The 42,123-nt window shown below is 63.5% G+C and carries 49 protein-coding genes; 30 read left to right on the top strand and 19 right to left on the bottom strand.

The window, feature by feature from the left end:
- From G3W89_RS32670 to G3W89_RS32695, 6 genes are all read left to right on the top strand, one after another.
- Nucleotides 1–795 (top strand): ParA family protein (locus tag G3W89_RS32670; RefSeq protein WP_070697983.1); only part of this gene is annotated, 795 nt, incomplete at its 5' end.
- Complete coding sequence (locus tag G3W89_RS32675; RefSeq protein WP_159597431.1) at nucleotides 795–1,937, top strand: ParB/RepB/Spo0J family partition protein; 1,143 nt, start codon at nucleotides 795–797, stop codon at nucleotides 1,935–1,937. The genes G3W89_RS32670 and G3W89_RS32675, both read left to right, overlap by 1 nt.
- Entirely contained in the window at nucleotides 1,934–2,476 is a 543-nt protein-coding gene (locus tag G3W89_RS32680; protein ID WP_159609098.1) for a DUF192 domain-containing protein, read from the top strand. Before G3W89_RS32675 ends, G3W89_RS32680 begins: the two co-directional genes overlap by 4 nt.
- Before the next feature lie 235 nt (nucleotides 2,477–2,711).
- Nucleotides 2,712–3,311, top strand: a complete 600-nt coding sequence (locus tag G3W89_RS32685; protein WP_070697986.1) for a plasmid mobilization protein — start codon at nucleotides 2,712–2,714, stop codon at nucleotides 3,309–3,311.
- A complete protein-coding gene (locus tag G3W89_RS32690; protein ID WP_159597432.1) occupies nucleotides 3,298–4,383 on the top strand; it encodes a relaxase/mobilization nuclease domain-containing protein in 1,086 nt (361 codons plus the stop codon). The genes G3W89_RS32685 and G3W89_RS32690 overlap by 14 nt, the downstream gene beginning before the upstream one ends.
- 214 nt (nucleotides 4,384–4,597) lie before the next feature.
- Nucleotides 4,598–7,513: a Tn3-like element IS1071 family transposase gene (locus G3W89_RS32695; RefSeq protein WP_003158660.1), complete on the top strand. Its 2,916-nt coding sequence runs from the start codon at nucleotides 4,598–4,600 to the stop codon at nucleotides 7,511–7,513.
- A gap of 116 nt (nucleotides 7,514–7,629) precedes the next feature.
- Here the strand turns inward: G3W89_RS32695 and G3W89_RS32700 are convergent, their stop codons facing one another.
- The 19 genes from G3W89_RS32700 to G3W89_RS32790 all read right to left on the bottom strand — a co-directional run bounded on the left by G3W89_RS32700 (nucleotide 7,630) and on the right by G3W89_RS32790 (nucleotide 27,486).
- On the bottom strand, nucleotides 7,630–7,866 hold the full coding sequence (locus G3W89_RS32700) for a TrbM/KikA/MpfK family conjugal transfer protein (protein WP_159597444.1): 237 nt from the start codon (nucleotides 7,864–7,866) through the stop codon (nucleotides 7,630–7,632).
- Nucleotides 7,867–7,879: 13 nt separating this feature from the next.
- Nucleotides 7,880–8,431, bottom strand: coding sequence for an OmpA family protein (locus G3W89_RS32705; protein ID WP_159597445.1), 552 nt, complete (start codon nucleotides 8,429–8,431; stop codon nucleotides 7,880–7,882).
- A gap of 500 nt (nucleotides 8,432–8,931) precedes the next feature.
- Nucleotides 8,932–9,156 carry a hypothetical protein gene (locus G3W89_RS32710; protein WP_070697993.1) on the bottom strand — a complete coding sequence of 75 codons (225 nt, stop codon included), beginning with the start codon at nucleotides 9,154–9,156 and terminating at the stop codon, nucleotides 8,932–8,934.
- A gap of 21 nt (nucleotides 9,157–9,177) precedes the next feature.
- On the bottom strand, nucleotides 9,178–10,575 hold the full coding sequence (locus G3W89_RS32715) for an LPD7 domain-containing protein (protein ID WP_159609101.1): 1,398 nt from the start codon (nucleotides 10,573–10,575) through the stop codon (nucleotides 9,178–9,180).
- Nucleotides 10,576–10,586: 11 nt separating this feature from the next.
- The gene (locus G3W89_RS32720) at nucleotides 10,587–11,306 is read right to left on the bottom strand and encodes a KfrB domain-containing protein (protein ID WP_159597447.1); all 720 of its coding nucleotides are present in this window, start codon (nucleotides 11,304–11,306) and stop codon (nucleotides 10,587–10,589) included.
- Between the two features lie 110 nt (nucleotides 11,307–11,416).
- Nucleotides 11,417–14,011 carry a type IV secretory system conjugative DNA transfer family protein gene (locus G3W89_RS32725; RefSeq protein WP_159597448.1) on the bottom strand — a complete coding sequence of 865 codons (2,595 nt, stop codon included), beginning with the start codon at nucleotides 14,009–14,011 and terminating at the stop codon, nucleotides 11,417–11,419.
- Nucleotides 14,012–14,232: 221 nt separating this feature from the next.
- A complete protein-coding gene (gene virB11 / locus G3W89_RS32730; protein ID WP_159597449.1) occupies nucleotides 14,233–15,303 on the bottom strand; it encodes a P-type DNA transfer ATPase VirB11 in 1,071 nt (356 codons plus the stop codon).
- Nucleotides 15,281–16,360, bottom strand: coding sequence for a type IV secretion system protein VirB10 (virB10, locus tag G3W89_RS32735; protein WP_442907309.1), 1,080 nt, complete (start codon nucleotides 16,358–16,360; stop codon nucleotides 15,281–15,283). The genes virB11 and virB10 overlap by 23 nt, the downstream gene beginning before the upstream one ends.
- A gap of 53 nt (nucleotides 16,361–16,413) precedes the next feature.
- A complete protein-coding gene (gene virB9 / locus G3W89_RS32740; protein ID WP_046532891.1) occupies nucleotides 16,414–17,292 on the bottom strand; it encodes a P-type conjugative transfer protein VirB9 in 879 nt (292 codons plus the stop codon).
- Complete coding sequence (locus tag G3W89_RS32745) at nucleotides 17,289–18,020, bottom strand: virB8 family protein (protein ID WP_159597450.1); 732 nt, start codon at nucleotides 18,018–18,020, stop codon at nucleotides 17,289–17,291. Before G3W89_RS32745 ends, virB9 begins: the two co-directional genes overlap by 4 nt.
- A 312-nt stretch (nucleotides 18,021–18,332) precedes the next feature.
- Entirely contained in the window at nucleotides 18,333–19,418 is a 1,086-nt protein-coding gene (locus G3W89_RS32750) for a type IV secretion system protein (RefSeq protein ID WP_159597451.1), read from the bottom strand.
- A gap of 11 nt (nucleotides 19,419–19,429) precedes the next feature.
- On the bottom strand, nucleotides 19,430–19,738 hold the full coding sequence (locus G3W89_RS32755) for an EexN family lipoprotein (RefSeq protein ID WP_070698001.1): 309 nt from the start codon (nucleotides 19,736–19,738) through the stop codon (nucleotides 19,430–19,432).
- 113 nt (nucleotides 19,739–19,851) lie between these two features.
- Nucleotides 19,852–20,571 carry a P-type DNA transfer protein VirB5 gene (gene virB5 / locus G3W89_RS32760; protein WP_159597452.1) on the bottom strand — a complete coding sequence of 240 codons (720 nt, stop codon included), beginning with the start codon at nucleotides 20,569–20,571 and terminating at the stop codon, nucleotides 19,852–19,854.
- A gap of 4 nt (nucleotides 20,572–20,575) precedes the next feature.
- Nucleotides 20,576–23,110 (bottom strand): VirB4 family type IV secretion/conjugal transfer ATPase, encoded by a 2,535-nt coding sequence (locus G3W89_RS32765; RefSeq protein ID WP_159597453.1) that lies wholly within the window; start codon nucleotides 23,108–23,110, stop codon nucleotides 20,576–20,578.
- A gap of 9 nt (nucleotides 23,111–23,119) precedes the next feature.
- Nucleotides 23,120–23,431, bottom strand: a complete 312-nt coding sequence (locus tag G3W89_RS32770; protein WP_070698004.1) for a type IV secretion system protein VirB3 — start codon at nucleotides 23,429–23,431, stop codon at nucleotides 23,120–23,122.
- 27 nt (nucleotides 23,432–23,458) lie between these two features.
- A complete protein-coding gene (locus tag G3W89_RS32775; protein ID WP_070698005.1) occupies nucleotides 23,459–23,764 on the bottom strand; it encodes a TrbC/VirB2 family protein in 306 nt (101 codons plus the stop codon).
- Nucleotides 23,765–23,929: 165 nt separating this feature from the next.
- Nucleotides 23,930–26,287, bottom strand: coding sequence for a type I DNA topoisomerase (topA, locus tag G3W89_RS32780; protein ID WP_159597454.1), 2,358 nt, complete (start codon nucleotides 26,285–26,287; stop codon nucleotides 23,930–23,932).
- A gap of 11 nt (nucleotides 26,288–26,298) precedes the next feature.
- Complete coding sequence (locus tag G3W89_RS32785; protein ID WP_159597455.1) at nucleotides 26,299–27,063, bottom strand: lytic transglycosylase domain-containing protein; 765 nt, start codon at nucleotides 27,061–27,063, stop codon at nucleotides 26,299–26,301.
- Between the two features lie 51 nt (nucleotides 27,064–27,114).
- Nucleotides 27,115–27,486, bottom strand: coding sequence for a hypothetical protein (locus G3W89_RS32790; RefSeq protein ID WP_081340480.1), 372 nt, complete (start codon nucleotides 27,484–27,486; stop codon nucleotides 27,115–27,117).
- A 1,052-nt stretch (nucleotides 27,487–28,538) separates the two neighbouring features.
- Between G3W89_RS32790 and G3W89_RS33145 the strand changes: the two genes are divergently transcribed.
- From G3W89_RS33145 to G3W89_RS32910, 24 genes are all read left to right on the top strand, one after another.
- On the top strand, nucleotides 28,539–28,871 hold the full coding sequence (locus tag G3W89_RS33145; RefSeq protein ID WP_197893625.1) for a hypothetical protein: 333 nt from the start codon (nucleotides 28,539–28,541) through the stop codon (nucleotides 28,869–28,871).
- Nucleotides 28,872–28,899: 28 nt separating this feature from the next.
- The gene (locus G3W89_RS32800; RefSeq protein ID WP_159597456.1) at nucleotides 28,900–29,103 is read left to right on the top strand and encodes a hypothetical protein; all 204 of its coding nucleotides are present in this window, start codon (nucleotides 28,900–28,902) and stop codon (nucleotides 29,101–29,103) included.
- A 23-nt stretch (nucleotides 29,104–29,126) separates the two neighbouring features.
- Nucleotides 29,127–29,534 (top strand): DUF6573 family protein, encoded by a 408-nt coding sequence (locus G3W89_RS32805; protein WP_159597457.1) that lies wholly within the window; start codon nucleotides 29,127–29,129, stop codon nucleotides 29,532–29,534.
- A gap of 57 nt (nucleotides 29,535–29,591) precedes the next feature.
- Nucleotides 29,592–30,119 (top strand): hypothetical protein, encoded by a 528-nt coding sequence (locus G3W89_RS32810; RefSeq protein ID WP_159597458.1) that lies wholly within the window; start codon nucleotides 29,592–29,594, stop codon nucleotides 30,117–30,119.
- 175 nt (nucleotides 30,120–30,294) lie between these two features.
- A complete protein-coding gene (locus G3W89_RS32815; protein ID WP_162577755.1) occupies nucleotides 30,295–30,513 on the top strand; it encodes a hypothetical protein in 219 nt (72 codons plus the stop codon).
- Between the two features lie 212 nt (nucleotides 30,514–30,725).
- The gene (locus tag G3W89_RS32820; RefSeq protein ID WP_232062362.1) at nucleotides 30,726–31,154 is read left to right on the top strand and encodes a theronine dehydrogenase; all 429 of its coding nucleotides are present in this window, start codon (nucleotides 30,726–30,728) and stop codon (nucleotides 31,152–31,154) included.
- Nucleotides 31,151–31,288, top strand: coding sequence for a hypothetical protein (locus G3W89_RS32825; protein WP_158014636.1), 138 nt, complete (start codon nucleotides 31,151–31,153; stop codon nucleotides 31,286–31,288). Before G3W89_RS32820 ends, G3W89_RS32825 begins: the two co-directional genes overlap by 4 nt.
- Before the next feature lie 18 nt (nucleotides 31,289–31,306).
- Nucleotides 31,307–31,573 carry a hypothetical protein gene (locus G3W89_RS32830; RefSeq protein ID WP_070697965.1) on the top strand — a complete coding sequence of 89 codons (267 nt, stop codon included), beginning with the start codon at nucleotides 31,307–31,309 and terminating at the stop codon, nucleotides 31,571–31,573.
- Nucleotides 31,574–31,598: 25 nt separating this feature from the next.
- Nucleotides 31,599–31,859, top strand: coding sequence for a hypothetical protein (locus tag G3W89_RS32835; RefSeq protein WP_070697966.1), 261 nt, complete (start codon nucleotides 31,599–31,601; stop codon nucleotides 31,857–31,859).
- Between the two features lie 17 nt (nucleotides 31,860–31,876).
- Nucleotides 31,877–32,092 carry a hypothetical protein gene (locus G3W89_RS32840; protein ID WP_046532838.1) on the top strand — a complete coding sequence of 72 codons (216 nt, stop codon included), beginning with the start codon at nucleotides 31,877–31,879 and terminating at the stop codon, nucleotides 32,090–32,092.
- Nucleotides 32,093–32,156: 64 nt separating this feature from the next.
- Nucleotides 32,157–32,495: a hypothetical protein gene (locus G3W89_RS32845; protein ID WP_159597459.1), complete on the top strand. Its 339-nt coding sequence runs from the start codon at nucleotides 32,157–32,159 to the stop codon at nucleotides 32,493–32,495.
- On the top strand, nucleotides 32,492–33,703 hold the full coding sequence (locus tag G3W89_RS32850) for a replication protein RepA (protein ID WP_159597424.1): 1,212 nt from the start codon (nucleotides 32,492–32,494) through the stop codon (nucleotides 33,701–33,703). The genes G3W89_RS32845 and G3W89_RS32850 overlap by 4 nt, the downstream gene beginning before the upstream one ends.
- A complete protein-coding gene (locus G3W89_RS32855) occupies nucleotides 33,700–34,179 on the top strand; it encodes a thermonuclease family protein (RefSeq protein WP_159597425.1) in 480 nt (159 codons plus the stop codon). The genes G3W89_RS32850 and G3W89_RS32855 overlap by 4 nt, the downstream gene beginning before the upstream one ends.
- A gap of 9 nt (nucleotides 34,180–34,188) precedes the next feature.
- The gene (locus G3W89_RS32860; RefSeq protein WP_046534443.1) at nucleotides 34,189–34,404 is read left to right on the top strand and encodes a hypothetical protein; all 216 of its coding nucleotides are present in this window, start codon (nucleotides 34,189–34,191) and stop codon (nucleotides 34,402–34,404) included.
- Between the two features lie 294 nt (nucleotides 34,405–34,698).
- The gene (radC, locus tag G3W89_RS32865; RefSeq protein WP_159597426.1) at nucleotides 34,699–35,220 is read left to right on the top strand and encodes a RadC family protein; all 522 of its coding nucleotides are present in this window, start codon (nucleotides 34,699–34,701) and stop codon (nucleotides 35,218–35,220) included.
- A gap of 1,005 nt (nucleotides 35,221–36,225) precedes the next feature.
- On the top strand, nucleotides 36,226–36,543 hold the full coding sequence (kleA, locus tag G3W89_RS32870) for a stable inheritance protein KleA (protein WP_232062358.1): 318 nt from the start codon (nucleotides 36,226–36,228) through the stop codon (nucleotides 36,541–36,543).
- A 60-nt stretch (nucleotides 36,544–36,603) separates the two neighbouring features.
- Entirely contained in the window at nucleotides 36,604–37,410 is an 807-nt protein-coding gene (locus G3W89_RS32875; protein WP_159597427.1) for a DUF3560 domain-containing protein, read from the top strand.
- 86 nt (nucleotides 37,411–37,496) lie between these two features.
- Nucleotides 37,497–37,679, top strand: coding sequence for a hypothetical protein (locus tag G3W89_RS32880; RefSeq protein ID WP_159597428.1), 183 nt, complete (start codon nucleotides 37,497–37,499; stop codon nucleotides 37,677–37,679).
- A 3-nt stretch (nucleotides 37,680–37,682) separates the two neighbouring features.
- The gene (locus G3W89_RS32885) at nucleotides 37,683–38,078 is read left to right on the top strand and encodes a hypothetical protein (protein ID WP_070697979.1); all 396 of its coding nucleotides are present in this window, start codon (nucleotides 37,683–37,685) and stop codon (nucleotides 38,076–38,078) included.
- A gap of 24 nt (nucleotides 38,079–38,102) precedes the next feature.
- The gene (locus G3W89_RS32890) at nucleotides 38,103–38,396 is read left to right on the top strand and encodes a hypothetical protein (protein WP_159597429.1); all 294 of its coding nucleotides are present in this window, start codon (nucleotides 38,103–38,105) and stop codon (nucleotides 38,394–38,396) included.
- Between the two features lie 100 nt (nucleotides 38,397–38,496).
- Complete coding sequence (locus G3W89_RS32895; RefSeq protein WP_225011477.1) at nucleotides 38,497–39,468, top strand: DNA-binding protein; 972 nt, start codon at nucleotides 38,497–38,499, stop codon at nucleotides 39,466–39,468.
- Nucleotides 39,469–39,650: 182 nt separating this feature from the next.
- Complete coding sequence (locus G3W89_RS32900; RefSeq protein WP_159597430.1) at nucleotides 39,651–40,637, top strand: RepB family DNA primase; 987 nt, start codon at nucleotides 39,651–39,653, stop codon at nucleotides 40,635–40,637.
- A 733-nt stretch (nucleotides 40,638–41,370) separates the two neighbouring features.
- Nucleotides 41,371–41,727: a single-stranded DNA-binding protein gene (locus tag G3W89_RS32905; RefSeq protein WP_070697982.1), complete on the top strand. Its 357-nt coding sequence runs from the start codon at nucleotides 41,371–41,373 to the stop codon at nucleotides 41,725–41,727.
- Nucleotides 41,728–42,117, top strand: a complete 390-nt coding sequence (locus G3W89_RS32910) for a hypothetical protein (protein ID WP_081340476.1) — start codon at nucleotides 41,728–41,730, stop codon at nucleotides 42,115–42,117.
- Nucleotides 42,118–42,123 lie beyond the last annotated feature (6 nt).

Genomic DNA, 42,123 nt, shown 5'->3' on the forward strand with positions numbered 1-42,123 from the left:
ATGAAAACGCTAGTTCTTGCGAACCAGAAAGGCGGAGTCGGCAAGTCGGCCGTCGCCGTCCAGTTCGCCTACTACCTCGCCGACGTGCTGAAAAAGCGCGTCCTCGTGATCGACTTCGACCACCAACGCAACACGTCGAAAGCCATCCGCACGGGCGGCCTCGCCACCGTGTCCGCCATCACCAGCAGCCGCCTTCTGACCTCGAAGACCGACGCCGCGAGCATCGAGCACGCTGATTTTGTCTTGGTGCCCGGCGATGCCGAGCTTATCAAGATGGAGAAGCAGGCCGCCGAGCACAACAAGTTCGCCACGAACCTTTACACGTTCCTGGCCGACATTGCCGACCGCTTCGATGTGTGCGTCATCGACACCAACCCGAACCCGGACATTCGCCAACTGGCGAGCCTCGTCGTCGGCGACTTCGTGCTGTCTCCGCTCCAGCTCAACCAGGAAGCCATCGACGGCATCGGCGACTTGCTGAATCACGACAACATCGGGATTCGCAAGATCAAGGCGACCATCAACAAGAAGCTGGAGCTGATCGGCATCCTTCCCAACATCGTGGAGCCGACCCCCTTCCAGCGCGAGAACCTGCGCGACCTGTCGGCCGCCTTCGCCAAGCTGCTGATTCCCCTCGGTGCCGGCTTTGCCGCCATCAAGAAGACGACCGCCATTCCAGAAGCGCAAGCCGCTGGCCTGCCCGTCTGGAAGCTCGGCAAGAGCAGCGCCCGCGAAGCCTGGGCGCACATCCGCCCCGTGTTCTCCAAGATCGCCACGCAAATGGGAGTTGAGTAATGGCCCTTGACCTGTCCGCACTGGAAGAAAAGCCCGTCCCGGCCGGCCCCGCTGCCGCGCAGCCGGACGGCAAGGCGATGCGCGTCAAGCTGACCGACATCGAACCCGATCCGAACCAGCCGCGCACCGAGAAGAAGCCGGAGGAAATCGAGGAAATCGGCCAGAACATCAAGGAACGGGGCGTGAAGCTGCCCATTTCCGTGAAGCCGCACCCGACGAAGCCCGGCAAGTGGATCATCAACGACGGCGAGCTGCGCTATCTCGGCTCGGAGTGGGCCAAGGTCGAAGACATCCCCGTGGTTGTCGATGAAGACTTTGACGACTTCGACCAAGTGAACGCGAACGAAAAACGCTTCGCGCTGCGCCCGATGGAACTCGCCAAGTTCATCAAGCGCAAGCTGGACGAAGGCGTGAAGAAGGGAGAAGTCGCCCGCCGCCTGGGCAAGCCGGCGAACGCCATCACCGAGCTGCTTGCACTGGTCGAAGCGCCCGCCTGCATCGAGGCCGTCTATACGTCCGGCCGCTGCACGTCGCCGAAGACTCTCTACGAGCTGCGCGCACTCGCCGAGAAGTTCCCCGAGCAGGTGCAGGAGTGGTGCGACACGGCCGAGGACATCACGCGCCGGAGCGTGGCCGACCTGGGCGACGTGCTGAAAGGCAAGAAGAAGCCAGTCGCTCCCCTGCCCTCGCCTGCCGACGCTGGCGGCACCGACACGGGCGGCGGCGCTGGAGCTGGCACCGAAGGCGGCGACGGCGACCCGGAAAAATTTCGTCATGACGAAATTTCGGGCGGCAATCAGGGCGGCACCGACAAGCAAGGCACAGAGCCGAAGGCCAAGCCGAAGGCGACCCCCGGCACCGATGGCGGCACCGATGGCGACGACACGGGCGCGGGCGGCACTGAACCCGGCGACCTGGGCGAGTTGACCAGTTGGCCGCGTGGCAAGGCCGTATCCGACCCGGACGCCATGAAAAAGCCGCTGTTGCTGGTCGAGTACGAAGGGCGCGCGGCGGCTGTCCTGCTGAATCGTAGGCCGACCACGCCCGGCCTGATCCGCATCCGCTACGAAGATGGCGGCGGCGATGATGAAGTCGATGCCGGCCGCTGCAAGATCAACCTCTTGACGGAGAGCGACAAATGAACCGGCACAGCGGCGCAGCCGCCTTTCCCCACCCCGCCCGCAAGGGCGGAAGGGGGCGGCGTGCTACATCGTGGCCCGGCCGTGCCTGGGCTGTCCTGGCCGCGCTGATCGTCTGCGGGCTGGCCGTGGCGTTTGCTGTCGGCAGACAGCAAGCCCACGCAGCGCAGCCGGGGGAAGCCTGCGACCTTCACTTTTCCAACGGCACGACCCTGGCGGGCGTGCCCGTTGCGAAAACAGTCGAGCAGCAGGCGAGGGGACTTGCCAAGCGTGACGACGTAGGCCGAGGCATGTTGTTCACCTGGGCGAAGGCGGAACCGCGCGTGTTCTGGATGCGAGATACCCGCGTTCCTTTGTCCATCGGGTTCTTTGACGACACGGGGCTTTTGTTTGCCATCGAGGACATGCAGCCGGAAACCGACGACTACCATTTCTCGATCAAGCCAGCATCCGACGCGCTGGAACTTGCACGAGGGCAGTTCCAGGCGCACGGATTGAAAGAGGGTGTCCGACTGACCGGGCGAACTTGTTCACCGCTGTAGGCCACGTTTCGATGCCAAGCAAAAGCCGCCGTAAGGCGGCTTTTTCGTTCCCATCACGAAATTCTTCCGTGAGTGTCGGGTGCAAGACCGCGTTTCCCGACAAAAGAGGGCCAAAACTTCGTCATGACGAAAAGAGTGTGGGGGGGTGTGGGCTAATGCAGGATAGGCTAACGCCGGTAGTGTGTGCTACACTACGTTTGCACATTGACCCCCCCACCCCGATTAGGAGGCACCTATGCCGCGCAAGGCCGAGATTGGGGCGACACGAGATAGCTACGTATATCGTCTTCGCGTACCCGCTCCGTTGAAGGCGCAATGGGACGAGCATTGCGCCAAGCAAGACAAGAATCCGTCCGTGGTGATGCGGGCGCTGATGCGCTACATCATCCAGGACGACATGCCTCCCGACGTTCGCCGCTGGATTGCAGAGCAAACCGAGGGCGAGCCGGACGACGGGCCGAAAGAACGCCTTGAAGTCCGTTTCACTCCGACCGAGTTCCAGGGCATCACGGCCCGTTCCGAGGCCGAGGGCTGTTCGCCGCAGCGTTGGGTTATCAACTGCGTGCGCGCGAGCCTCACGCACGAACCGCAGTTCACGATGGAGACGACGAAAGCCCTATGGGAGTCGTCCTACCAGCTTCGGGCTATCGGTCGGAATCTGAACCAGATCGCCAAGCGGTTGAACGAAGGCAAGCCGGCGAACATCAAGACCGAGCAGATAGAGAAGCTGGCGACGTACATCTACCGGCATACCGATAAGGTGGCGGCCGTACAGGACGCCAGCCTTAGCCGTTGGGGCATCCAGGTGAAAGGGGCCGGCGATGGCGAAGCGTGAGATTGACGGCGTTATCAAGGATTGGGGCGAACGCGCGGATTACGGCCGCGTCCAGGGCCGCAAGGGTAAGAACATCGCGGGCGGGCGCTATGCCAAGGCCGCGCCGACCAAGAGGCCGGCCGGGCGTGAAAAGCTGGCAGCGACCGTGCGCAAGGCTCCCGAAGTCATGGTGAAGATTTCGGGCGGCGGTAAGGACATGCGCAGCATCAAGGCGCACATGGACTACATATCGCGGAACGGGGCCGTCGAGCTGGAGGACGAGCAGGGCAGGGTTCACCAGGGCAAGGAAGACGTGCGAGCTGTCCGCGACGACTGGCGCGGCGGTGGCATCCCCTACGAGGATGGCAAGAAGCGCGAGGCGTTCAACATCGTGCTGTCCATGCCGCCCGGCACCGACCGGGCTTCGGTGAAGAATGCAGCCCGCGCCTTCGCGTCCGAGCTGTTCGGCAATCACCAGTACGTTTTTGCCGCACACGACGACGAGAAGCACCCGCACGTTCACCTAGCCGTCAAGGCTGTTGACCTGGACGGCGTGAGGCTCAACCCGCGCAAGGCCGACTTGCAGCACTGGCGCGAGACGTTCGCCGAGAAGTTGCGGGAGCAGGGCATCGAGGCCAACGCAACGCCCAGGAAGGTGCGGGGCGTGGTGCAGAAGGCCGAGAAGCAGGCCGTCCGCCACATCGACCGAGAACACGCCAAAGGCAGGCGCAAGGCACCGGCCCGCGTGTCCGCCTCGCAGCGTGAGGCGGCCGAGCTGGAGGCAAGGGCAGGGCGCAAGCACGTCAACCCGGCGCACGACAACATCATCGCGCAGCGCAAGAGCGTGCAGCACGATTTCGGCACGGTGGCGCGGGCGCTGGCAACCGGCGACCAGGACGACAAGCGCCTAGCGGTCGAGGTTGTCCAGTTCGTCAAGCAGATGCCGCCGATCAAGACGCGGCACGCCGAGCAGGTCGAGGCGTTGCAGCGGGCCACGGTGCAGCAGGGCGGGCAGGGCGTCGAGCAGACGCAGCAGCCAGGGAAGCCAAGCCCGGAGCAGGGCAGGGCAGAGGACAAGGGGCGCGGGCGTTGATGGTGACAGGCAGATCCACCAGGTTGGTGGATTCTGTCACCAACGGCCTTGACACGATTTCGCTTATAAGGGGTCTCCTCGTTTTCAGTGCAATAAGTGACGGTACGCAAAGCTAGCACTGGCGCGGGGGTGGTCTGGGTAGACCGTTGATTTCATTGACTTTCCTGTTCGCTTTGTAAACGGGTATGGTGGCCTCCCACTTTTGAGGTTCACGATGCAGGGTTGGCACACAACGTTTTTGGGGATGCGTGGGCTCCCCCGCGATATCAGCGACTTCGAGATGAAGGCATTTTTCACCTTCGATGGTGCCGAGCGCGACGCAATCAATGCACGCCGAGGTGATTCCCACAAGCTTGGTCTGGCGCTCCATATTGGTTTCCTGCGCATGAGTGGGCGTTTGCTCGGTGCCTTTCGGGTAATTCCAGTAGCCTTGTGGCGCCACCTTGGCAACGAGCTTGGCATTGCAGCACCAGAAGTCGCCTCGCTGAGAGCCATGTATGAACGCGGGCGCACGCTATTCGATCACCAACAAGTAGCCTGCACGGTCCTTGGATTCCAGTGGATGAGCGAGCACCAGCGCCGCTCACTGGTACGTGAACTGCGCGACGAAGTGGCGCGCTGCGCCGACCGCGATCAGCTACTCGTGCGGGCGCGTCAATGGCTGTACAAGAACAAGCTGGTGATCGTGCACGAGCGGGCAATTCGGACACTGATTGCGGCGGCACTTGCCCAGCTTGAAGTTGAAACAGGCACCGCCATCGCCGCCAGCGTTGATCCAGCAACACTTGATCGCTGGCGAGCCTCAGTTTCAGAGCTGCGCCCAGATGGACAAACCCAGCAGAGTTGGCTATGGGCTGCACCGGCGAAACACTCAACCCGCCAAATCAGCGAGGTACTGGAGCGCATCGACCTGCTTTACACGCTGGACGTTCATAAGCACCTGGCAGACATCCCCGATCTCATCTTGCGCCGCTACGCGCGCCGACTTGTCTCCAGGCCGCCCTCAGCCGGAGCCAAGATCAAAGAGCCAGCGCGCACCGTGGAGGTCGCATGCTTTCTTCGGTATTGCCTGTTCACCACCACAGACCAGTTGATCCTTATGGTGCAGCGCCGGATCGCCGATCTGTGGCGTCAGGCTGCCGCCGATGTCCCCGCTACCGTCAATTGGGCCGCAATGTACAAAACGCTGCTCGGCGAACTTGTTGCCTTGAGCGCGCAAGGTGCGGTGCCAGATGCTGAGTTGCGTGCCCGTCTTGAAGCCTTGATCACCGAAACCCAGAAACGCAAACCACCGAGCAGGGCCTCCCTGGTCCGCGAGGGATTGATTGATGGAATTCGCCCCGTGCGGTCGTTGCTCGTCGCCATTGCAAAGCTGCCCTGGCAGGCCACCGGCGAGCATCCTGCCATCGAGTACCTTGCCAAGCTGCAAGCTTTATATCTCAAAGGATCCAGAAAGCTGCCAGTTGAAGTGGTGGCACCAAGTCTGGGAATGATCTGGCAGGTTTCGATCTCCAGCCCAGACCGGGAACGGGCGTTTCAGGCGTTGGAGGTGGCCACCCTGTTTGCCCTGCGCCGCGCGGTGCGCAATGGCTCGGTCTGGATTGAGCACAGCCTGAGCTTTCGGGGTCGTGCGCGCTTGTTCTTCACGGACGAGCGTTGGCAGGCAGAGTCCAAGAAACACTATGCCCGTCTATCGTTACCCAGCAAGGCTGCCACTTTCTTGAAGCCTTTGCTGGCCAGAGTAACTGCCGGTGTCGATGCGGTGGCCGCTGCAGCCCGCAGTGGCGTACTGCGCGTGGATGATGAACTCCATTTGTCGCCATTGCCCGCAGAGGACGAAGACCCAGAAGTGACCAAGCTGCGCGCGGCTTTGGATCACCGCATCGGTGAGGTTCAATTGCCGGAAGTGATTCTGGCCGTTGACGCCCAGGTGCGCTTTAGCTGGATCATGCTCGGACGTGAGCCGCGCTCTACCGACGAGCTGCTGATGGTCTATGCCGGCATCATGGCCCACGGCACCAGTCTGACTGCGGTCGAATGCGCGCGCATGATTCCGCAATTGTCTGCCACCAGCATTCGCCAGGCCATGCGCTGGGCGCGGGACGAACGGCGTCTGAGCCAGGCCTGCCAGGCTGTGCTGGAATTCATGCAGCGACACCCGATTGCCGCCACCTGGGGGCGGTCCGATTTGGCATCTTCTGACATGATGACCATGGAGACCACCAAACGGGTGTGGCAAGCCCGGCTTGATCCTCGGCGCAACACACCTTCCATTGGAATCTACTCCCATGTAAAAGACCGGTGGGGCATCTTCCATGCGCAGCCCTTTGTGCTCAATGAGCGCCAGGCGGGCGTGGCCATTGAAGGTGTCATCCGCCAAGAAAAGCTGGAGACCAGCCAGCTTGCTGTGGATACCCATGGCTACACCGACTTTGCCATGTCACATGCCCGTTTGCTTGGTTTTGATCTTTGCCCGCGGTTGAAGGAACTCAAACAGCGCCACCTCTTTGTGCCACGCGGCACCAAAGTGCCCGCAGAAATCGCTGCGGTGTGCGAAGCCAATGTCGACGTCGCTTTGATCGAAAAGCATTGGGATAGTCTGGTGCACCTGGCAGCCTCGGTCATGAGCGGACATGCCAGTGCGGTGGCAGCTCTTGCGCGGTTCGGTTCTGCCGCCCAGGGCGATCCAATCTATGAGGCTGGCGTGCAATTGGGGCGGTTGCTGCGTACGGCGTTTTTGGCTGACTACTTTGTCAAGGACGCTTTCAGGAACGAGTTGCGCCGGGTGCTCAATCGGGGCGAGGCTGTTAACGCCCTCAAGCGCGCCATTTATACCGGCCGGATCAGCCCGGCGCAGGCCAAACGTGTCGATGAAATGCAGGCTGTGGCCGATGCGTTGAGCCTGATGGCCAACATCGTGATGGCGTGGAATACCTCACAGATGCAGGCGGTCCTGGATCGCTGGTCGAACCGCCGCCAGGTCATTCCACCGGAACTGATCGGGAAGATTGCGCCCACCAGGCTGGAGAGCATCAACTTGCGGGGTGTGTTTCGCTTCCCGGTTGACCGCTATGCTGACCAAATCCTGCCTTCGCGGCCAAATGCATCGATAACTGGCACCAATGGATGAAACCGACCACGGTTTGACGCCACGAATCGCAGATTTGAAAGTGAACAGGAAAGTCAATGAAATCAACGATCTACCAACACCACCTCCGCGCCAGTGCTAGCTTTTCGTACCGTCACTTATTGCACTGAAAACGAGGAGACCCCTTTCAGCGTGTCCGACAGCTTCTTGTGACTGATCGAGAAGTACCGCTTCAACGACGGAGCGCACTCGCTCGGCCGCGTGCCCGAAGACAAGCACAAGACGGCTTCGCACGCGAGGCGCACGTCGCCAGTGAAAAGGCCATCGTCGGCCTGGGCCGCCGTGGCGCTGAACATGCCCGCGAGCGCGAGCGGCAAAAGGGCGAGCTTCTTCATAGTCGATTCCTCCTTACTGGTTGAAAACCTCGATTTCCACGCGGCGGTTCTGCGCGCGGCCAACGGCCGTGCCGCCTTCCGCTACATGGTCGCCACCCGACAGGTAGTTGACCGATACCTTCGTCGCGGGAACTCCACGGGCCACCAAGTAGTTCATGGCGGCTTGTGCGCGCTTGAGCGCGATACGCTCATCGCCAGCACTCGGGCGCTCGGCATCCGTGCGGCCCCTGACCTCGATCCGGCGAGCATTCGCCAGGAGCGGCAGAAGCTCGGCTTCCTGGGCCGCCGTGGGCTGGAAGTGTGCCGAGTTGAAAGGGAAGTGAACCGTGACCGTGTGCGAAACCGGCGCGGGCGGCGGTGCTGGATGCACGACGGCCGGCACTGCGGCCGGCCGGCGTTCCAGTTCTCGCACTCGTTGCTTCGTTTCGGCCAGATCGGCCCGGAGGGACAGCACGGAGGCGGTTTCCGCGTCATTCACCGCCGTGCGGTTCGTGCCGTCCACGGTCGGCGGTTTAGGTGGCGTCGAGCACGCGGCAAGCATGGCGGCACAACTGATGATGACCAATCTACGCATTTTGAACCCCTTAGTTGGTGACTTTTGCGAACCAAAATTATACATCTTGGTAGCGTTTGAGGATAGGCGCGGCGCTGAAATTGTCTTGCCCGACATGCGTCGAGCTGTCCAGGTCGGCCGACGTGCCGGCATTGGTGACAAACAGATCCACCAGGTTGGATGCGTTTGTCACCACACACGGGAGCTGCGCAGCGTGCCGATGGTGACGGCCGCCGCGCCTGGCTGGGCTGGCCGTGTCACCACGTCCGGGCGATTGGTGACGGATCTCGCCGGCGCCGGCGGCGGAACTGTCACCAACGAAAGAGGCGGGCAAAAAAATGGTGACATCGAGCGCGCATCGAGGCGGCCGCGGCGTCACCATCAATAGACTGGCGCTATCATAATCCGCCGGTCATTTTACATAATCTATATTATATGTAGTAGGCTAAAGCCTTGTCGCGCAAGGCTTTTTGCCGTTTCCAAGACAGTTTCAGCGTGTCGTGAGGCTGCATTCAGGCACTGCGCGAGTACGCGCCGGCCGGCATCGACTGATCCAGTCGTGCGGCCAGTGTGGCGACCACCGACGCCCGCGTGTTGTCGCTGGCCGGCAGTGCATCGCCAGCCAGCGCCGCGACCGCCTCGGGCGAGGCGGTGCGGATGTAGTGCAGCACCAGGGCCGGCGCGTTGTCCAGCAGAGCCTTTTCGAGCTGGTCGGCCTGTTCGTTCCAGAAGTCCATAGTCGTGTCTCCAAGAGTGAATTAACGGGTGCGCTCGGCGTTGCGCTCGACCTGCGGCCGGCTGCGCTCGGGCTGCTGCTGCGTGGTCGGAGCGGCTTTGTCGTACACCGGCACCGAGGGCACCTTGCCGGCCTTCTCGCGCTGTTCCAGCCGCTCGTTGATGGCCTTCATGATCGCGTCCCGCTGCTTCGGGTCTTTGACCTTCTCGGCCAGCACTTCGGCGGCGACGGCGGCCACCACCTTGGCCTTGTCCGACCGCTCAGGCGCTTTTTCAGGCTGCGGCGCGGCCTGGGTCTTGCCGGTGTCCTGCTGCGTGCCCTGGCGGCCTTTCTGCGCGTCCTGGCGCGTCTGCGTGGCCTCATGCTCGACTACGTTCTTCGAGCGCAGATCGCGGCGGGCTTCCAGCTCCTTCAAGTCCTTCTCCTGCGGCTTGAACCCGCGAACCTCTATGCCGCGAAGGTTCGCTTCCATCCAGACCTCGCGCTGGAAGTCAGGATGACCGGAAACGCGAATGGTCTTCCAGCCCTTCGCCTCGGCCATCGTCGCCATCGCGTGCGCGACACGCTCATCGTTCGACGCGGACACCATGCGCGGGCCTTTGTCCTTGAAGGCCACGCGCTGCGGCTGATCCTTGAAATGGAACTTCGCGCCGGAGACGCGGAACTGCTGGTGAACCTGCTGCATGAGTTCCACTTGCCGGTTCTTCTCGCGCTCGGTCGATACCTGTTCGGGGTAGGCGGTATCCGCACCCGTGCGCTCGGCGATGCGATTCGCGTCGTCTTGTTCCTGGGCTTTCTCCGACAGGTTTTCAACCTTGATGCGCTTGCCCTCGGCCTGCTGCCCGAGCTGGTTTTGCTCGGCCGCAAGACGCTGCTGACGCTCGGCCTCTCGCATGCGCGCCACGCGGGCCAGTGCCTCGTCCACGTCGATTTCTTCGAGCTTTTCCGGCTCGTGCGACACGACGTTTTTCTCGGTCGGATCGTCCGGTTGCATGCGGTCAAACTCGGCCTGCTTGCGATCCTCCTTTTCGGCTATGCGACGGGCGTTTTCCTCGGGAGAAAGGCCGTACTCATTCGCCAACGCCGCGCCTTTCAGCGTGCCCTTCTCGGCCTCAGCTTCACGAATTGCCTTCGCATTTTTTTCGCCGACTGCGTTCTCCAGGTCGATGTCATCAAGACCCTTGAGCTTCGCCACGGTCTTGTTGTCCATCGTGAACGACACGTTGTAGGCGGGCTGGCCGTCCTTCTCGCCGCGTTCGTACTTCACCGCCGTGGCCGGCTTGCCGTCAATCTCGATGATGCCGACAGCAGGGCTGCGCATCGAGGCGTTCAGCTCGGTTGTCACTTGCTTGAGTCCGTCGATTTGCTCCTTCAAGTTCGCATCGACTTCGGGCGCGTTGCCCTTGTTGATTTCAGCCATGTTCGCGCCCCTTAACGTTCGATGCCCTTGTCAGCCTGCTTCGCAGGCTGCGCCTTGGTCGGTGCCGGCTTCGCGGCCTGCTGCGCCGCTTGCTCGCGCGGCTCGAAAGCCTGCTTCGTCACGGCTTCCATGTGCTTCAAGAACGCGGCCCGCTGGTTCGCGTTCTTGATGTTGCCGGCCGCGTATTCCTGCGCCTGGGCAAGCAACGCTTCGGGCTTCATCGTCTCCTTCGCTTCCTTGGCCTTCGGCGCTTGGTCGCGCTGCTGGCCCTGCGCCTGATCGGCCGTCGCTTCCTTCGGCTTGAACGGGTACGCCTTCGCCTTGTCGCCCGTGTAGTGAATCTGGACGTTGAAGCCGTTGAGCTGCTTCTTCGCGTCCAGCATCGCCAGCGTGGAGCCTTGCAGCTCCACCTTGTCCTTCGGATGCACTACCGCGTAGCTGCGATCCTTGCCCACGGCCTGCACGATGAACTTGTCGTTGTTCAGGACAACGGGGCCGTAGTAGCTGCCGTTCTCCTTCGCAGCGGCAATACCGGCGCGAACTTCCTTGCCGGCGTCGTCTTTCAGCCGGTTGCCGTCAGCGTCTTTCGGGGAAAGTTTGTTGATCGCGTAGTCCCGAACTTCCTTCGGAACTTCCTCGATCTTCATCAGGTAGTCGCCCACCTGGGGGCGCTGCTTCGCGGGTTGCTTGGCCGGTGCGTTGTCGCCGGCAGGGATGGTGCGGTCATTCATGGTGAAGGCTCCTATGGAGTTCAAAAAATGCGACTTGCGGTGAAGTCGCCCTTGGGCTGCGCCCGTTTTGGTAGTTGCCGACGTTCATCGACACATACCAAATTCATGCCTTAACCAGCATTCTTCGTTGAAGGCAGGGGCTTGTCAAGCACGCCTAAATCCAGTAAAGGCGCGCGAGACTCGGTTTCCGGTGCCGGCTCATCGTCCAGCATCGGCGGTTCTTCCATCGCATCGAGGGCGGCCAGCATGTCCGCCTCGTCCGGCATCCCGTCGTCGCCGGGCATGGCCGCGTCCATCATTGCGGCCAGCTCGTCGTCGCTCGGCAGATCGTCCAGGCCGTCCGGCAAGACAGTTTCATCGTCCGCCGTGTCGTCGGCTTCGGCCACCGTCGCCGGCAGCGCCTGGGGCGCTTCCTGGGCGTCCTGGGCGGCATTCGCGTCGTCGTCGGTGTCCACGTCCACCGCGATGGCGTTCTGCGCTGTATCCGCGTCCAGGGCCGTGTCCAGCACGTTGTCCAGCTCGGCCGCGTCGTCTGCCTCGGCCTGGGCGGCTGCATCGACGCCGGCATCCGGTTCGGCATCGAGCGCGGCCAGCTCGTCGTCGCTCGGCCGCTCGCCGATGCCGTCGTCGCCGATTTCCTCGTCGTCGTACTCGTTCACGGCGTCCAGGGCGTCGAAGAATCCGTTCACGAAGTCTTCGACCTGTTCGGGCGCGATGCCTTCGCTACCGCTCGCCACCTTGAGCGCCGAAGTGTCCAGGGCCAGCTTGCGGAGGTCGATGCCCTTCTCGACATCGGCCGTCGTCAGCTCGCGGATACGCGACTGAACGACAGCTTCGTGCAAGTCCAGATCGAGCGACGGCACAGGCGAAGCCAGCTCGCCGGAACCCCACACATCTTCAAGCTGCTTCTTCGACGGCAGCTTGCGGCCGAGCTTCGCCAGCGTAGGCGACACCGACTTGAGCCGATCCATGAAAGCGTGATCGGCGTAGTAGGCGATCTTCTCGCAGCGAATCGGCTTCGTGTTTTCCAGACTGATGATTTGCTCGCGCTGGCTCATTTCCTTGAGTTCCTGCGGCAGCATCAAAGCCCGGCGCTGGCCGGCACCCTCGCCGATGGACTCGGAAAGGCTGGTGCCGCCCCGGCCGTTGCTCTTGTTCTTCGAGTGAACCGTCATGTAGCCCAGGGCTTCCGAATACTCGTTCGCGTCCCGTTGCTCCCGTGGCGTGTAGAAAATCTGGCACGCATGGTTCGTCACGAAGGTGCGCGCGTTCTCGCGGCCGTAGCCCTTCGGCGGCTCGGCTTCGAGCTGGCCCGGCGACTGGATAATCGTCAGCAGGCGCAGGCCATAGCCGGCCATGTAGCTGTTGGCCTTGTCGATGATGCCGATCCGGCCGGGCGCGGTGAACTCGTCGGCCAGGATCAAGCATTGGTATTTCAGCTCGGGCGTGGCGTGCAGAAGCTGGTTCGTGTTCAGGTTCACCAGTTGGGTGTAGAACAGGTTGATGAGCAGCTTCGCCTCGGCCAGCTTGTTGGCCGGAATGCCAAGGTAGATCGACATGCGCCGCTTGCGCACGTCGCGCAAGTCGAAGTCGTTCGCCGACGTGGCCGCGTCCACGATGGGGCTGGCCCACATCGTCAACGGCACGTTGAACGTCGCCATGATGGACGACAGCGTGTTGTCCGAGGTGGACGTGAAGCGGTTGATCGCATCGACGCATTCACTCGACAGCGGCGGCAAGCCTTCGCCGTCCCACTCGGTCACGGGAACGAGCGTCTTCGCAATCTCGCCCGTTTCCTCGTCCACTTCCTCAACCTCGCGGTAGTTCCGCTGGTTGATGATGCCTTGCAAGTGATCCTTGATCGGCTGGCCCTTGCCCGACGACTGGCGCAGCAGCTCCCCGATGGTTCGCGGCAGCGTGGGCGTCTCGCACAGGTACAGCGTCAGGCCCAGGAACAGGTTTCGCGCCGCATCATCGAAAAACGCATCGCGGCCTTCGCCCGGATAGAGCGAGTAGCCAATCGCCAGGATGTCCGTCACGCGCATGCGCGGATCGTCGCTGATGTACCCCAGGGGGTTGTATCGGTGCGTCTTGCCGTTCAGCGGGTTGCCCTCGGCGTCCTCGGCAATCGAGAACGGGTTGAACAGATAGACCTCTTGCCCCCACTTCCTGCGGAACTTGGACGTGATGAGGAAGTTTTCCAGCTTCACGTCCATTGCCACGACCGACTCGGCCCAATTGAGCAGGTTCGGGATGACGATGCCGACGCCCTTACCCGAGCGAGTCGGCGCGGCCAGCAGCACGAATTGCATGCCGGCGAACATCAGGAAGCGGTTCTTCCACTTCCCGATGATGATGCCGGTCTTGTCGAACAGCCCGGCCTTGGCAATCTCCGGCGTCTTGGCGAAGCGGGCTTCGCCGTGCAGCGTCCGCACGTCGCGCAGCGCCGCAATCGTCAGCACGATGGGCACGCCGTAGCCCACGGCCGCCGCCACGATCATGGACACCGTGAGGCGCTTCGCCACGACCGGATCGTTTTGGTAGAACTGCCAGTACGTCCACCACGTCGAAAAGTCGGTCTTGCCGAACGGGTTCGCCTTGCTGAACAGGAAGAAGACAAACCCCGACAGCCACACGATGCCCACCGTCGCGGCGATGAACACGGCCAACCCGAATAGCCACTTCACCCACTTAGGCATTTCCATATCAATCCCCTTTGGTGACAGGCCGACGACCTGGCCAGCTCGCCGGCGTCACCATCCAGAAAAACAAAATGGTGACGAACAGATCCACCAGGTTGGATGCGTTCGTCACCACCGCAGCGGCTTTGCCGCCTTTCCCCACCCCGGCCAGGGGCCGGAGGGGGCGGCGTGCATGATTGGCGACAGGCGCAGCTCCTCGATCGCGCGGGCCTGTCACCATCGCCCTACGCATCAGCCGGAGCCGGTGCGCGTTTCAGCTTCGGCTCGTACCACAGCTCGGTGATGTGGCGGCCGAAGTCGCCGTACACGTCGTTATGCACATGCACCACGACATCCACCACCATGTAGAGCAGGCGACGGATGACCGCATAGGGAAGCGTCCGGCCCTGGCGGTTCTGGAGCACCATCAAGCCCAGGCGCTCGAACGTCAGTTCGGCGGAACCGGCGTGGCAGCTCGTGATGCTGCCGCCGTGGCCCGAGGCGGCCACGTTGATGAAGTCGAACGTCTCGCCGCTGCGCAGCTCGGCCAGCAGGATGCGAGTCGGCTTCATGCGCAAGCAGCTCTTGAGCAGCGCCGCCGCCGTCACGGGCGCGTTTTCTTCTTCCTTCGCCTCGGACGGGTAGAACAGATGGACGTGGTTCGGATGGTTCGGCAAGAACAGCTCGGGCACGTCTTCAATCGTGATGATGCGTTGATCCTGGGGAATCTCCTGCATCAGCGCCTTCATGAAGGTGGTCTTACCCGAGCCGGTTTCGCCGGCCACCACGATGACCTTTTCGAGCTGGACGGCCCGACGCAGGAAGCCGACGTAATCGTGCTTTTCCTTGAGCTGCAAAAGCTCCAGCTCGTCGGGACTCAGTTCGGCGCTGATCGGCCGAATGTGAGCGAAGAAGTCTTGCTTCGCGTAGTCATCCAGCGTGCGAACCGTGAAGGACGGCTTTCGGATCGTGACCGAAATCGTTCCTTGCTCGCACGCGGGCGGCATCACGATTTGCACGCGCTCGCCTTGCGGCAGGATGGCCGAGAGGATCGGCCGCACGTCCGACACGTCGTTGGATGAGAACTTGGCGACGGCCGTCGCCAGCGAACGCAGATGCTCGTAAGTGAGAGCCGGCGCTTCGTGCCGTTCCCACTTGCAAGCCCTTTCGCACCACACTTCACCCGGCCGGTTCACGCAGACTTCCGTGATGGCCGGATCGCTCATCCAGGTGGCGAGCGGTTGAAGGTGGAAATCGACCGAAGTCGCGCGGTTCAGCGAGGCCGCGAGGTATTCACTGGTTGGTTGCTGCGACATCGTACACGCTCGAAAAGTCCAGATCGCGGGCGATGTAGACACCGACTTGCTCGCCCTGATTCTTGTAGAGGGTTGGCGGAATGTTGATGGTGTTCTTCAACGCTTCCGCCGCCATGTTTTGGGTGGCCTCGCCCGTGCTGCTGAAATTGATTTGGCCGCTGTTGTTGTTCGTGCCCTGGGTGGCATACCGTGCAACGTCATCGACCAGACTCAGCATCAGCGCGCCGCCGAACCGCTGCCAGAAGTGGTTATCAATGTAGCCCGGCAGGCCCGCGCCGCCGAGCGGATCGGTGCCTGGGGAATCCAGGTTGATGACCACGCCGTTCGGCGTCTTGATGCGCGACCACAGCACGAAGATGCGAGCCATGCCCTGACGCATGTTCGATTGGTACTCGCCCGAAATGGTCGAGCCGCGTTCGACCAGCAGCACCTTGCCGTTGTCGCTGTAGATGTTGCGCGTCACGACGCAGGCCGTCATGCCGGGCACCGTGCTATCGAGCTTCGTTTGCAGCGCGCAGTCGATGAAGCTGCCTTTCGCCAGGATGAAGTTGCGATTGCCCAAGTGCCCGGCCTTGCGCGACGGCGTGCGCGTCGAAGACAGCAGGGCCGAGAGGCCGCCACCTTCGGGCGGCGGTGCAGCGCGGCCCGGCTGGCCGCCCGCATCCGCGCCCGTGTCGCCCTTCTGCGCGACAGCCATCAGGCCCGAGCCTGACTTGTCCAGCGAAGGCGCGGGCCGTTGCTGGCCGCTGCCGCCCGCATCGCCCGGCAGAGGCGGTGCGCTCGCCTGCCCTGCCCCACTCGGCGCAGGAACGACCGGCACCGGAGCCGCAGGGGCCGGCGCAGCTCCAGGCAGCTCGGGCGGATCGGTGAAGGTGCGCGCCGGCACGGCGCTGGTGAGTTGCATCGCCTTGGCTTGCTGCGCGTCCGCCTCGCGGTCGGCGCGCTGCTTGTGCTTCCAGTAGGCCGCACCGCCGCCCAGGCCAACGACCAGGAGCAGCACCACGACGATGAGGCCACGCTTCGCAGTCGATGGCCCGTGATCGTTCACGCTCGGCATGCCGCGCTCGCCGTCAAACGTCTCCAGCTCGGCCTGCTGATTGGTTTGGTTGCTCATTCTTCATCCCCTCCAACGATTACGCGCTTCACGCCGGGAACCGTCGTGCCATCAGTGGGCGGCAGGCCGTCCACGTCGTACTTGTCGTTGTAAACGCCAACGACAGCGTTCCCCAGGCGCAAGACCAGCTCGCGGGCCACGCGATGGACGACCAGCACATCCTTGTCCACATGCGTGTTCACGAGGCTTTCCGACTTGTCGGCAGCCACGATGAACACGGCCGGGAAATCCCGGTTGTTCGGGAATTTCAGGTAGGTAAAACGGCCGTCGTCGTAGGCCATCGTCGGCGCGATGCCATCGGAGGCATCGCCGACCTGCATCGAGTAGGCCCAATTGCGCGGCGCGGGCTTCTCATCGAGCTTCGCTTGCGCCTTTGCCTTGTCGGCCGCCCTCGCCCGCGCTGCCGCTTCGTCCTCGGGGTACTTGAACTCGACGCGATAGGCCACGCGCTGGTTCTGCGGTGCCTTGCCGCTGTTGCCACCACCCGGCAGCAGCTTCAAGTCGAAGTCGTACATGCGGCGGTTCGTCGTCACCATCAAGTTGGTGTCCCACTTCCCCGCCTCGGGAGCCATCACGATGGCTTCCTGGCCGCTGCCGGTCTTGATCGACTTCGGCTTGACGTACAGGATGTTGCGCCGGTCGGAGAACTCCCATCCCTGGGTGAAGCCCGACGCGACATCAAGGATTTCTTCGTCGGCAGCGAAGACGATGCGGGCACCGAGGCCCGGCAAGGCGCGGACGATGACGACATCGCCCGCGTTGTAGTTGACGTACTGAATGCGGCCGTCGTAGCGCGACCCCACCGGCACGTCGGCCGCCTGCGCGGCCGTGGCCGCGCCGAGTGCCAGCAGCACGGCGAATGCGATCTTCTTCATTGTGCGACCCCCATTTCAGGATCGACGCGGTAGCTCAGTACCTGGAAGCCGAAGGGGTTCACCAGTCGGGCGCTTTCGCGGATCAGCGACGGATTGCGGTACTCGTAGGCGACTGTTGCCACCCACTTGGTGACAGTGCCCGGCGAGTTGGGATCATCAACGCGCTTCGTCGTCTTGATGAACCGCACGGTGCCGATGCCCTTGCCATTCGGCACGACGCTGACAATCTCGACCGACACGCGCACCGAGTTGCCGTATTTTTTATCGAGGGCGTCTTTACCCTCGAACAGCGCGGCGTATTCCTGGCCCACGCGAGCCGAGGACAGCAGGCCCACGGTGTCGTAGTCCTTCTGGAGCGTGTACCAGTCATAGGTTTCATGCGAGCGGACGTATTGGGCCAGCCAATACTTGTCCATGACCTCATCGAAGCGAACGCCCTTCGTGTCCATCGCCGTCACGATGTCCGGGACGCCCGTCGTGTTGTCCACGCGGATGACGTAGGGCGTGTTTTCCTTGAGCGGCAGCATCAAGGCGATGGCGACTACCAGCAGCACCACGCACACCACGGCGAACGTCGCAATCGTCCAGGCGCGGCGCTCCGACTTCTCGACCAGGAGCACGCGCGATGCTTCCCAATTCAAAGCCGCCTCGTGCAGCTTCTCGCCCTTGCTCTTTTCCGGCTCCGCACTCGGTGCCGGTTCAGTCGCGCGGTTCTTGCGTCCGAACATGATTACTCCCCTTCTCGTTGATTGACTGGAGCCGCTGCGGGCGGCACCTGCTTGTTGATCTGGACTCGCGGCTTGCCTTCGAGCGAAGGCACGACCGGAGGACGCGCGTTCGTGGCGCAGCCCGCGAGGGCGGCGGCGAACAGAAGAACGACAGATACCCGTTTCATGTTGGTGTCCCTAAGTGAAATGAATCGGCACGCCAGAATATACCATATTCACAACCAAAGTGCCCTATTTTGGTTGCGCGAAGACGAAAAAAAGCCGCCCTGTTTCGGTGAAAACAGGGCGGCCGTTGGTGGCCGCCGTGGCCTCTTACTGCTTCACCGTGCCGCCCGAGGCGCGGCCCCAGTTCTTGCCCATGTTCTGCATCACATGCTGGCGATAGGCCGGGTTCCACATCGTGTTGCCGGCCACCAGATGGTTGGCCCGGCGAGCCGTGACCATCATCCCGGACTGCATATCGCGGCGCGTCGTCATCGGGTTCACCATGTTGCCGACGCCCTTCGCACCACGCAGACCACCCGTGACGGGCATCGCCAAATGGCGAATGCCCATCGCTGCCATCGAGACGCCACCGGCAAGGCCGGAGGCTATGCCGCCTGCCTGCAAGATGATCCACACCAGGACGCCCGTCAGCGCGCCGATTTGCAGCGCCGCGAACATCGGGTTCGAGTCGCCGCTACCGGAGAAGTCCGCGCCCGCGATGAAGGCGTCGTATGCCCGCATGGCAAACGTCATGATGATTGCCATGATGACGATGGTCAGGATGTAGTTCATCGCCTGCCCAAACCAGGAATCGAAGAACTTCGCCGTGGCCGGGAACATCAAGGCCAGGATGAACAGCGGCCCCAGGGCGAACACAATCGCCAGCGAGAACTTGGCGACGATGACCACCGCGCCGCCGAGCATCGACACCAGGACGGTGCCGAGCGCCACGACCACGCCGGCAATGGCCCAGCCGAGCACAGCGCCGAAGTTCCAGCCGGCCTCGTCGGCCTTCTGGAAGCACTGCGCGACGATTTCCAGCCCTTTGCCCAGGGACTGGTCGAGCACCTGATAGATGTTCGCGGCGGGCGGCCCGCCCGACGTGTTCATCGCGTCAGCCAAGCCCGTTTCCAGGCCGTTGAGCGCGCCCATCACCCCGTTGGCGTATCCGTCCACCGTGAGCGCAAAGGCCGCGATGATGACGATCTTCACGCACTGCTTGACGAACGTCCAAAACGGCGACTCAATCGCGCCCGTGCTGATGGCGTAGCCGGTCAGCACGATGTAGAGCGTCACGCCAGTGATGGCGATCATTTGCAGCGCGTACATCAAGTTCGTGGCGGCCGGTGTCACGAACGCATTGGTAGCGTTCTGCACTGTCTCGCCGATGAACTGAAAAACCATCGGGTCCATAAGTCACCGTCCTATTTGTTGTTGCCCTCGGTCTTGGCCGGAGCGGCCGAAGACGGAGCGGAAAGAGGCGCTACCTTGATCGCCCCGCCGCGTGCGCTCCAGGTCGAAGACGAATCGGCGCGGCTGGCGTTGACGCAGTTGGGCGTTGCGGCCAGCTCGCCAGGGTTCGACTTGCACTTGGCGAGCTGCGCTTCGCGCTCGGCCTTGTGCTCCTTGAACCACTCGACCGTTTGCACGACCTCCTGCGGCTTGTCTTCCTTGCAGCCGGCCAGGGCCAGGGCCGCGACTGCTGCAAGCATCATCACTACGTTTTTCTTCATCGGTCACTCTCCTATCGTTGGTGACGGGGCCGAGCTGGCCAGGTCGAAAAGTTGTCACCAAAGGATGGTGACGCAAGACGCCGGCGAGATCCTCGCCGGCGTCACCATTGCCATTACGGCGTGCCGAACGTGATCGGCGTTGCCTGAATGCCCTTGCGGGCCGCCCAGGTGCGGGCCTGCAATTCACGCTGCTGCTGCTGCTGAATCTTGTCCTCGGCCTGGGCCACCATCGCGTAAAGCTGGAGCTTCGTTTGCTCGTTCTGGATCATTGCCTGTTCGGCGGCGATCCGGCCTTGCAGCTCGGCGATGGCCTTCGGGTCGGGCGTGTCGTTGATCTTCGCCATGAGGCTGTCAATCTGGTTGAGCCGCGACTTCGCCTTGTCGTAGGCATCCAGGGCGAAAGCCTGATCCTGGGCCGACTTCACGGCCCGCGCCTCGCACAGCTTCTTCTGGTCGCTGACCGTGATGTGCGCGCACGAGTCGAAAATCTTCGACTGCGAGTAGATCGAGGCCGCCCGGCCGCTCAGGCCGGCATAGCCGCCCGTTTTCACCGAGTCATAGACGCCTTGCCAGTCACTCGGCAGGTAATCGCGCAGCGCCGGGTTGTTCAGGATATTGCCCAGGCCGCGAGAGCCAGTCAGGGACTGGTACTGCTGTTTCATCTGGTCGATTTGGCTAACCATTTGGTCATATTGCATCTTCCACTTCGCCATCGTCTCGATTTGTTGCTGGATGCTGTTGGCGATGGAAGCGCCATCCGTTACCGGGATTTGCGCGCTGGCCGCGCCCGCCATCGTGATGGCGAGCGCAGCGACAAGAGCCTTCATCTTCATGATTTCACCTTTCTTGCTGCTTAGAGGACGCCACCCGTGCCTTGCGGCGCTGGTGGAACACGGGAACCCACACTTCCGGGTCATCGCCGACTTCGGCGAGAATTTCATCGAGCAGTTCGACGTTATCGGAGCTGCCCGACAAAATGGCGAGTTCATCGCCGAAGCTAATTACCGTGTTCCCGTCAGCGTCCTTAACGTCGCTCAGATCGAAGCGGCCGATCATCGACTGATGGCCTTGCTTCACCAGGAACATGCGGCTTTCTTCACCCATCGTCTTGATGATTTCAAACTCCGAGGGCGTGCATTTGAAGCCCTCGGTGTATTCGGTGAAGTCCGCCTTCGGGTTAGGCAGGTAGATTTCCGTCGCCACCTGTTGCACCAGGGACGCGGCAATCTTCGACTTCAACATGCTGCTAGGCATTTGCGTAGCGAACACGCCGAGGCCGTTTTGCTTGCGAATGGTCAATTGCTTGTCGCCCGCGAAGTCCGCGAACGCCTCGGCATCGACCCACTTCCAAGCCTCGTCCATGAAATAGACGAAGCGGCGGCCGTCGATGACCGAATCCATGCGATGCAGCAGGTACATGGAAATCGGCGTCCGCACGTCGTTGTTGTCCAGGAAGTGCGTGCCGTCGAAGCCATAGTTCGCGTGCGTGGTGAAGTCGATGAGGTCGGTCGCGTTGTCCAGCACCCACCAGAACGGGCCACGCTTGCCGTGGCCGTCATCGACGCACCACCGCGCGAGGCGCTTCGCCACGCTGTTTTCGCGGTCTTCCTTGTCGGTGCCCTCGGTGATGTTCTGCAACACCACCGACAGCCGGCGAATCTCCTTCGGCATCTTCATGACGGTTCGCACCGCATGACTGATGCGCGCATCGTCCGCCGTGGTGACGCGCTCGCCACCGGCCGACACCAGGACGCGAATCAGCTTCTCCAGGAACAGGATGTTCGTCTCGTTGGCTTCCATCTGGAACGGATTGAAGCCGGTCGGCTGGCCGTTCCTGACGGCCAGATACTTGCCGCCGATGGCGCGAATCAGCAGCTCCGCGCCGCGATCCTTGTCGAAGAACACCGTCGTGAAGCCGACAGGCGAGCGCGGCTTGTATTTCTGCGACTGGCACAGAAGCATGTTCAGCAGCACCGTCTTACCCGCACCGGACTGGCCGATGACGCGGGTATTGCCGAGCACCTTCTTGTCGAAGGCGTCTTCGTCGCCCTTCGAGTAGTGGAAGTTGAAATACAGCGGCTGGCCCGAAGGCGTCTTGAACAGCGTCACGGCCTGCCCCCACGGGTTGCCGTCGCGCTTGCCCGCGCGGAAGTTGTGGAAGCTGCACAGGCCCGCAAAGTTCTTGCTGGTCAGGCCGGCCACGCGCGGCCGGTACGACCAATTGCAAGGCAATTGCGCGTAGAAAGCCGAGTCGGTCGCCGTGGCGATCAAGGCGGACAGAAAACCCCTGTCCTGAATGATCGTCATGGCCGACGTGGTGTTGCGGCGCACCTTCTCGACCGTCTCGCCGAAGACCAGCAGCGAGTAGTGGTACTCGCCCATGACGAACTGACCTTGAATCAGCTCGTCAATGGCCTGCGTCATTTCCGCGATTTGCGTCGCGCTGCCGTCCTCGGCGTTCATCAACTGGCGTTGCTGCCGCTCCAGAAAGTCCTTGCCGTCGCGCTTGCTCATGAAGCTGAACGACTGCGTGATGACGTACTCGTAATCCTCGTACAGCAGACCGTTCAAGATGCCCGGCTCGGTGTGCGCCGAGTAGTCCTTGAAGTCGATGCCCATCGCGTAGCGCGTCTTCGTCGGCGAGCGGATTTCGATAGTCTCCGCGCCCACGAACACCCAGGCCGTGCCCAGGTAAGCGTTCAGCGGCCCGGCCGGCACGCGCACCTTCTGCCACTCGCCGGACACCAGGAAGTTCAAGAACTCCAGCGCCTGCGAGCACACGATGCCGTTCTCGTCCTCATAGGTGCGCAGTTCCTCGATGCCGGTTTTCTCGTCGGTGCCGTAGCGGCGCATGCTGGCCTCGACCTGATAGGCGATGTCGTCCAGCTTGCGGATGGCCGCCTTCTGATCCTTGAGGATTTCATCGACGGTGCGCCGCGCCGACTTCGCCATCGCCTTGCCGATCCGCGAGGGATTCGGCCGGTAGATGACCGTCAGATACAGCTCGTTCGCCATCATGCGATAGCCCACGAAGCTGTCGTAATACTTGCGATCCAGCTCGCGGCAAAAGTCGTTGTCGTACACGCCCTTGAGCCTGTCCGACGTGCGGCGGCGGACGTTGTGCGTCCACAGCGCCACGTTGCTGGTAGCGATGGAGCGCAGCAGCGTGTTGAGCTGTTCCTTGCGCCGCAGAATCTCGTCCGGCTCTGCCGTCTCGAAGCTGATGCCGGCCACGCGCCACACGCGCAGGAAATCGCCCTGCGTCGTGACGATGGTGTTCGGCGACACATGGCTGCTGTAAGGAATGAAGGGCGCAACCGCCCTTTCATTGTTCACTTGGTCGAAGTATTTAGGTTTTGGCAGGGCAGACATAAGTCCCTCTCACTTGCGTTTCGTGAAGGCAATCGGGCTGTAGGCCGATGCCTTCCAGAAGCGCCCGTTCTTGTTGCGGTTGATGACCCGGAACACGAATTTCAGGCCCAAGAGCCTGAATTGTTGATCGTCCGATTTGGCGATGATCCGCATCGTTATCACGATGGGAATCAGCGTGAAGGCGAACAGGATCGTCGTCCACACGCTGATGAGAACCACCACCCCGCCGACCACTGCGAGCGGCACCAACGGGACGCCGAACAGCATGGCCGGCCGGGTGCAACCCTTGAACAGCGGATCGCGCGGATCGAAGTCATCCATTGGTGCCGACATCGCGTGACCTCCCGCTTAGGACAGGAGGTAGCGGGCCAGCTCGGCCGCGCCGCCGATGAGCAGACCACCGGCCAGAATCTTGCCGACCTCGGCGATGTCGGCATGCTTGAACAGGAACTTGTAGCCCGCCCACATGATGGCGATGGTCACGGTCGTGATGGACACGCCGCGCAGCACGGCCAGCACGTTGTCCATGAAGGTGTTCACCTTGTCCAGCCCGCCAGTCTGCGCGAGCGCCGGCTCGGCCGCGAACAGCGCGGCCATCACCAGGAAGCCGAGCATCACGGCCATGCGGTTGTTGGAAGTGGTAGCAGTCGTCATTTCATTTGCTCCTGAAGTGAAAGAAAAAGGTAGCCGGTAGGCCGGCCGGCAAGCCGGTTGAAAAGCGTCCAATCTAGTTCATGCTGCAATGTTCTCCCCGTTATCCGTGCCTGCCGGATTATACAACAGGCCGCGCCAAAATAGTATATTTTGGCGAGCGTTTTTCTACTTTTTTGGCGTCTTGAGAACAAGCCGCGTAGGTGCCGCCGCGCGCTTCACCGTCGCCTTGGCTGCGGGCTTTGCGCCCTTCGCCTGCTTCGGTACAGGCTTGCCGGCCTGATCGTCCATGATGACCTTGCAGCCGTCTTTGAAGCCGCTGCAACCCCACCAGTAGCCGTACTGGCCCTTGCGGCGATACATCGGCTTGCCGCAGGACGGGCAAGGGGCCGTCTTGATCGCCACCGGCTGGCCCTTCTCGTCGTCCAGGAAGGTCTTGCACTCATCGTTCGTGCAGAACCACGCGAACGCGCCCTTGATGGGCTTGCCGCTTTCCTTGTCCTTCTTCTGGAAGCGCCGCAGCGGCGAGCTGCATTTCGGGCACGGGTGAACCTTCGGTTCCACCGGCCGCCCCTTGTCGTCGTCCATGAACGTCTTGCAGTCGTCGGTCGGGCAGAACCACCCCAGGCCGCCCGCCTTCTTCTTGTACCGCCGCAGGGGCGTGGAGCACTTCGGGCACGGGTGTTCCTTGCGTTCCACCGGCTTGCCGTCCACGTCGTCCAGGAAGGTCTTGCACTCGTCGTTCGTGCAGTACCAGATCGGCAGCTTGCCGGGCTTCTGGTACTTGCGCAGCCCGGCGCTGCACTTCGGGCACGCGAAGCGCGGCTTGAAGTCGCCGCCCTGGGCGATGGCGTCCAGCTCGGCCTTCAACTGATCGTAGGCCGGGGCCACCACGTCCAGGTACTCGCGCTCGCCTTCGGCGATGCGGTCGAGCTGCGATTCCAGCTCGCGCGTGAAAGCCAGCTCCATGAACTCGAAGCCGGCCTTCACCAGATGTTCCACCAGGATGGTGCCTGTCTCGGTCGGCACCAGATAACGCTTGTCTTCGACAAGGTAGCCGCGCGCCATGATGTTGCCCATGATCGCGGGATAGGTCGCCGGGCGGCCGATGCCTTCGTCTTCCAGCTTCTTGATGAGACTCGCTTTCGTGAAGCGCGGCGGTGCCTTCGTCACCTTGCGCAGCAGCTCGCCGCTGTCGGCCTGCTTCGCGCTGCCGACATCGAGCACCGGCACCTTGCCGGCGCTGTCCTCGGCCTCGTCGTCCGTCTTGTCTTCCACCGCGTCCTTCGCCGTCAGCACTCGCCATCCCTGTTCAATCAGGGTACGGCCCTTGGCCTTGAACTGGAACGGCTTCGCGCCATCGGTCGCTTCCAAGGTGACGCTGTTCACCTTGTAGCGGGCATCGGCCAGTTGCGAGGCAACCGTCCGCTTCCAGATGAGCGCATAGAGCTTGCGCTGATGCTCGTCCTCGCCGGCTTCCAGCACGTCGATATGGGCCGGCCTGATGGCCTCGTGCGCCTCTTGCGCGCCCGCCTTCGTCTTGAACTTGCGCGGCGCGTCCGGCAGCTTCCAGCCCTGCCCTTCGGCGTAGGCGCGCACCTCGGCGATGGCCTCGTCGCTGATGTTCACGCTGTCGGTGCGGATGTAGGTGATCGCGCCTTGCTCGAACAGCTTTTGCGCATCCTTCGCCGTCAGCTCGGGATCGCGCTTTAGCGTGACGCTCGCGGCTTGCAGCATGAGCGAGGTCGAGAAGCACGACGGCGGCGCTTCGCGCGCCGTGTCGGTGCCGGAGTCCAGCACCTTGAACTGGCGGCAGCCTGCGGCCTGCTTCGCCAGGGCTTCATCGAGGACATAGGGCACGTCCTCGGTGATGAATGGCTTCGTGTCCCACTCCGCTTTCCACACGCCGCCGTCGAACTTCACCACCGCGCCGAAGTGGTTCGTCTTCTTGAACGCCACGATGCGGCGCTCCAGGTCAACGACCAGTCGCACGGCCACGCTTTGCACGCGGCCGGCCGACAGGTTTTGCCCGAGCATGTTCGACAGCAGCGGCGACACCAGATAGCCGACGATGCGATCCAGTGCCCGCCGCGCTTCCTGGGCCTGCACAAGATCGGCGTCGATCTTGCGCGCCTGCGACAGTGCCGCCCGAATCGCCTTCTCGGTGATTTCATCGAACGTCACCCGTTCGTAGTCGCCTTCGTCCAGGCCGAGAGCGTCTTTCAGGTGCCACGCGATGGCTTCGCCCTCGCGGTCGGGATCGGTCGCCAGAAAGATCATGTCCGCCCTGCCGGACAGGGCGCGGATGCGGGCGACTCGTTCCTCGCCGCCTGGGAACGTCCGGCCCTGTACCTGGGCCGGAGGGATGTATTCGTACTGCAAGGCGAAGTCGGGCGCTTCCAGGCCGATGTCGTGCTTCGGCAGGTCGCGGACATGGCCCACGCTGGCGACGACTTTCCAGCCGTCGCCGAGGATGGATTCGATCTTCTTCACCTTGTTGGGGCTTTCCACGACCATGAGCTTCATCGTGTACCCCCTCAGAAGACGATGGCCGAGCGCGCCGGCTGCGCCGGTTGCTCGCCCTGGCTGGCCTTCGCGTCATCCTTGGCGACAGTCAGATCCGCCGCGGCGGATGCGCCTGTCACCACGGGCTTGAGCTGCGCGGGCGCTTCGCTCGCCCGGCGCAGCAGCACCGGGGCATGATCGGCAGGCGGCCCATCGCTCGCGCCCTGGGCCGTCACCTTGACCGGCCCGGAGCCGGCCGCCGTCACGCGCTGCGGGCGTGCTGCACCCGGCGCGATCGACGGAACGACCGGGATCGGCTTTGCCTCGACGTTGGCTTGCGCCAAGACCTTTTGCACATACGACGGCTCGCCGGCCTTGTCAGGCCGGAAGCCGCGCGTGAAGTTGCCCGAGTAGTAGCAGGAGAAGGCCGAGTGCAGCGCCCGTTGCCGGTCGCCCTCGGTGCGGGGCAAAGCCCGCGTGTAGCAGTCTTCGAGAATCTTCGAGCCGACGCGGATGTTCGCGCACGGCTCGAAGGCTTCTTCGTAGGTTAGGGAGTATTTCGGCAGGTTGTAGCGGTTGACCTGGGCAACCCCTACCGAGAAGTTCCAGCCAGCGGCTTCAAGAGCCTTGGCCGTCGCAACAGCTTCCGCTTGCGACTTGGGTTGACGTTGGAGCCTTCCGCCCACCACGCCGATGGCGTAGGGGTTGAAGCTCGATTCGACTTGCACGACGGCCGCCATCGTCTGCGGGGCCACCGTAGGGGCGCATTGCTGCGCCAAGACCATGAAATCCAGCATGTAACCGACTCCCTTTAGCGAGGAAACGGCTACCAATATACCATATTTTGGTCAGTGTTCACCCCCTTTTTTGGTCTTGCGCGCGGTGCGTGCCGGCTTCGCCTTCGAGCTTTGCGCCGGCTTGGCCGACTTCGGTCGCGGCGGCAGTTCCTGGTTGCGAAACAGCTCGAAGCTATCGGTCGGATAAGCCTCGCGCAGATGATCGTTCATACGTTTCAAGTCCTTGAAAACCTTCGGCATGTTCCGGTCGCGTCGGGTTGTCAAATACCACTCTTTTCCCTCAGCCCACTTCAAGAGAACGACGACATAGAAGCCCACTGGCGTTTCCATCACCTTGAGCTTGTCAAGGGTTTTTTGAAGTACGGCCAGCTCTAGATCGCCCTCCAGAATGCTGTTCTCGGGACTACATGGAGGAAGTTTCATGCTCGTCCTGTTTTCGTTCGGGTCGGTCATAGTCAAAAACGACTCACATTGTATCGCCAAAACACTATATTTTGGTAGTGGTTTCGGCTAATTACGGCTTAAAAAATGCTCCCTGCCCATGCTCGCCCGGCTACGCCGGGACGGGCTTTCGTGCTCCGCATCGAGCCTGCGGCCACGGCCTTGTCTCGCCCCATTCGGGCGTCAATCCCTCTCGGCAGCGCCTCCGGCGCTGGACGGCCCAACTGGTGACAACTGGCATCACCAGGTGAGCGTCCACAGTCGCCAAATTGTAGCAAGTTGGCGACAGTTTGAGTAGCAAAGACCCGTTCGCGTCACCAATCATTGCCTGCCTTTACATGGGGATAAACCCCCGTTCGGCCGGCTGCGCCGACATGGTGCCGCGCCCTGGCGTCGAAGACGCCCTTTCCCCCACCCTGCCCAGGGCAGGAAGGGGGCGGTGTGTAGGCCCGCGCAGCGGGCAACCAGTCCATGCACACCGCGACACGTCGCCGTGCTGCACACAAGCCCGCAGACTGCCGCCACGTCGGCAGACTGCACACAGCCGGGCCGGCTGGTTCATGCACGCTGCCCCCGCCGCTGGCGGTGGAGAAAGGCGGCTTTGCCGCTACGCAGCCGGCGCGGCCGTCTGGTTGTGCCGCCTGCGTCGGCCGTAGGGCGCTCGCGTTCCGCGCCCGCCCTTGGTGGCATGTCGTCATCGTCCGGTGGCGTTGCTCCACTGCGCACCTTTCGCCTGCCCTAGACGGTAGTCCAGCCATGCCGTCGCTCCAAGGGCCGGGCAAGCCCTGAAATCCTCACCCGTTCGCACTCGCTGCGCTCGCTTGCGCTGCGGCTTCCGGTTTCTCCCTTTCCGCGCCGTCCTGTCCGGCCCACCTACGGGCAATCACGGCGAAAGGCACTCAGCGGAGCAAGGTTCAACACCACAGGAGAAATGCGACATGACTCACCAACAAGTTCAGTTTGAAAAGCCGGCTCAAGCATCTAGCAGAGCAGAGGTTGAACAGCAGAAAACCGTCCTGTTTCACATCGAAGTCGTGAACACGAAGACGGGCCGCCGCGAGCGTCAAACAGCCTACCCGATGACCGAGAAGGAATGCAGCGTGATGGTCAGCAAGATGACCGCCTACCCCTGGCGCACCGTCGAGCTGGTGCCAGCCGAAGCGCCGACCTTCGAGGGCGAGCAGCGCGAAGCCGCATTCAAGACCGTTTGGCGCGACACGCATCGGGACTACCGGGGCCGGCTGGCCGACGGCTCGCTGTCGCTGATGAGCTGGGCGAAGTTCGGCGGCGGACTGGTGACGGCCGCGAGCATCACCGACGCCGAGCTGGCCGAGCGACTGGACGACGCGAAGCGCCGCGCACGCTGATTTTGTATTGCACTGGAGAGCCAACACCATGACCCGCACCGAATACCGCCAAGCCCGCCGATTGATCCGCGACAACGGCCGCGCCGCCATCAAGTGGATGGCCCCGCACGTCGCCGCCGCGATGGACGTTCTCACCTTCGGCCAGGGCAAAGACCGCCTCGCCGAGCGCGCGGACATCGTGGCCTATTGCCGCCGCGAGGGCATCGCCTGCAACCCCCGCCAAACCGCCTAACAGCACGACCAGGAGCGCACACCATGAACGAACTTTTCCAGGCATCCGACGTGATCCACACGCACACCCGCGCGCAGCTCATCGAGGACGGCGACCTGATCGACGTGAGCGAGACAGCCCGCGAGGCCGGCTTTACGGTGCCCGTCGCCATCACCCGCGCGGCCTGGGCCGATTGCGTCGAGTGGACGGCCGAAACCGACAAGCGCAAGACCACGATCCAGGACGAAGCCGGCCGCCTTTGGGACGTGATTTATATGGCCCGACTCGCCGCCCGCGTGCGTGGCGATCAACCCCGCCGCGTGTTCGAGCTGTACCGCGTGCCGGTGCAGGGCCGAGGCATCCGGCCGCGCCGCGTGGCGCTGGCGATGCACATCGGCCCCGGCGATGCCGGCGAGCCGGTTATCACCATCGGCCTGCCGAACGAAGACTAAGCCCGCAGGGTGCCCGACGAGGGCACCCGCTACCCGACACGACCAGGAGCGCACAACATGGCCCGATTCATCCCCGAGAACGCCGAAACCCGCGAATTTCCCGCCGCCGCCGTGGTGGCCTACTGCTACGAGAGCAAGCGCGGCCCCGCGCTGCTGGCCTACAAGGGCCGCCAGTCGAAGCCGGCGCGCTTCCTGGCGTTCGGCAGCGCCGAGGCCCGCGACCGTTCGCTGGCGTCGTTCGTGGAGTACGAGGAAGGCATCGAGACGCGCAAGCGCGAACGGCAGCAGGCCGGCCACGGGCTGGCCGTGGGCGACATCGTTTATTCCGTGTGGGGCTACGAACAGACGAACGTCACGTTCTACGAAGTGGTGCGCGTGCCGTCCGGCCGCTCGGCGACGGTGCGCGAGCTGGAAGCCGACCGGATCGAGAGCGCGCCGGGCAGCATGACCGGCAAGAGCACACCGAAGCCCGGCCAGTACGTCCAGGGCGCGAAGGAAAAGACCCGCCGCGCGACCGGCTGGCACACCCTGGGCGAGCTGTCGAAGTGGGACGGCACGCCGCGCCCCGTGACGTGGTACGCCTGACCGCGACATGGTGACGGCCGCAGCTCCTGGCCAGCTCGGCCGCGTCACCAAGACAGGGCAAAAAAATTTTGCCCTTTCGTCCCACGTTTCCACCTTTTTATTTGCCAATATGGTATAGTTTGGACATCGAGAACGGTTAAACGTGATCGCCAAATCAGCCGATAAGGAGCTACCCATGCGAACCATCGACATGACCCCGACTGGGGCGAGTGGGCAACATTTACGCCGTTCGCCGAGTCGGGCGAGGCCAAGGCCGTGCGCGAGCTACGCGCGACTTCGCAAGGCGATGGCCGCAGCGCAGGCGCTGCAAGCCATCACTGGCACGCTGTCCGACGAGCAGGCCGGCATCGTCGCCAAGACGATGACCGCCGAGCTGACGAAGCAGGGCTTCTAAGGTGGCGACCATGAGCAAGCACAACGGCCGCCCTTCCTTGTCCTGGCCGACCGCGACCTGGGCCGCGAAGCCTGGGCGCAGTACGACGCCGAGGCCGAGATTTTCACCCTCGCCGCGTCCGAGGACATGGACGACCCCATCGGCGAAGCCGAGAGCGTGAGCGAGTGCCAGCGCGTGGCATCCGGCTGGTTTGACGAGCTGCGGGCCGAATGATGCGGGCCGCGTCCACCACGACCAGGAAGCCGGCCGGCTTGTGGCGCTACTCGCTGCGCTGGAGCCTGCCGCACAAGCCCTGCCCTGGCCCGCTGGAACTGGCGGCGGTCGAGGTTCCGGCCGGCGACCAGTGCCCGCCCGTGGTGGCCGATCTTTGGAAGCCCGGCACCGGCTATGCCGTGTGCGTTGACTTCCCGCAGCCGGCCGAAATCCGCCGCTGGAGCGACGAGCGCAAGGCGCAGGCACGCCGCCGCAATCTCGCGCGCCGCGTCGAGAAGGCCGCGCCCTTGTTCGCCGACGAGCTGATCGCCCGCGAGCTGGAGGCGCGGCCCGACTACTTCGCGGGCAAGAACCCGCATCGAGGCTTGGCGACAGACACGCCGCCAGGCCTCGATGCTTCCGTCACCAACGAAAGGGCAACGCAATGAAGGAATGGAACGTGTACGCGGACGGCCGCTATCTCGGCACCGTCCATGAAACGACCGAGGAAGCCGCCCGCGCGGCGGCCTTCTCGAAGTTCGACATCCCCGAGGACGCGGACGTGTCCGTGTCCCGTCGCTAACCACCAGGAGGAACACCGATGGACACCTATCAGCAAATCCACGACTTCACGCCGGCAGGCGCTGGCAAGTTCGCCGACTTCATCGCCGAGCACGCCAAGCCGGAGCTGGACGCCGGCATGCACAAGCTGGAATGCCTGGGCGTGATCGAGGACAACTTGAACAGCCCGAGCGCCGGCCCGCTGGCCTGGGAGCTGGCAGCGGCGAGCGCGGCCGATGGCCGCGCGCACACCTTCGCCGCCGAGCTGGACGACCTCATCATCGAGCACGTCACCCCGGACGAGTGAGGGCCACGCGATGAACATGCACAGCATGACCCTTGAACAGCTCCGCGCCACGCACGAGACGGGCGGCCTTGCCGCCGTCACGCTCGAAGCGCACGGGAAAGGCTTCTACCTCGTGGCCGATTCCCGCTCGGGCGGGCGCGTGGTGCTGGTGCGCTACTCCGACCGCAAGCCGCGCCTGTTCGTTGAGCCGGGCACGGCCTTGAAGCTGCTGCGCGAAATCGGCTTCGGCACGGCCAAGGTGAACATGGCCGGCTGGCAACCCGACCAACAACAGGCCGACGTGTAGCGGCCGAGGGGGTACAGATGAAAACGCTTCGCCTCGCCATCCTGCCGCTGCTGCTGGCCGCCCTGGGCGGCTGCGCGAGCGGCCCCTACTACTACGGCGGCACGAGCTACCGCATGCACAACATCGGCGGCCTGCCGGTGTCCGGCTCGCTTGGTGTTCACGTCACGCCGGGCGGCCTGATGGTGTCGCCGAACATCGTCGTAAGCCCTACCTTCGTGGACTGGAAGAAATGAACCTCAAAACCTCGGAACAGCTCGCGGTCGGCCTAGCCAATTCGTACATGGGAGGCACCGAGCAATGAAGACCTTCGCACGCTGGCTGCGCCGCAACATGCTGGTGCCCCTGCTGCTTGTCCTGGGGGCCGGCGCAGCCGCCACGATCTACCAGTCGATGGAAATCGACGCCCTGGGCTATCGCCAGTTGCAGAACGCCTACAAGACCGGCTCCAGCGCCTTCCAGGCGCGTGTCGCCGAGGCGATGCAGAACGGCACCGTGAGCCGTTGGGAACGCACCGCCCTGCTGCGGCAGTATTGGAGCGAGAGCCACGCCCTTGCGGTTGAGCTTGAAGTCGGAGAAATCGCCGCCGAGCGGCAGGCGCTGGCCGCACTGGTCGGCGGACAGGAGGGGCATTCATGAGCAGAAAACCGACAACGACAGGGCGAACACGCGCCGCGCCGCCGTTCAATGAAACGGACTACCGCGATGCGCTCATGCGCGCAGGCATGAGCGAAGAAGACGCGGCCAGCCTCGCCCGACGCACGGCCGAGGCCCGCAAGGCATCGGCCGACGCTGCCGCGCCGGCCTCGGAACTCCTGGGCCTACCGTCCCCGGCCGACGAAGCGGCCTTCGAGTCCAGCGCGGCGGCCGGCACGCCGGCCAGCAACGCACCCGCGAAGAAGCTCGCGCGCACAGCGAAGGAGAAGCCGATTCGCGCCGTCTTCGACTACCGCAACGGCAAGATTCCCGAGCGCGTGCGCGACCTGATCGAAGCCCACCTTGCCATCGAGCGCGAGGACGCCAAGAGCGCCGGCACGCTAGGCTTCATGACTCGCGCGCTCGCCATCGCTACGCTGCCGCACAGGCGGCAGGACGAATACCGCTTCGTTCGCAAGAACGGCGACTTCGTGCTCACGATGATGACGGCCCACCCCGAAGGGCTTCCCTTCGGGACGGTGCCGCGCATGCTGCTGACCTGGGTTTGCACGGAAGCCGTGCAAACCGGCGAGCGCGTCTTGCACCTGGGCAATTCGCTGGCCGAGTATCTGGACGAGCTGGGCATGCACAGCTCGGGCGGCAAGCGCGGAGACATCACGCGCCTGAAACACGCCATGACGACGCTTTTCAGCGCCGTCATTTCGTGCCACTACGAGGGGGCCGATTCGTGGGCCTTGTCCAACGTCCTGCTGGCTGATCGCGTCGAGTGGTGGCAACCGCAGAACCCCGAGCAGGCCGGGCAATGGCAATCGAATCTCCAGCTTTCCGAACCGTTCTTCAAGGAGTGCATCGAGCACCCCTTGCCGGTTGACGTTCGCGCGATGCGCTCGCTCGGAAAGTCGCCCCTGGCGCTGGACATCTATGTGTGGCTGTCGCACCGCATGAGCTACTTGTCGCGCCGCACGACCATTCCCTGGGTGTCGCTCGCCGGCCAGTTCGGTGCCGGCTACGCGATGGACGAACAGGGCTTGCGCGACTTCAAGCGCGCCTTCCTGCGCGAGTTGAAGCATGTGATGGTGGTCTATCCCGAGGCGAAAGTCGCCGATTCGCCGAACGGGCTTGTGCTGTACCCAAGCCCTCCGCATGTGCCGTTCAGCAGCGCGCCTAAGCAGCGCCGGCTTCCGCTATGAACCGCCGCCAGTTCCTGGCCGCGCTGGCCTGCGCCTGCACGCTCGGCTTCGCCTCGGCCGCGCGGGCCGACTTCGCCGGCCCGGTGATCGCCATCCTTGACGGCGACACCATCGACGTGCTGATTGACCGCCAGCCCGTGCGCGTGCGCCTCGCGCAGATCGACGCGGCCGAGAAGCGGCAAGCCTTCGGCACCCGCTCCCGTCAGGCGCTTTCCTCGCTGGTCTTCCGCCAGTCCGTCACCGTCGCCGATGCCGGCCGCGACCGCTACGGCCGCGCGCTCGGCACCGTCTATGTCTCCGGCGTCAACGTCAACGCCGAAATGGTTCGCCAGGGCATGGCCTGGGTGTATCGCCAATACGCGACCGACCGAAGCCTGTTCGCGCTGGAGGACGAAGCACGCGCCGGCCGGCGCGGCTTGTGGGCCGACCCGTCGTCGGTTCCGCCGTGGCAGTTTCGGCATCGTCAACACGAATAAGGTATCGGTATGTCAGAGCGCATCAATCCAGATTTTTACACCGTCAAACATGCTCCGCTCGGTGAGCTTATGAGCATGGAAAAGACGGACATCGTTCAGATGGAGCTAAAGCGCCGAGCGGCCGAGGCGCTGCAACAGGCTTACGCACTTTATCTGAATGCCTTCGGCGATGCTGCGGCCGGGCAGTTTTCCGACGATGCCGGGCGGCTGGTTCGTCACGAATAGAACCAGGACATTACTCACCCCGGCATAGCCGGGGCCGGGCTTTCGTGCTTCGCATCGAGCCTGCGCACTTCGCGCTTGTCTCGACCCCTTCGGGCGTCAATCCCTTTCGGACGCGCTTTGCGGTTCGGGTTTGGATTGCTTGCTCTCTTTCAGGTTATCACGCCGTTCTCGGCGTCAAGGGCTGCGCGTTCCGCTTGCGGCCTGCCGGCCGTTCCACCCCTGACGCCTGCGCTGCGGCGTGCTGCCTTCGGTCGCAAAGGGCAATCCCGCCCTACGTTCAACCGGAGGTTTCACATGGTTCAGATGAAGCTGTCTTTCGACAACATCAACAGCGACGAGTCGCTGTATGTCCGAGACGCTGACGGCGTATATCAGGTTGCCACCGCCGCCCAGGTTCTGGCCGGCGCTCGCAAGGCCGCCGACTCGCTGGCCCTTCCGGGCCAACAATTCAGCAGCCCGCAGGCAGTCAAAGACTTCCTGGTCGCCAAGCTGGCGGGCATCGAACACGAAGTGTTCGGCGTCATTTTCACCGACAGCCAACATCGGCTGATCGCCTACAAAGAGATGTTCAGCGGCACCATTGATGCCGCGTCCGTGTATCCACGGGAAATCGTGAAAACCGCCTTGCGGCTGAACGCTTCCGCGCTCATTTTCACTCACAACCACCCAAGTGGCATCGCTTCACCTAGCGAAGCTGATAAGCGCCTAACGGCCCGGCTCAAAGAGGCGTTGAGCCTTATAGACGCGCGCGTGCTCGACCACATCATTGTGGCCGGCTCCAGCACGCTATCGTTCGCCGAACACGGCCTTCTATGAAGAATGGGGCTTTGCCCCATTCCTTCAACGTGCGGTAATGCCCAATGGCGACAGGCCCGCGCGATCGAGGCGCTGCGGCTGTCACCAAACCCGTGCAATTCCGCCGCCAGTGATCCACGTCGGCCAGCCGTCCGACCACTGGCGGGTTCCTGCCCACATACCCACCGGCCTGCTACGGGAGTAGTAGGCACCCTTCGCGGCCCGTGGATATGTGGACAGCATTCAAAGGCCGGCCACTGGTGACACCGCGGCCGACCAGGTGCGCGGCCGATGTCACCATCGGCCAGTCTGGTGACAGGCAGATCCATCGAGCTGGATTCGCCCGTCACCATCCCCAAGATGGCGACACGCCATCGAGCTGGCCAGCTCGGCCGCGTCACCAACGATTCCCCTTCATGTGGTGACAGATCCCGCCGGCGCCGGCGGGATGTTCGTCACCAACAAGCCCGACCGCCTTCGGCGTCGAAGACGCCCTTTCCCCCACCCTGCCCAGGGCAGGAGGGGGCGGTGTGTAGGCCCGCGCAGCGGGCAACCAGTCCATGCACACCGCGACACGTCGCCGTGCTGCACACAAGCCCGCAGACTGCCGCCACGTCGGCAGACTGCACACAGCCGGGCCGGCTGGTTCATGCACGCTGCCCCGCCGCTGGCGGTGGAGAAAGGCGGCTTTGCCGCTACGCAGCCGGCGCGGCCGTCTGGTTGTGCCGCCTGCGTCGGCCGTAGGGCGCTCGCGTTCCGCGCCCGCCCTTGGTGGCATGTCGTCATCGTCCGGTGGCGTTGCTCCACTGCGCACCTTTCGCCTGCCCTAGACGGTAGTCCAGCCATGCCGTCGCTCCAAGGGCCGGGCAAGCCCTGAAATCCTCACCCGTTCGCACTCGCTGCGCTCGCTTGCGCTGCGGCTTCCGGTTTCTCCCTTTCCGCGCCGTCCTGTCCGGCCCACCTACGGGCAATCACGGCGAAAGGCACTCAGCGGAGCAAGGTTCAACACCACAGGAGAAATGCGACATGACTCACCAACAAGTTCAGTTTGAAAAGCCGGCTCAAGCATCTAGCAGAGCAGAGGTTGAACAGCAGAAAACCGGGGGAATGAAGCCGATGAAAAACAAGGTAATGGCGTGGGTGGACGTGCTGCCGGGCGTGGAAGCGACGGGGCTTCAGGCCAAGCGTGACGACATCGCCGAGCTGATGGCCGAGGCGGCCGAGCTGACCCGCAAAGCCGAGGAACTGCGCAGCCGGGCCTATTTCGCCGCGTGCAGCCTCGAAGGCGAAGCCCGCAGCCGCTGGACGCTGGAGCAGATCGACGCAGCCAAGCGCAACGCCTGACAACTTCCCGGAGTGCCCCAGGCGGGGCGCTCCCCTTCTCAACTACCAGGAGCAAAGACCATGAACGCATACGAACAGAAGCAAGCCGCCCGCAAGGCCCGTTACGAGGAACGCGCCGAGCAGGCCAGCGCCGAGAGCGCGAGCACCTACAACCGCGCCCGAGACATGGCCCAGGCGATCCCCTTCGGCCAGCCGATCCTTGTCGGCCATCACAGCGAGACGCGCGACCGCAACTATCGTGACCGCATCCATACCACCTATGGCAAAGCCTTCGCCCTGCAAGACAAGGCCAAGCACTACGAGCAGAAAGCGGCGAGCGTGGGCACTGGCGGCATTTCGAGTGACGACCCGGACGCCATCGAGAAGCTGCGCGCCGAGCTGGCGAACGTCGAGCAGGCCCAGGAGCGCATGAAGGCCGCGAACAAGGCCATTCGCACCCACAAGACCGAGGAAACACGCATTGCCGCACTGGTGGCCCAGGGTTTGACCGAGGCCCAGGCGGCCGAGCTGCTGAAACCGGACTTCGCGGGCCGCGTCGGCTTCCCGTCCTACGCCTTGAGCAACAACAACGCGAACGCCCGCCGCATCGCTGGCCGCATCGCCGAGCTGGAGAAGCGCCGCCAGCGTGTCGATGTAGAGCAGGAGGCCGAGGGCTACACCTACCGCGAGGACACCGAGGAAAACCGCGTCATGTTCGTGTTCCCCGGCAAGCCCGACGAGGCCACGCGCGCCCTGTTGAAGCGCCACGCCTTCAAGTGGTCGCCGTCCCGTGGTGCCTGGGTTCGCCAACTGAACAACGCCGGCATTTGGGCCGGCCAGGAAGTGAAAAAAGCCCTGAATGCGCTTACCAAAGTTGGTGACGTGTAATAGCCAATCTGGTATATTTTGGACTAGGCGCAGTGTCCAATAGGAAGGCCGGGAGCCCGGCCTTCCCATCCTGAAAGGAGGATGACATGCGAATCATCGACGACCTGATCGTGAAGACTGCAACCGCAATCCTGCGCGGCGTCATGGCGGTTGGAGCTGGCCTTGTCTATGTCCAGTTTTTCGCCCTGACCGTCGCCGTTTCGATGGTCGGCACCACCGCCCTGGCGGTGATTCTCGCCGCTGCCAAGGCGGCCATTTTCGGAGGTTGAACAATGGCAACGAAGAAGGCGCACACCGCCGAGCTGATGAAGCTGGCCGGAGAGCTGCCCGCACTTATCGAGGGATTGGAAGCGGACATTGCCGCCGTGTCCGCTCGCATGGCCGAGCTGAAAAAAGCCGGCCTTGTGTACGCAAGCGAGCACTGGCGCAAGGACGCGAACGACGAGCCGAAATACTTCTATCTGCTGTATCCGCAGAAGCACGGAGAGCCGCGCCGCCGCGACTACATCGGATGCGATGCGGCCAAGATTGCCGAAGCCCGCGCCGGCATCGCTCGGGCCAAGGAGTACGACGAGCTGGCCGCCCGCCTGTCCAGCCTGTCGGGCCGCGTCCACCACGTCGCCGGCACGCTGCAAGACGCCCGCCGCTACCTCACCAGCAAACGCTAACCCCCGCCACGGAGGCAACGACCCATGACCACCACCATGACCCTGCCCGATGGATTCACCGCCAAGGCGCTGGACGCCGCCGCGTCCGCGCTCGATGCCGTCGCGGCCGGCCTGCCCTTCCAGGTCGATGACCTGATCGCCGGAGCGATGGCGCTCGAATGGATGACGACCAACACCACGCAGGCGGCACAGACCTATGACCTGCTGCACCGTGTCCGCGTCCTCGTGAACGGCCGAGGCTTCGCCCGGACGACCGAGGGGCGCGCAGAAGCTGGCCGGCTGGTGTCGATGGTGCGCGCCCTGCGGGCCGAGCACTGACCCCCCACCGGCCGGGCAACCCCCGGCCATTTTTACCCCTTGCGCGGTAATAATAGTAATAGTATTATTACGACTACAACGACGAAAGGAGCGCCGAGTCATGGCACTGAACCAGGAAATCAAAGAACGCATCTTTGCCGCCGCCGATGAACTGCACGCGGCCAGCCCGAACGGCGAGTTCCCGAACGTCGAAGCCGTTCGCCAACTCAGCCGCGCCGGCATGAACAACGTGGTCGAGGCCATGAAGGAATGGCGCGCCAAGCAGCGCAAGCAAGTGCAGGCCGTCCGCGAGCCGCTGCCGGCAGAGCTGCACGGCGTCTTGCAGACAGCCGGGCAAAGCCTTTGGGAGACGGCGCAGCAACTGGCGAACGAATCGCTAGAGGCCGCGCGGGCCGCCTTCGAGGCCGAGAAAACCGACCTCACCGAGCTATCGGCGCAGCAGTCGGCCGCCTTCGAGGCGCAGACGGGAGAGCTGGAAGCCGCCCAGGCCCGCATTGTCGAGCTGGAAGCCCAGGCCGCCGCCGCCATCGAGCAGCAGCATAAGCAAGCCGGCGAGCTGGCCGAGCTGCGCACGCAGCACGAAGACAGCCAGCGCCGCGCCACCCTGGCCGAGCAGAAGGCCCAGGAGACGGAGCACCGGGCGGCCGAGCTACGCGCCGAGCTGGATCGAGCGCACCAGGACGCCGACCGCTTGCGCCAAGAACGCGACGAGGCCAAGGCCCGCCGCGATCAAGCCGACGTGCGCGCCGAGGAAGCCGAAGGCGAGCGCGACGACGCCCTGCGCCAACTGGCGGCCGGCAATGCCGAGCTGGCCGGCCTGCGCGCGAAGATGACCGCCGAGGCCGAGCAACACGCCGAGCAACGCAAGCGCGCGGCCGAAGAAGTTCACCGCAGCGCCGAACGCATGACCAAGGCCGAGAGCGAGCGCGACAAAGCCCGCGATGCCGCCGCCACGGCCCGCGAGGACGCGGCGAAGCTGCGCGGCGAGCTGGAGGCCGTCAAGACGCAGAACGCCGCCCTGCTGGCCGCCTTGAAGCCCGCAGCGCAGTCGAAGCGCCCGCCGAAGGCTTGACCTTCGCCATTGGTGACGCGATCGCGGCCAGGCCCGGGCGGCCGCGTCACCAATCGAACCCGGCCGCGTGGTGACAGGAAGATCCACCAGGTTGGCCAACTTTGTCACCAATGGCCCCGCCGTAGTGGTGACAGCGCATCGAGCTGGCCAGCTCGCCGGCGTCACCAACGAAGGAGAACAGCATGCAGCACGACCGAACCCGCGCCGCCGTATCCCGCCAGCTCAAGGGCATGGGTGCGAGCCTGTACGAAGTCGGCATTCGCCACGCAGAGCGCGGCATGCTCAATCGGGAGTGGAGCGAGGCCGACATCATGAAGTCGCTGGACTGGCTCAAGCGCGAGAACTTCAAGGGCTGCGACATCTACGTTCGCCCGGCGCGCTCCGCGCCGAGCCGGCTCATTCTGGTGGACGACTTGAGCATGGGCACGCTGGCCCGGCTCCAGGCCGGCCCCTACCCTGCCGCCGTCACCGTGCAGACCAGTCCGGGCAACTATCAGGCGTGGATCAAGCTGGACGACGACATGCCGGCCGACGTGCGGCGCGAGGTGGCCCGCCATCTTGCGCGCGAGTACGGCGGCGACCCGAATAGCGCCGACTCGGCGCACTACGGCCGGCTGGCCGGCTTCACCAACCGCAAGCCCGAACACATCGACGCGGCGGGCCGTTCGCCGTTCGTACTGCTGGACAGCTACAACGGCCGCCCGGCCAGTGGCGCGGCCGAGCTGGTGCAGATCGCGCGAGGCGTGATCGAGCGCGAGCGCGAGCAAGCCCGCAGCATGGCCGCGCACGTCCAGCGGGAGGCCCGCAACATGCCCCAGGCCGCGACCAGGACGCCGCAGACGGCCCAAGAGCTGGCCGAGTGGTATCGCAGCCTATGGCACAGCCTGAAAACGCAGTTCGGCGGCGACTTCGACGCCAGCCGGGCCGACTGGATGGCCGCCGTCGCCATGTTCCGCAAGGGCTACGCCTTCCAGGACGTGGCCGACGCCATCGCGCAGCACAGCCCAGGAATCGACGGCCGCAAGGGCGCGGCCGTGGCCGACTACGTGACCAGGACGGCCGGCAAGGCCGAAATCTGGCACGAGCTGAAAGCCCAGGGCGCAGACTATGCCGACGTGGCCGACGCGCTGCTGTCACTCGCCCAGGATCGCGCGCAGAACCGGCCCTAGCCTCGGCTGGCTTGTGGATAAGCCTGTTGATGGCCGAAGTTATCCACGATGAACTTGTCTTGCCTAAGAAGGCCAGCCGAATCAAGGGCTTGCGTATCCAATCCACAGAACGGCGCGATGAATCTATCTTGCGCCCTGCGCTGAAACTGTCTTGCCGCTACGCTGAAACTGTCTTGAGACGGCGCGGCCAGGATGGCCGGAAAGCCTTACAGGACAAGGCTTTGCGAGCGTTCGCGCACCCATCCCCCTATAGCTTTTGCCTGTAGGTTTTTCTTTCCTATAAATATTTATTGCCTGTAGTGGGAGCGCCCGGAATTGTGGACATTCCGGCCGAGCTGCGGGCCGAGCGGATCACACACCTCCCCTCGCGCGGGCCTGCGGCCCTTCGGGGAGAAAGGCGTCTTCGACGCTTGAACCCCCTACCCTACCCTTCCCCCTTTGAACCATCGCCTGCGCGCGCAGACGGGCCGCCTACGCACGTTCTCGCCCTGGGTGGCCCTACCCCACACGCCCGCGCCTTCGGCCTTCTGGCGGCCTTTTACGGCCTTTTGCGCTGCGCTCGTTTTCTGGCTTTCGTCAGAGTGCATGAAACCGCTGTTTTTCCTAGTGCGATGGCGTGCCGCTCGCGTTTCTTGTTGTTTTCTTGTTGTTTTCTACCTGTTGCATTTCCTGTTTTCTCGGTGTTATACTTCGAGCACGGCCACCTTCGGCCGTTCAACCAGGAGAAACCGACATGCAGAAGAACGTCTTCGTGGGCAATCTCGCCAAGGCCGTTGTCGTCAGCGGCAACGGTGATCGCGCCGTCGCACGCTTCACCCTCATTTCCAACGAATACGCCGGCAAGGACAAGGAAACCGGCGAGGCGCGCGAACGCTCGGTGTCGATCCAGTTCACCGCCTTCCGGGCCAAGGCCGAGGCCATCGCCAAGAACGCGATGAAGGGCGATCAACTGATCGTTGACTACCGCATCGAGAACAACAACTTCCAGAAGGATGGCGAGGACGTGTACGGCTACAACTTCGTGGTGGAGGACTTCACTTTCGGCGCTCCGGGCAAGGAGAAGCGCGAACAGTTCCGGGCGGGCCAATGAATGACGGCCGCCACCCCAAGGATGAGCGAAGCGGAGTTCGCCCGCGTCGCTGCGACGTGTAGCAAGTGGTCGGAGCGTTCCTTGGGTGTAGCGCGTGCCCTACTGGTCGAAGGTGTGCCGCTGTCCGATGCGGCAGCGGCGCACGAAATGTCCAGGCAGCAGGCGAACGTCGTTCGCAACCGCTTCATGGCGAAGGCCGAGAAGCAGCGCGTCGATGCGTTCATGGCACGCGAGAAGCCCAAGCTGGCCGCCACCGTCTTGGAGCCGTTCGACCAGGACATGCGAACCCTACGGGACAAGGGCTACACGATCCGCCAGATCGTCGCATTCCTGCGCGAACAAGGCATTGAAACCTCAGTGACAACCGTCCGCAATTTCTTGAAGGAGTAACCGGGC

Origin of the sequence: Variovorax sp. PBL-H6 (genome assembly GCF_901827155.1) — a bacterium.
In the GTDB taxonomy this organism is placed as follows: domain Bacteria; phylum Pseudomonadota; class Gammaproteobacteria; order Burkholderiales; family Burkholderiaceae_C; genus Variovorax.

Bases quoted from the DNA above. Each gene is read 5' to 3' on its own strand.
- G3W89_RS32890 (WP_159597429.1), top strand. From the start codon at position 38,103: ATGACCACCACCATGACCCTGCCCGATGGATTCACCGCCAAGGCGCTG.
- G3W89_RS32860 (WP_046534443.1), top strand. From the start codon at position 34,189: ATGTCAGAGCGCATCAATCCAGATTTTTACACCGTCAAACATGCTCCG.
- G3W89_RS32790 (WP_081340480.1), bottom strand. From the start codon at position 27,486: ATGAAACTTCCTCCATGTAGTCCCGAGAACAGCATTCTGGAGGGCGAT.
- G3W89_RS32845 (WP_159597459.1), top strand. From the start codon at position 32,157: ATGAAGACCTTCGCACGCTGGCTGCGCCGCAACATGCTGGTGCCCCTG.
- G3W89_RS32875 (WP_159597427.1), top strand. From the start codon at position 36,604: ATGAACGCATACGAACAGAAGCAAGCCGCCCGCAAGGCCCGTTACGAG.
- G3W89_RS32685 (WP_070697986.1), top strand. From the start codon at position 2,712: ATGCCGCGCAAGGCCGAGATTGGGGCGACACGAGATAGCTACGTATAT.
- virB10 (WP_442907309.1), bottom strand. From the start codon at position 16,360: ATGCCGAGCGTGAACGATCACGGGCCATCGACTGCGAAGCGTGGCCTC.
- G3W89_RS32710 (WP_070697993.1), bottom strand. From the start codon at position 9,156: ATGGACTTCTGGAACGAACAGGCCGACCAGCTCGAAAAGGCTCTGCTG.
- G3W89_RS32800 (WP_159597456.1), top strand. From the start codon at position 28,900: ATGACCCGCACCGAATACCGCCAAGCCCGCCGATTGATCCGCGACAAC.
- G3W89_RS32820 (WP_232062362.1), top strand. From the start codon at position 30,726: ATGCGGGCCGCGTCCACCACGACCAGGAAGCCGGCCGGCTTGTGGCGC.
- G3W89_RS32895 (WP_225011477.1), top strand. From the start codon at position 38,497: ATGGCACTGAACCAGGAAATCAAAGAACGCATCTTTGCCGCCGCCGAT.
- radC (WP_159597426.1), top strand. From the start codon at position 34,699: ATGGTTCAGATGAAGCTGTCTTTCGACAACATCAACAGCGACGAGTCG.
- G3W89_RS32775 (WP_070698005.1), bottom strand. From the start codon at position 23,764: ATGACGACTGCTACCACTTCCAACAACCGCATGGCCGTGATGCTCGGC.
- G3W89_RS32880 (WP_159597428.1), top strand. From the start codon at position 37,497: ATGCGAATCATCGACGACCTGATCGTGAAGACTGCAACCGCAATCCTG.
- G3W89_RS32815 (WP_162577755.1), top strand. From the start codon at position 30,295: ATGCGAACCATCGACATGACCCCGACTGGGGCGAGTGGGCAACATTTA.
- G3W89_RS32900 (WP_159597430.1), top strand. From the start codon at position 39,651: ATGCAGCACGACCGAACCCGCGCCGCCGTATCCCGCCAGCTCAAGGGC.
- G3W89_RS32785 (WP_159597455.1), bottom strand. From the start codon at position 27,063: ATGCTGGATTTCATGGTCTTGGCGCAGCAATGCGCCCCTACGGTGGCC.
- G3W89_RS32755 (WP_070698001.1), bottom strand. From the start codon at position 19,738: ATGAAGAAAAACGTAGTGATGATGCTTGCAGCAGTCGCGGCCCTGGCC.
- G3W89_RS32675 (WP_159597431.1), top strand. From the start codon at position 795: ATGGCCCTTGACCTGTCCGCACTGGAAGAAAAGCCCGTCCCGGCCGGC.
- G3W89_RS32840 (WP_046532838.1), top strand. From the start codon at position 31,877: ATGAAAACGCTTCGCCTCGCCATCCTGCCGCTGCTGCTGGCCGCCCTG.
- G3W89_RS32825 (WP_158014636.1), top strand. From the start codon at position 31,151: ATGAAGGAATGGAACGTGTACGCGGACGGCCGCTATCTCGGCACCGTC.
- G3W89_RS32700 (WP_159597444.1), bottom strand. From the start codon at position 7,866: ATGAAGAAGCTCGCCCTTTTGCCGCTCGCGCTCGCGGGCATGTTCAGC.
- G3W89_RS32855 (WP_159597425.1), top strand. From the start codon at position 33,700: ATGAACCGCCGCCAGTTCCTGGCCGCGCTGGCCTGCGCCTGCACGCTC.
- virB11 (WP_159597449.1), bottom strand. From the start codon at position 15,303: ATGTCGCAGCAACCAACCAGTGAATACCTCGCGGCCTCGCTGAACCGC.
- topA (WP_159597454.1), bottom strand. From the start codon at position 26,287: ATGAAGCTCATGGTCGTGGAAAGCCCCAACAAGGTGAAGAAGATCGAA.
- G3W89_RS32765 (WP_159597453.1), bottom strand. From the start codon at position 23,110: ATGTCTGCCCTGCCAAAACCTAAATACTTCGACCAAGTGAACAATGAA.
- G3W89_RS32905 (WP_070697982.1), top strand. From the start codon at position 41,371: ATGCAGAAGAACGTCTTCGTGGGCAATCTCGCCAAGGCCGTTGTCGTC.
- G3W89_RS32715 (WP_159609101.1), bottom strand. From the start codon at position 10,575: ATGGCTGAAATCAACAAGGGCAACGCGCCCGAAGTCGATGCGAACTTG.
- G3W89_RS32720 (WP_159597447.1), bottom strand. From the start codon at position 11,306: ATGAATGACCGCACCATCCCTGCCGGCGACAACGCACCGGCCAAGCAA.
- virB5 (WP_159597452.1), bottom strand. From the start codon at position 20,571: ATGAAGATGAAGGCTCTTGTCGCTGCGCTCGCCATCACGATGGCGGGC.
- G3W89_RS32910 (WP_081340476.1), top strand. From the start codon at position 41,728: ATGACGGCCGCCACCCCAAGGATGAGCGAAGCGGAGTTCGCCCGCGTC.
- G3W89_RS32850 (WP_159597424.1), top strand. From the start codon at position 32,492: ATGAGCAGAAAACCGACAACGACAGGGCGAACACGCGCCGCGCCGCCG.
- G3W89_RS32835 (WP_070697966.1), top strand. From the start codon at position 31,599: ATGACCCTTGAACAGCTCCGCGCCACGCACGAGACGGGCGGCCTTGCC.
- G3W89_RS32680 (WP_159609098.1), top strand. From the start codon at position 1,934: ATGAACCGGCACAGCGGCGCAGCCGCCTTTCCCCACCCCGCCCGCAAG.
- G3W89_RS32770 (WP_070698004.1), bottom strand. From the start codon at position 23,431: ATGGATGACTTCGATCCGCGCGATCCGCTGTTCAAGGGTTGCACCCGG.
- G3W89_RS32805 (WP_159597457.1), top strand. From the start codon at position 29,127: ATGAACGAACTTTTCCAGGCATCCGACGTGATCCACACGCACACCCGC.
- kleA (WP_232062358.1), top strand. From the start codon at position 36,226: ATGACTCACCAACAAGTTCAGTTTGAAAAGCCGGCTCAAGCATCTAGC.
- virB9 (WP_046532891.1), bottom strand. From the start codon at position 17,292: ATGAAGAAGATCGCATTCGCCGTGCTGCTGGCACTCGGCGCGGCCACG.
- G3W89_RS32810 (WP_159597458.1), top strand. From the start codon at position 29,592: ATGGCCCGATTCATCCCCGAGAACGCCGAAACCCGCGAATTTCCCGCC.
- G3W89_RS32750 (WP_159597451.1), bottom strand. From the start codon at position 19,418: ATGGACCCGATGGTTTTTCAGTTCATCGGCGAGACAGTGCAGAACGCT.
- G3W89_RS32690 (WP_159597432.1), top strand. From the start codon at position 3,298: ATGGCGAAGCGTGAGATTGACGGCGTTATCAAGGATTGGGGCGAACGC.
- G3W89_RS32695 (WP_003158660.1), top strand. From the start codon at position 4,598: ATGCAGGGTTGGCACACAACGTTTTTGGGGATGCGTGGGCTCCCCCGC.
- G3W89_RS32885 (WP_070697979.1), top strand. From the start codon at position 37,683: ATGGCAACGAAGAAGGCGCACACCGCCGAGCTGATGAAGCTGGCCGGA.
- G3W89_RS32745 (WP_159597450.1), bottom strand. From the start codon at position 18,020: ATGTTCGGACGCAAGAACCGCGCGACTGAACCGGCACCGAGTGCGGAG.
- G3W89_RS32725 (WP_159597448.1), bottom strand. From the start codon at position 14,011: ATGGAAATGCCTAAGTGGGTGAAGTGGCTATTCGGGTTGGCCGTGTTC.
- G3W89_RS32830 (WP_070697965.1), top strand. From the start codon at position 31,307: ATGGACACCTATCAGCAAATCCACGACTTCACGCCGGCAGGCGCTGGC.